This window comes from Alteromonas salexigens (assembly GCF_025628895.1).
GTDB lineage: Bacteria > Pseudomonadota > Gammaproteobacteria > Enterobacterales > Alteromonadaceae > Alteromonas > Alteromonas salexigens.
Genome location: NZ_JAOTJC010000004.1, coordinates 340,171 through 395,837, shown reverse-complemented (window position 1 = coordinate 395,837; position 55,667 = coordinate 340,171). Strand labels below are relative to the sequence as shown.

Genomic DNA, 55,667 nt, shown 5'->3' with positions numbered 1-55,667 from the left:
GGCCTATACGCGCCTTACTGACGCCGGTCTGGGCTGCCCCGACTGGCCTGGTTGTTACGGCCACCTGACCGTACCGTCCTCCAACGATACGGTGGCCGCCGCGAATGCCGCCTTCCCCGAGCGCCCGGTCGAAGCCCATAAAGCCTGGAACGAGATGATCCACCGTTATTTCGCCGGTGCCCTGGGGTTGTGTATTCTGGCCATCAGCATACTGGCGCTGGTGCGAAAAGAACCGGATACCCCAACCAAACTCCCGTTACTGTTACTCGGCCTGGTGATCTTCCAGGCTGCACTGGGCATGTGGACCGTCACCATGAACCTGTTACCGGTGGTAGTGATGGGTCACCTGCTGGGCGGCTTTACTGTACTCAGTTGCCTGTTTTTACTGTATCTGCGCCTGCATGCCAGAAGCAGTCAGATGCCCCGCCCCGGTAATGTGCATGTCTCCGGTCTGGCGCTCACGGGCATGGTAATACTGGTGGTGCAAATTGCCTTAGGCGGCTGGACCTCGGCCAACTATGCGGCCCTGGCATGTACCGATATGCCCCTGTGTGAAGGCGACTGGCTTAACCGTCTTGATTTTGGCGGCGCGTACAGCGTGCCGGAGGCAGATAATTACGAATTTGGTGCCCACGACTATGCCCAGCGCATGACCATGCATATGGTGCATCGGGTCGGTGCGGTTATTACCTTTCTATACCTTACCTGGTTGGGGCTGCGCTTAATTCTTCGCGCTCCCCAGTCACGGGTTAAACTCGCCGCCTGCCTCATGCTGGCCGTACTGACAATACAGCTGGGACTGGGCGTGAGTAATGTGGTGTTCAGCCTGCCCCTCGCGGTGGCGGTGGCCCACAATGCGGTGGCAGCAACGTTATTATTGGTGATGATTTGGATCACCTATTCCCTCTATCGTTATCAGGGAGCGAGTTATGGCTAAATCTGTTTCTTATTCTGCGGCATCGACCCGCGCCGGCAATCGTGCGACCGCGTCATGGCGGGACTATTATGAGCTGACTAAACCCAACGTAGTGATGCTGTTGTTGCTGACCGCATTGGTGGGCATGTGCCTGGCTACGCCGGGCTGGGTTGACTGGCAGGTGCTGGTGGCCGGGCTAGCCGGCATCGGGTTGCTGTCCAGTGCAGCGGCCGTTATTAACCACGTGGTTGATCATCGCATCGACAGCCAGATGGCGCGCACGTTTAACCGTCCGGTGGCTAAAGGCAAGGTGTCGGTGGCGCATGCCTTGCTATTCGCTGCGGTGATGGCCGTGGCGGGCTATGCCATTCTTGAACTGGCGGTGAACCGCCTGACCGCGCTGCTGACGCTGGCCAGTCTGGTGGGCTATGCGGGTATCTACACGATGTTTCTGAAACGGGCTACGCCGCAGAATATTGTGATTGGCGGACTGGCCGGGGCTGCCCCGCCGCTGCTGGGGTGGACTGCCGTCACCGGTGAAGTACATCCCCATGCGCTGTTACTGGTACTGATTGTATTCACCTGGACGCCACCGCATTTCTGGGCGCTGGCTATTCACCGGGAAAAAGATTATGCCAAGGCGAAAGTTCCTATGCTGCCCGTGACCCACGGGGTGGCCTTTACCAAAACCTCGGTGCTGCTGTATACCCTGCTGTTGTGTCTGGTGTGTCTGTTACCCTACCTTGTGGGCATGAGTAACCTTATCTACCTGATTGGTTCCTTACTTCTGAATGCCGGCTTCCTGGCGTACACATGGAAGCTGAAGTTTGCTGCCACTGACAAAACCGCCATGCAAACTTTTAAATACTCAATTCTCCACCTCATGATATTGTTTGTGGTCTTACTGGTCGATCACTACGTGCCTATTACATTATGAATCAACGAATTGTCGCCGGCGTCGTAGCCGGCGTAGCCCTTATACTGGGCGTGGTGGGAGCACTGTATATAGCGCCCCCTGCTACTGACAGTGACACACAAATTAACCACATGCAGGTATTTGCGCAGCCCAGAGCGCTCAGCGACTTCACCCTGACCGATCACACCGGCGAACCCGTTACCCGGGACGCCCTGAAAGACCAGTGGACGCTGGTCTTTCTCGGCTATACTTTCTGCCCGGACATTTGCCCTACTACCATGGCCGCCCTGAATGGGGTATACCCGATGCTACAAGCTCTGGAGACCTCTCAACCGGTACGGGTGTGGTTTATTTCCGTGGATCCTAAGCGGGACGATCCGGCGCGGCTGGCGGAATACGTCAGTTTTTTTAATCCTGAATTACGGGCACTGACCGGGGAACATACCCAGTTATTTCCACTGGTACGCAGCATGGGCATGATGTATTCCATGGCAGAAAGTACCGACTCGCCCAACTATCTGGTTAATCACAGTGGCTCGGTAGTGGTTGTGAATCCGCAGGCGGATGTGATCGGACGGTTTAAACCGGTGGCAGAACCCGGGCAAATGGCTATCGCTGACGTCGACCATATTCTCGCCGATATGCCGGCGATTACGTCTCAATAACCCATGCATATCCGTCCGGCCCGACCTGAGGACTATCAAAACGCCACAGCATTGTTGTTTCAGTCAGGTGAGCGCTTACTCACGGAAATTTTTGGCAATGGCGACGAGGCACAAACATGTCGCTATCTGCAGTTTGCCTGGCAGCAAGGGTCAGGACAATACGGCTTCGAGAATCATTGGGTCGCAGAAATAGACGATAAACTGGTGGGCTTGCTCACGTGTTGGCATGACGAACTGCCGGCGGATTTCGACCGTGCGACGCTCTCTTCCATCACCGACTTTTTCGGCCTGGACCAGTCAATTGATGTGGTCATGCGCAGTCAGCGCTTCAGTGCTGCCTTGCATCCGCCGATGGCAACCGAGTTGGGCGTGGGGCATCTGGCCGTGGCTGAAGAGGCGCGCAGACAAGGCGTGGGCCGTGCCCTCATGGCTTGCGCCGACGAACAGGCCAGACTGCGCGGTAAGTTTGCCGTAGTACTGGATGTGGCCAGCGAGAACCATTCTGCCATCGCGTTTTATCGCGCCCTCGGGTTCGGCGAGCAACAGGGCGACACGCCTTTTATCCAAATGATCCGCGCCGTACCGCCAGCAAAATAGCCACCTGGCAACTCAGGTTAGTCAGGGTATCTGCCCTGACTGTCGGCCACGAAAAATGGCTGTGAATACCAATAGTATCTCCCCGCACTGGCTTTCGATGGAGCGGTACAGTTTACCCGCGAGCGGCCTACCGGCAAGTCACCTACGGTAACGGTAACGGTGGTATTCTCCACCGTGGGATTAAGCGTTTCCCCCTGAAAGAAACACGCCAGCTGGCTCATGCTCACATCCGTGCTGTTCACCGAAAACTGTAATGGCTCGGCCAGCTCGCCCCCGCTGATTTCGGGATCGGTGAGGTTGCTGTCACTGACCGGCATGGCCAGGCTGGCCAATTTGGTTTTCAGTGATGACAGTTTGGCGTAGGGACCGGCAGCCGGAAAACGGGGCAGCGTTTGCATATCACTGTGGCTGCTGATGCCGCCTGAATGCTGACCGAAGGCAATATACCCCTGCGCCTGCAGCATGTCCGCTAGTGCATCATTGTATTCACCGAACGGGTAGGCCAGGTATTTCAGCGAGGTGCCGGTTTGCGCTTCAATAGCCTGCTCGGCCTGTTCAACATTGTCACGCAGGCGGGCCAGCCAGTCAGTTTGCGATTCCCCGGCGTTTCTCTCAAGCATATGCAGATGATCCATGGTGTGATTGGCAAAGCTCACACCATCGCTATGCATGGCTTTAACCTGTTGCCATGACAACTGGCTGGCGTTACTGCCAATTTCACCCGGATTAATGAAAATGGTGTAGGGAAAGTCGTATTCCTGCAGTATCGGGTGAGCATTGGTCAGAATGTTTTCATAGCCATCGTCGAAGGTGATCACGACTGTTTTGTCCGGCAGGGTCTCGCCGTTCTGGATCCGCTCAATCACAGTCGCCAGGGGCAAGACGGTGTGATGACTGTCCAGGTACGCCATATGTGCTTTAAAGGTATCCGGTGACACACTAGTGCTCGCGGGCGTGTCAGTGGCCACATGGTGATAAAGCAGGACAACCGCGTTATTCAGTTTTTGGTTGGTATCGGCACAGGCCACTGTGGTAGCTGCGAGCGCCATTACCAGGCTGGTGAAAGCGACAAAGCGCCGACGCAAACCCATGTTATACTTCACGTTTCCTCCTTTACATATGAGTAGCGGACTACCATGACAGGCACGACATCCCGCTGGCAGGCCCACTATCGGCTGATAAGCCTGGCGTTTCCCATGATCCTCGCCAATATTACCACGCCATTACTGGGTCTGGTTGATACGGCGGTACTCGGGCATATGGATTCGTCTGCCATGCTCGCCGGGGCATCGGTGGGAACGCTGATATTAACCCAAATCTATTGGGTGTGCGGGTTTTTACGTATGTCAGCGACGGGGATGAGTGCGCAGGCCCGGGGCAATGAGCACCAGTCCGCATTATTGTCTGCCAAGGCATTGTGGCAGACCTGTGCGATAGCGGCGTTGTTAGGCGGCGCGCTGCTGCTGTTGCAGGTACCGGTCTTGCTGGCGGGTATCTGGCTGGCTTCGCCGACAATGCCGGTACAAACCCACCTGGAAGCCTATTTCACCGTGCGGGTGTGGGGTGCCCCGGCGGCCATGCTTAACCTTGCGCTGGTGGGCTGGCTGGTTGGCCAGCAACGTACGCGGGCCGTACTGATTATTCAGGTCGTGGGTAACCTGATAAACGCCGGCCTGGATATGGTATTTGTGTATGGTCTGTCGATGTCTGTCGGCGGTGTGGCGCTGGCCAGTGTTATCGCCGAATACACAATGATGGCAATTGGGCTGTGGGTCGCGCTCGGTCAGTGTCGGGGCACAGCCCCACAGTGGGACTGGTTTAACTCTGCTGCCCGTAAGATCCTGTTTAAGCTCAACGGCAACATGTTGCTGCGTAACCTTGCGTTGCAGCTGTGTCTGGCGTTTCTTACTTTACAAGGTGCCCGGCTTGGCGAGACACCGGCGGCAGTAAACGCCATATTGATGCAGTTTTTCGTGCTGATTGCGCTGGGGCTGGACGGCATTGCCTATGCGGTGGAAGCCTTGGTGGGTGAAGCCGCTGGCGCAAAATACCGCCGGGCGGTGCGTGCCGAAACCCTGCGTGGCCTGTTATGGTCATCGCTGTTCGCGCTGGCGTACGCCATGGGCTTTTTAGTGGCCGGGGACAGCATTATTGCTCTGTTGACCGACATCCCTCATCTGCAGGCCGCTGCCAGTGACTATTTGCCGCTTATGGTGCTGTTGCCTTTGTTAGGACACTGGTGTTTTCTGTTTGATGGCGTATTTGTGGGGCTGACCCTCAGCGGAGCCATGCGAGACACTATGATTATCAGTGCGGTTGGGGTGTTCTTTCCGGTTTGGTGGCTGACCAAAGACAGCGGGAATGTGGCGCTATGGTACGCGTTGCTGGCCTTTCTGCTGGCCCGTGGGGTGACGCTCGGGGGGGTGCTTATTCGTCGCTATCGTAACGGCGGCTTATTTTCTTCGCGTGCCTGAGGAAATCGAAACGCGACAGAAATAAGCTGATATAACAGCGCATGGCAATGGCGAATCCGCCAAACAGCACCGCCAGCGAGAGCCAGTACCATCCCCGGCTACGGTCGCCGAGGATGAGCAGCAGGGCGGCGCCCAGGGCAAAGACAGCCAGCCCCAGTAAAAAGCCCTGCCAGCGCTGCGTGGGTTTACTCACGACTAATCAATAGTACGAGTGTTCGCCAGCTTGGTGTTCGGTGGCATCTTTCACCCCTTTCAGCTCGCCTGCGAACTGTTCCAGCATTTGTTTTTCAATACCGTCTTTTAAGGTCACATCCACCATCGAGCAGCCGTTACATCCACCGCCAAACTGCAGCACCGCAAAGCCTTCTTCAGTGACTTCAACCAGCATTACCTGACCGCCATGGCTGGCAAGTTGCGGGTTAATTTCAGACTCGATCATATAGTTAATGCGCTCAACCAGTGGTGCGTCGTCGGCCACTTTACGGGCCTTAGCATTGGGTGCTTTCAGCGTCAGCTGCGAGCCCATCTGATCGGTAACAAAATCAATTTCCGCTTCGTCCAGATAGGGCGCACTTTCCGCATCTACCACGGCATCGAAACCATTGAAATTTAACCGGGTATCTTCCGCTTCTACTGCGTCAGGCGGGCAGTAGGACACCCCACACTCGGCTGACGACGTGCCCGGATTTACGACGAATACACGAATATTCGTGCCAGACTCTTGTTTCTCCAGCAGTTTCACGAAGTGAGCCTGGGCTTCTTCTGATATAGTAATCATCAATAAGTCCTACAAATTGCTTAGTTGGGCTAATGATAACAAATTTACCTGAGTAAAACAGTCAAGTATTGCGACGTTTTCTCGAATCGCTGTAATCAAAAAAATTCATACAACGAGAGATGGAAACCTTATGACGTATCCGTTTACCAAGGCGGCGCGCCGCGCCCGCCACCTCTTTTTAACCAGCCTGATCCTGCTATTCTCTGCCTCTGGGACTGCGGTCAGTCTGGTCCCCGCCGACACCGGCGGCAAGCCGGTGGCCGACTACCTGCCAGCCGGTACGCAGTTCAACAGTGCCATTCCCACCCCAGAAGAGGTGCTGGGCGCCCAGGTGGGCGAGTGGCATGTACGCCACGACCAGTTGGTCACCTACATGCGCGCGCTGGCGGAGGCCTCAGAGCGGGTGACCCTGGAAGAAACCGGGCGTACCCATGAAAACCGGCCCCTGTTACTGCTGACCATTACCGCGCCGGACAATCAGTCCAATATTAAACAAATCCAGCAACAGCACATGCAAGCGTGGCAGAGCGGCGAAAGCCGTGACGATTCAGCGCCGCTGATTTTCTACATGGGCTACAGTATTCACGGCAACGAGCCTTCCGGCAGCAACGCGGCATTGGTCATTGCTTACTACCTGGCGGCGGCTGAGTCAGAGCAGGTCACCTCTCTGCTGAATAACAATGTGGTGTTACTCGACCCGTCATTCAACCCGGATGGCCTGAGCCGGTTTGCACAATGGGCGAACATGCATAAAGGCAAGCAGCTGGTAAGCGATCCTAACACCCGGGAGCACAGTGAAGGCTGGCCCTCAGGCCGCACCAACCACTACTGGTTCGATCTTAACCGCGACTGGTTGTTACTGACGCATCCGGAATCCCGCGCCCGCATCAGCCAGTTTCATCAGTGGCGGCCCCATGTGCTCACCGATTTTCATGAGATGGGCACTAACAGCACATACTTTTTCCAGCCCGGGGTACGCTCGCGTAAAAACCCCATCACCCCGGACGGTAATGTCACTCTCACTGAAGCCATTGCTGAGTATCATGCCAAAGCGTTCGACGCCCAGGGCGAGCTGTACTTTTCAGAAGAAAGCTTCGATGATTTTTATGTAGGCAAAGGCTCCACCTACCCTGACGTGCATGGCAGCATCGGTATTCTGTTTGAGCAGGCCAGCAGCCGCGGCCATCGGCAGGACTCTATTAACGGCGAACTGGCGTTTGCGCAGACTATTCAGAATCATGTCACCACGTCGCTGAGTACCTTTGAGGGTGCTCTGGCGAACAAACCCGCGCTGCTCGACTACCAGTCGAATTTTGTGAAGAAGACCCGTCAGGCCGCGAAGAACGATAAAACGGCCGGCTATCTGCTGGCCGCCCCCGCTGACAGCGGGCGCTTCACAGCCATGTTGGATCTGCTAAAACGCCACCAGATTAACTACAATGTGGTTAGCCGCAATGTCAGTGTGAATGGCACAGACTTTACGGCGAATCAGGCGATTTATATTCCCGTAGAGCAGGCTCAGTACCGGCTAATCGACTCGTTGTTTTCCACCCAGCAGAATTTCGAAAACAATACCTTTTACGATGTCTCCAACTGGAACCTGCCTCTGGCGTTTAACATCGACTATGAGAAAGTAGACCGCGGCGACAGCCGTAAGGTGAAAACCGCCGCTAACGCTCAGCTGACGCTTGCCAAAGCGCCGGATGCGTTACCTGAGGATGCGTACGCCTACGCCATTGAATGGCACTTCTACCAGGCACCTGCGATGTTACAGGCGTTGCTGGAAGAAGGCGCCAGTGTACGTACCGCCGGTAAGGCATTTACAGCCCGCCTTGCCGACGGCACCGGTAAAGACTTTGCCCCCGGCACCCTGTTGTTGCCAACCGGGCTGTCACAACCGGATAACCTGGTCGCGCTGCTGAGTGACTATGCGGATACCTTGTCATTACCTGTGCATGCGCTGGCCAGTGGTCTCACTTCCCGGGGCGCTGATCTGGGCAGCCGGAATATGGCGCCTGTCACCACGCCCAAGGTGTTGCTGGTGGGCGGGGTCGGTACCAGCCAGTATGAAGTGGGTGAAATCTGGCATTACCTTGATACCCGGGTAGGGCTGCCTGCTTCGCTGGTCGAGCTGTCCCGTCTTGAGGAGGTCAAGCTGGCCGAGTATACCCACATCATTTTCGCCAGTGGCCGCTATGCCGGAATAGATGAAGATATCCTGAGCAATATCAGCCACTGGGTAGATAACGGCGGGGTACTGATTGGTCAGCGTTCCGCGCTGCGTTTATTTACCGAGCAGGCCTGGCTGGACGCGGAGATTGTAGCTGACGACGTGATTGATGAGGCGTTTGCCACAGATCAGCTTCAGTACGGTGACAAAGACGATCTGTACGCGAAAAAGCTGATAGCCGGCTCGGTGTATCAGAGCCGCATCGATACCACCCATCCGCTGTTTTTTGGCTACGATGACAGTCTCTTGCCGGTGTTTAAAACCTCGAACATGATTGTGAAAAGCGATAACTCGCCGTTTACCACGGTGGCCCGGTATACCGAAAGCCCGCTGATGGCCGGCTACAGCGCCCCTGAGCTAGTGAAAATGATTGGCGGTACCACTGCCGTACTCGCGCAGCGCGTGGGCGACGGGCTGGTCATTGGCTTTACCGATAATCCTCATTTCCGGGGCTACTGGTATGGCACCAGCAAGCTGATGAGTAATGCCATTTATCAGTCGGCACTGATCGACTAACTCCCTGCCTCACCGGCGCTCTCCGGGCGCCGGCGTCACGGCCATCACCCATACTTCAATGTGGGTGGCTGGCCACTGTTGGCGCACACAGCCCGCCAGGGCGTCCACCGTCTCTCCGGTGGTAATGACATCATCGACTATCACCACCCGTGGCGGCGGTTTATGACGCCATAGCGCGTTATCGCTTTGTAGCCGGTAGGCATGTCCGGCATTAGCCTGTCTGGCCTGCTTGTTGAGCCGTTGCTGACTGGTATTGGCGGTGCGCATGGCCCATTGTCCGTACCAGGGGATTTCATAATGTTTGCTGAGTGTTTTGGCCAGTTCGGCGGCCTGATTGTAGTGGCGCTGCCAGTAACGCCGGTAGGTCATCGGCACCGGTAACAGCATCGACGGACGAGCCTGCGTGAGGTCGGGATAGCCTCGGGTAAAGCGGGTGCTTAGCCATTCAGCCAGCGCGAAACGCTGGCGGTATTTCAGTAGGTGAATGAGCGCCCGGACAGGTTGCTCGTACCTGTACACCGCCCGCAAGGTGGCGTAGTGGGTATGGCTAAGATGACGGGCAATGCCCGGCTGGTATAACAGGTTAATCCCTTCGCCCGGCGGGGCAAGCACGGGCATATCGGCCTCGCACCAGTGGCAAACTGGCTCGGGACTTGCCTGATGACAAAGCAGGCAGGCCAGATTAGGCAGCCTGAAGGGGAAATACGACATCATAGTGTGACTCAGTGTAGGTGGCCGGAATTTTCCCGTGGTACACTTTTCTCAGTTGCAACACAGGATGCTGACAGTGACAGAATCGCATAATTCCAGCGCGGTATTCAGCCGTACGACAGGGGCAGGAAAAGATCTGGTTTTCTTGCACGGGTGGGGTATGAACAGTGGTGCATTCAGCCACTTTGCCCCTTATCTGACCGACGACTGGCGGGTAACGCTCATCGACTTACCCGGGTTCGGGCATAGCAGTCACACCCATCCTTTGCCTTATCATGTGGCGTCAATTGCGGACACCATCGGGCCGTTACTACCCGACGACTGTGTGGTGGTTGGCTGGTCACTCGGTGGGCTGGTCGCCCAGCAGTTAGCGTTAGCGCTGCCGAAGCAGGTGTCAGCGGTGATCACAATTGCTTCTACCCCCAAATTTGTGGCCGCCCCTGGCTGGCCTGGTATTGCGCCCGAGGTACTGGCGCAGTTCGAACGCCAACTGGAAACCAGTTACCGCAAAACTTTGGATCGCTTCCTGGCTATCCAGGCCATGGGCAGCGAGACCGCCCGTCAGGATATTAAAGCTATACGAAGTCAGATTACCGCGCATCCCGACCCGTCACCACAGGCCCTGGAAGAGGGACTGAAGCTGCTGTCGACTGAAGACCTGCGGAATGTGATAGGGCGCATTAATCAGCCGACGCTGCGCATTTACGGGCGACTGGACAGCCTGGTGCCTACCAGTGCCGTGGATATGGTGTGCGAGTTACACCCGCAATCGGATACGGTGGTTATGCCCCATGCCGCTCATGCGCCGTTTATTTCGCACCCCCAACAAACTGCCGATATCATTCGCCAGTTTCTTTCCGTGACGGCACAGCGAAAAGCGTCGTAATTTCAGCAAGCTACCCAATATAACTTTAGTCATCGGGCCGCCATGCCGGGGCCCGCCCGGCAAAGCACTTTCCTTTTTCACTGGTTTGGTTAATAATTAGCCATGAGAGAGAAGAGGTAGTGAAATGTCGAGTATTATTGATAACAGTATCAATTCGGCGATTGTTTCTGGTCAGTTTGGCCTGCAGCGTGCCAGTGATGGTATTACTCAGGCATCGGTAAATATTGCACAGCGTAATGCGCAAACCACATTGGAAGCAGACGGCCCGGGTGCTGTGCTGGCTAATGCATCGCTAACCGGTTTGCAGAATGTGCGTGCCACCCTGCCCTCGGCAGCCGATAACCTGACATCAGATTTGGTGTCGTTAAAACTGAACAGCGTCAATGCACAAGCTTCTGCCAAGGTGCTCGATGTGGCCTTCGACACCGTCGGCACCATTATCGACACCCTCGCCTGACGTCAGGAACCTTGTGTTATGAACATTGTTACACCAATGCCCACATCGCTGGTGATCCCTACCGCCAACCCTAATACGGAGTCGGCGCGGCGGGATAATGTTCTGCGCGAAACCATTCCGCAAACCACAGAAAATGAACAAGGCAGTGCCCAGAAAGGCCTTGGCTCGGAAAGCGACCGTGCCCGCCAGCCCGGTCAGCTCCCGGCACCGGTTACCTATGAGCGCCCTCAGATTCAGGGGAATCCCACTCAGGGTACTAGTCAGGCGTTAAACGGCGATGGCCGCGACAATGCCAGTGACGAAAGTGCCGGCAAGGAAAACGCTGAACAACAGCAGCAGGAGCAGCAGGAAGTTCAGCGTCTGAAAGAGCGCGACAAAGAAGTCCGTACCCATGAAAAAGCCCATGCGGCAATTGGTGGGCAATATGCCGGCGCTCCGCAGTATCAGCTAACCACCGGACCGGATGGCAAGCGCTACGCCACTGACGGCGAAGTGTCGATTGATATTTCTGATGCCCGCAGTCCCGAACAGACCCTGCGCAAAATGCAACAGGTACGCGCTGCCGCGCTGGCACCGGCACAGCCATCTGCGCAGGATTTAAAAGTGGCCGCGGAAGCGTCCCAAAAAGCCTTTGAAGCCCGCCAGGATATTGCCGAGGCCAATCAGCAACAGCGCAGCCCGGCACAACCCGGTGAAGGCCCGGCCGGCCCGGAAGTTCCCACCCTGGATGACATTGTTGATGGCAATAAAGTGTCTATCCCTACTCGCAAGCTGGACGAGGCCCTGTTGGCTGCCAGACAAGCACAGCGGGATAATGATCTGGGCGGCAGTAACCGGTCGCTGGACATCGACGGCGAACAAATGGCGTCGCGCAATCAGGTGATTCAACAATTCTATGCGGGCGTCGCCCACGGCAAAGGCGCCGGGTTTAACGCCAGCGCCTGAGGTGATCCTCACCGTCTTTCCTTCAGCTACATAACGTCAGCGCAGCGACCAGTGCCGCTGCGCAGTGCAATTACTTTTGCTTAGCTTTTGCGAACGCATCGGCAAAGGCGTTGCCCATGGCCTGGTTTTGCGATTGTCCCTTACTGCGTGAACCCGCCTGCTTGCCTTTTGGCTTTTGCCCGCCCTTGGGTTTGTTGGCGTTGCCTGCCGGAGCCGGGGTATCGTCCAGGCGCATGGTGAAGGAAATCCGCTTACGGGCCACGTCCACTTCCAGCACTTTGACTTTGACAATGTCCCCCGCCTTAACCACGTCCCGGGGATCGGAAATGAATTTATTGGTGAGCGCGGAAATATGCACCAGACCATCCTGATGCACGCCCACATCCACAAATGCGCCAAAGTTCGCCACGTTACTCACCACCCCTTCCAGGATCATGCCGGGCTTGAGATCGGCCAGCGTTTCTACCCCTTCTTTGAAAGCGGCAGTACGGAACTCCGGACGGGGATCCCGGCCAGGCTTATCCAGTTCGTTGAGGATATCTTTAACAGTCGGTAACCCGAACTCATCGTTGGTAAATGTCTCAGGCGACAGAGTTTTTAACAGTGCCGTGTTACCAATCAGATCGTTCACTGCTACCTCGCTATGGCGGGCAATGGTATCCACCACAGGATAGGCTTCCGGGTGCACCGCTGAGGCATCCAGTGGGTTGCTGCCATTGGCGATACGCAGAAAGCCAGCCGCCTGCTCAAAGGCTTTGGGTCCGAGGCGTTCTACTTTCATCAGCGCTTTGCGATCGGCAAACGCGCCCTGGTTGTCACGGAAATGCACAATGTTTTGCGCCAGGGTACGGTTCAGACCGGACACATAGCTGAGTAGCGCGGGAGAGGCGGTGTTCAGGTCTACGCCCACGGCGTTCACACAGTCTTCAATGACCCGGTCCAGCGATTTACCCAGCTGACTCTGACTCACGTCATGCTGATACTGGCCCACGCCGATGGCTTTGGGTTCAATTTTTACCAGTTCTGCCAGCGGATCCTGCAAACGGCGGGCAATGGAAACGGCGCCACGAAGGGAAACGTCGAGATCAGGCAATTCTTTGGATGCCAGCTCCGATGCAGAATACACCGACGCGCCGGCTTCACTGACCATAATCTTCTGGGCGTGCAGTTCGCTGTTGGCTTTCAGCATTTCGCCTATCAGCTTGTCGGTTTCCCGGGAGCCGGTGCCGTTACCAATACTGATCAGATCTACTTTGTACTGTTTGCACAAGGTCGCCAGGGTGCGCATGGATTTATCCCATTGCTTCTGTGGTGCATGGGGAAAGATAGTGTTGGTGGCGACCACTTTACCGGTGGCATCGACTATCGCCACTTTCACCCCGGTGCGCAGACCCGGATCCAGACCCATGGTGGTTTTCGCGCCAGCCGGAGCCGCCATCAACAAGTCGTTGAGGTTTCTGGCGAACACATTAATGGCTTCTTCCTCAGCCTGTTCCCGCAGCGCGCTGAACAGCTCTGTTTCCATGTGTAGCGAGATTTTAATTTTCCATGCCCACTGCACCACTTGCGCCAGAAAATTATCACCCGGACGGTTGCGTTGCATGATTTGGTAATGCTCGGCAATAATCTGTTCACAATGCGACGCCTGACCGGGCTCATCCTGTTGCGGATCGGCATTAAGCTGAATATGCAGCATGCCTTCATTACGACCACGGAACATGGCCAGCGCACGGTGCGAAGGCACCTTGCTGAGCTTTTCTGAATGGGCAAAGTAGTCTTTATATTTGACCGCCTCATTTTCTTTGCCGGGCGCTACCGTACTGGTGATATGGGCATTCTTCTGCAGATACTGACGGATACGGCCCAGCAGTGCGGCGTCTTCAGCAAATCGCTCTATCAGGATGTAACGGGCGCCTTCCAGTGCTGCCTTGGTATCGGCTACGCCGTTTTCGGCATCCACATAGGCGGCCGCCTCGGTTTCAGGATCTTTGTCGGGATTCTGGAACAACATATCTGCCAGCGGCTCCAGTCCTGCTTCGATAGCAATCTGGCCTTTCGTGCGCCGGCGTGGTTTATACGGCAGATACAAATCTTCCAGGGCGGTTTTGTTATCCGCACTGTTAATTTGTTCGCGCAGGGTGTCGGTAAGCTTACCCTGCTCATCTATGGATTTGACGATAACGCGGCGGCGATCTTCCAGTTCCCGTAAGTAGGTGAGCCGTTGCTCCAGGTTACGTAGCTGCGTGTCGTCCAGCCCCTGGGTTACTTCCTTCCGGTAACGGGCAATGAAAGGCACGGTGGCGCCTTCGTCCAGCAGCTTGACGGCTGCCTGTACCTGCGCGGCGTTAACGGCCAGTTCATTGGCAATTTTGTTTATGATCATAAGAATCTCTGTAACCTGAAAGTCAAGATAAACACCGGCTATAACGAGTAACACGCGCCGGGATCCGGGTTAAAAAAAGTGGCTGCAAGTATATACCACTGGGTGGTGCCGACAGAAGAGCGATTAGGGCTGCAACCAGGTTTGAGGGGAAATTAACGGGCCAGGCGCCGGAAAATCAGGCCTTGTCGGTAGGATCGTACCAGATGCGGTTTATCCACCAGGTAAACCGGCCAGCCTCGGTGGTCACGGTCAGCTCGTCATCGGCATGTTTGCCTACCAGCGCCCGGGCCATGGGTGAGTCAATGGAGATGTAATCTCTGCGGCCAAAAATTTCATCATACCCCACCAGACGCAGGGTCATGGTTTTGCCATCGTCATTTTCGATCTCTACCCAGGCTCCGAAGAATACCTTGCCTTCCTGTTGCGGGGAGTAATCCACAACTTTCAGGTTTTCAAGGCACTTGCGCAGGTAGCGAACCCGGCGATCAATTTCCCGCAGCTTCTTCTTGTTATACTGGTAATCGGCATTTTCACTACGATCCCCCAGACTTGCCGCCCAGGTGACCTTACGGGTAATTTCGGGGCGTTCTTCACGCCATAAAAAATCCAGTTCGTCGCGTAATTTCAAATAGCCTTTGCGGGTAATAAGCGGTGTTTTCACGATCCATCCGGTCTGTGTAGTGGGTAAGTTAAACGTATGCTGACTATGTAATGACGGCAGTTGTCTGGCACAACCCCGCCTTATAACACTTTTTCTGTATTTTTTGTCAGAAATGTATAAAAATTGAACGTGCCGCTATCAATCAGGTCAGAGTTACAACAATGATAAAAAATACGATGACAACCCAATTTTACGCGAACAGAGCCATGACCGAGAATCACAGTCACCGCCGGCAACTTACCGCGAAGGCCACCAGTGCGACCATCGTCGGGTTTCTGTTGTTCCTGACCGGGGTACTTATGGTGGTGATCGGTATGATCGACGTGCTGGTTCGCATAGACAGCCTGCGCACCGCGCTGATGTTGCTGGTGGGCATGCTGTTGTACAAAGTAGGCCAGGTCATTTTGCGACACTACGCTACCCTCAAAGGCCGCAAAGAGCGGCGGCGTCAGCCGCGCTGGTAACCAGTGGTTCTATCCGCTGAGTTTTTAGAATAAATCGATTTAACGAAATGGGCCGGTCTGCCGCCAATCTGGCGTGACTGGACTATACTTAAGTTGAAAATTCGAGATACCCAGCATTTACGAATGGTCTGGATTACTATGCAGACCCGCGCTTGAACCCATACAGGCGTCATGCACGAGGGATAAGGTGAGCAAGGATTACGCTGTCTTGAAACAAAAAAGCCGACGCAAACCGTCGGCTTTTCTCTTAGCGAAGCAGCTTACTCAGTGGCTTCAGCGCTTTCAGTATCTACAACTTCCAGCAGTTCCACATCGAATACCAGAGTTGAATTAGGCGTAATTGCGCCCTGGGCGCGCTCGCCATAGGCCAGATCTGATGGAATGTGGAAACGGTATTTCGCACCTTCTTTCATCAGCTGTACACCTTCGGTCCAGCCCGGAATAACCCGGTTAAGCGGGAATACCGCCGGCTCGCCGCGCTTGTATGACGAGTCAAATACGGTGCCGTCCAGCAGGGTGCCTTTATAGTGCACTTTTACTGTGTCTTCCGCAGCCGGGCTCTCGCCTTCACCTTCTTCCAGTACTTCGTACTGCAGGCCAGACTCGGTGGTCATCACGCCTTCGCGTTCGGCATTCTCGGCCAGATACTCAGCGCCCGCCTGTTTGTTTTCTTCAGCTGCCTGCGCTGCCATTTCCTGCTGCTTGGCACGCATTGCTTCTTCGCCCGCCTGGGCAAACTGCTGAATTTCCTGAGGAGTGAACTTCAGCGCATCTTTCAGGGCATCATCGAAACCCTGACGCAGCGCGTCTTTGTCCATTGGCTCACCCAGTTGCGCTTGTTGCTGTGCACGGTTTTGTACGAACAGCCCCATGCTTGCACCCATCGCATACGCTTGCTTCTGCGCATCGGTCATTTCTTCAGCGGCAGCAGATTGCGCGGCGACGTCTTGCGTGGCTTCGGTGTCAGCGGCATCCGTTGACTCTTCGGTTTGTGGCTGACAGGCGAACAGACCCAGGGCTGCGACCGTAGATAAAGCGACAAGCGACTTTTGCATAAACATCTCCAAAATTAGTGTGCTGATCGTGCAGGAGGGCGCGTTAAACAGAAACGTTGACCTCGTGTTACACGATGTAAATAAAACCAGTTTCCATGCTATGGTAAACCCAGCAGGTTTAAATCGAAAGCCATTTGACTATGTTTACCCCGCGTTTGTTCCGCACACCACTGATAATTGTTGCCCTGACCAGCCTGATGGCCGGCTGTACCGTGCCCGATACTACGCCGTTGTCATCTGTGCGGCTGGCGGATGGCGGTGCTTATGCGGCCGATGTTTCCCCGGATGGCACGGTGAGTGTGGTGTCGGGTGTAGATAATGGTATTAAGGTATGGGAAACCGGCGCCACCACCCCGAAATTTCGCTGGCGTCACCAAGGCGAAGGCAACAATCTGGTGGTGTCGGTACACATCTCCGCGGATAACCAGTATGTGGTGTCTTCCGATCGCACCGCGTTTGCCCTGTGGAGCGTAGAGACCGGCGAGCCAGTCGGGTTTTGGCGCATTGATGAGTCTTCTATTCGCGATATTGCGGTGGCAAATGACGGGCGCGGCGTGCTGGTGGGGCGCAGTAGCGGGCAGGTGATGTACTTCGAACCGGGCACACAACGGCGGCTGGAGTTTCTTGGTCACCAGGAAAAAATTAACAGTGTGGATTTGTCACCCAACGGCAAGTTCGCGCTGACCGGCGGCAATGACTATACCGCCTATCTGTGGAGTACCGACAGCGGCCAGATAATTCATACGTTTCACCACCCGACCCGGGTAACACTGGTGGCGCTGGATGATGCCGGCCGCTACCTGTTTACGGCGGACAGCCAGCAAAAATCCCAAATCTGGGACGCGCAAACAGGTGCGCCGGTGAGCCAACTACAGTATATTGCGCGCCAGAAAATGTTCACAGACGCTGTGTTTTCGAAAGATGGTAAGTACTTATTAACTGGATCGCCCTCCAGGAGGGTAAACTTGTGGGAGGTGCGTACCGGCGAACTGGTGGAGTCATGGAAAGTGGCGCCACGGGAAAATCAAACTCCGGCCACGGCGGTGGTGTATGGCGTTGGCTTTCTCAACCCGCAAACCATTCTTACGCAAAGCAGCAGCGGACTGGCCGAAACCTGGGAAATTAATTATGACCAATGAACGTACCGCGGCAGAAATGCAGCAGCAAATTGACGAGCTGGAGACCAAGGTGGCGTTTCAGGAGTACACTATCGACAGCCTGAATGATGCCCTGGCTTCGCAGCAAAAACAGCTGGATGACCTCACCTTCAAACTGAATCATGTGATTGATCGTGTGAAATCACTGCAAACGTCCAATATTGCTAAACAGGACGAAGAAACCCCGCCACCTCATTATTAGCCGATAGGCGGCGTTTAACCACCGTCGCCGTCACGGCTCTCTTCCGCATCCTCCAGCGACACACTGTGCTCCAAATCGCCCCGCATGGCGTTGATAAACGCGTTTTTGAGGATCCCCACCACGGTGCTCCAGGTATCGGTATCCGGTTCAGACAAGGAGCCTTCAATAGGGATGCGGGTGGCAATCTGATCTTCCGACTGATTTTCAAATAACTCTGCAATAAATCCCGACGCCAACTCGCCAAGCACCTCAATGGGCCCGTCGCCGTCCCGTTCCACATCGCCCTCCCAGGAAAATACATCCACCTGGTGGAGAATGGGCTTCACGTAGCCGGTCACCGTGCCATTGTTCGCTGCCAGTTCGAATGCCAGTTCCAGAGAGCCGGCTTCCAGGTCAAAGGGGGCGTAGGTATCCAGCAGGTTTTTAAAGTTAACCAGGGCGACGTCATCGGCCTGCACGTTAATGTCGAAAGTGGGGCGTGGCGTGCTGGGGTCCAGAGACGCAGAAGCGGTGATTGAGCCTTGCTCAGCGGTTTTGCCAGTGGCCTCCATGCTTGCCACTAGATCCCGGGACAAATCCCGGCTGTTAACCACATTAAGCAGCGCTAACTGGATATCGTGCAGGGATATATGAATTTCAGGGGTAGTCTGCGGGTTATGAAAAGCAACTTTGCCGTTGCGTATAGTTAAGCGGTCAATCTTCAGCGGGAACAGTTGATTGGCAATAGACAGCCAGTTCTCATCCCGTCCGACCTGACTGCGCGCCTGATCAGGGCCATCCACAAAATTAATTTCCGGCGCATGCACACTCACAGATCCCACCGCAGCGCCGTCGAACAGTGCCGACCACAGCAGTGAGAATTCGACGTATTCGGCGCGAAATAGCGGTCTGTCTACCTGTCCATTGCTTTTATACAGCAGCACATTCTCGATAGAGTACGCGCCCCGCCATAGCATCAGGTCCACATCGCCAACCCGCCCGTCATAGGAGCCGGGCTGGCTGAGCGTGGCATTAATATACCGCTGCGCCGCGTACGGCATGGCAATGCGTACGCCAAGCAGCACGATGCCGAGTGCCAGTAACGGATATAGCCAGTACTTTCTGGTCATAAGCTCACCTGCCTCACCCAATCGGCCGCGCCGGGTGCGCCGCCTGTAATAGCACGTACAAGAGCCATGCCAGGCCCGGCCTCAGCGCGGGTTTTCTGGAAAGAGGTCTAACTGGTTGTTATTGCTGACTTTGTGATGAAGCCGAAAGAGAGAAGGTAATGCCCGTGACAGCCAGGTTGTGTAGAGTTTGCCAGATCGGATCAGTAAAAATGTCAAACCCACGCTATTGGGGTTTGAAAATCCCGATCACGTTTTCCTTTTCCCGGGTTTGTGATTTGACGTTGTCGTCAGTTTGCGACTCTGCATAGCCACATTTAACACATTCCAGTTTCTCTACGTTGTTTTCGAAGTACAGGGAGACGGTATCCAGCGCCTTGCAACTGGGGCAGGTCGCGCCGGCAATAAAACGTCGTTTGACTCGTGAAGACATAGCACCCCTTATTTGTGCAAACCATTAGCGTAGTGCTTCAGTATACCGCATTAGCGGGCAGGATGGCATTAAAGCGGCGTAATCACCCCGCACACTGGGATTAACCCAGCATCAGTATTAATTGCACCGGCGAGATTTGCTATGATACGCGGCCGCAACCCACTGGAGATTCACTGAGTAATGATCAAGCTGACAGACGTCACGTTAATGCGTGGCCGCAAAGTATTGCTAGACCACGCGTCGGCACAGATCTTCCCTGGTCATAAGGTCGCACTGATTGGGAGTAATGGCTGTGGGAAATCATCACTGTTTGCTTTGCTCAGACAGGAACTCAGCGTAGATAGTGGCGAATGTTACCTGCCCGCTCAGTGGCGAATTGTGTCGGTGGCTCAGGAAACCCCCGCCACCGATCGCGCGGCACTGGCCTATGTGATTGATGGCGATCAGCATCTGCGCGCGCTTCAGCAACAACTGGCTGACGCCGAGGCGGCGCAGCATGGCGAAGCCATTGGCCGGTTGCATGGGCAGCTTGAACAGGCCGGGGCGTATACAGTCGAAGCCCGCGCCGCCACAATTCTGGCCGGGTTGGGCTTTACCAATGCGCAGTTGCAGGCCCCGGTGAGCGATTTTTCAGGTGGCTGGCGAATGCGGCTGAATCTGGCCCAGGCGCTGCTTTGCCCCTCTGATTTATTGCTGCTTGATGAGCCTACCAACCACCTGGATTTGGACGCGGTTATCTGGCTGGAAAAATGGCTGCAACGTTATGAGGGCACACTGTTACTGATTTCCCACGATAAGGCCTTCATCGACAGTACGGTGGGCCACATACTCAGTGTGGAGCAGCAACAGCTGGTAGGCTATACCGGTAATTACTCCTCGTTTGAAACCCAGCGTGCCGAGCGCCTGCGTTTGCAGAATATTGAATACGAGAAGCAACAGGACAAGATTGCTCACCTGCAATCGTTCATTACCCGCTTTAAAGCCAAGGCCAGTAAGGCCAAGCAGGCGCAAAGCCGGGTTAAACAACTGGAAAAAATGGAAACCCTGTTGCCGGCCCATGCCAGCAGCCCGTTTAGTTTTGCCTTCGCGCCGCCCGCAGCGTTGCCAAATCCGCTGGTACAAATGGAAGAAGTGCAACTGGGGTATGATGATCATATCGTGCTGGAGCAGGTCAAGCTGAATCTGGTGCCTGGCAGTCGTATTGGTCTGCTGGGTCGCAACGGGCAGGGTAAATCTACCCTCATCAAATTGCTGGCCGGTGTCCACGCGCCGAAATCAGGTAGCTTTGCTACGGCGAATGGACTGAAAGTGGGTTACTTCGCCCAGCATCAGCTGGAAACGCTGGATCCTAATGCCTCGGCGCTCCAACACCTGCAGCGGCTGGACACCAAAATGACCGCTCAGGAGCTGCGTGATTTTCTGGGTGGGTTTGGCTTTCACGGGGATGAAGCCCTGGGGGCAGTAGCCCCGATGTCCGGCGGTGAAAAAGCCCGTCTGGTACTGGCACTCATTGTATTTCAGAAGCCGAATCTGCTGCTGTTGGATGAACCCACCAACCACCTCGATTTAGAGATGCGCCATGCCCTGAATATCGCCCTGCAGGGTTTTAGCGGGGCGATGGTGTTGGTATCCCACGATCGCTTCCTGTTGTCCTCGGTGTGTGAAGATTTTTATCTGGTAGACAGCGGGCAGGTGGCGTCCTTCGATGGCGATCTGGATGATTACCGTCAATGGATCCTGGCGCAACAGCAAGAAGAAAAGCCCGCGAAAGCGGCACAGCCAAAAAACGATCGTAAAGCAGAGAAACGGCGCGAGGCGGAGTTTCGACAATCAGTAGCGCCCCTCAAAAAGGCGCTGGAAAAGCACGAAAAAGCTATGGATAAGCTCTCTGGCAAGCTTGAGTCGGTAGAAACAGAGCTGTCCCGGCCTGAACTGTACGATGACGAGAACAAAAGCGAATTGATGGCATTACTGGACGAACAGGCCGCCCTTAAACAGTCTCTGGAGGAGCACGAAATGGCGTGGCTCGACGCCCAGGAGTCCATGGAAACCAAACGGCAGGAGTACTTGCATGACAGCTGAGCTAACCTCGACCACGTTCTGGGAGTTTAGCGGGAAATTGTATACCCGGGGAGATGTCGCGGCCCATTGCCTGGCGTTGCAGGATAATCACGGCGTCAACGTGAACCTGTTATTGCTGGTGTGCTGGTGTATGCAGCATAACGTGATACTGACGCTTCCGCAGCTGACCGAGTTGCAACAGGCCGTTGCGGAACAGGACAAAGCGCTTGCCGCACACCGGACCCGGCGCCGCGCCGCCCATCCGGACCAAGGTGGCAATGAAAGTGACTACACTGCGCTGAAAGAGCAGGAACTGGTACTGGAGCGTGAGTGCCAGACCGTACTGGTTGAGACAATCAAGGGGCTGGTGGTAAGCCGCTTTGAAGGCGATGCGCTGAACCCTACAGTGGTGGCGTTCATCCATCACTATCAGCTGAAGTCCCACCCCGAGGCCAGAGCCAGCCTGAGCTACCTGATGTCGCAGCTGGAAACAACAGAATAACGCAACCATGAGTAAACACAGTCGCTCCCACGGGATCATCAAACAAAGCAGCTTTCGCGCACCGGCGTGGGCACGCAACCGGCATATTCAGACTATCTGGCCCCGGTTTATCCAGAAACGGCTACCGCTACGCTACAGTATGGAGCGGCTGGAGCTGCCCGATGACGACTTCGTGGACGTCGCCTGGGGACCCAAACCGCAGGAGCCTACCGGTATTGTGGCGCTTTTTCATGGACTGGAGGGCAGTATCCGGTCGCATTACGCCAATGACATGATGGCGACGCTGAGCCGGCGGGGATGGCAGGTGGTTATGATGCATTACCGCGGCTGTTCCGGTGAGCCCAACCGCCAACCCCGTGCCTACCATTCAGGCGAAACCAGCGATCCGGCGTTCTTTCTCGACTGGCTGAGCGAGCGGTTTCCTGCGCTGCCCAAAGTGGCGATTGGCTTCTCGCTTGGCGGAAATATGTTGCTGAAACTGCTAGGCGAAAACCCCGCTCAGAAGTGGTTACAGGCAGCGGTTTCGGTGTCGGCCCCGCTTAAGCTGGCAGAGTGTTCGCAGAGTATTAATCAGGGGTTTTCCCGTGTTTATCAGAAATACCTGTTGGCGAGTATGAAAGACACGCTGAAGCGGAAAATGACCTACATTGACTATCGCCGGCTTATTCAGTTAAAAGAAGAAGACGTGGACGCCATCGAGGCATTCCATCAGTTTGATGATAAAGTGACGGCTCCGCTGCATGGCTTTGAGGATGCGGCGGATTATTATGAAAAATGCAGCGCTTACCATTTTCTCAGCGCCATTCATTGTCCCACGCTGGTGCTGCACAGTATCGACGATCCGTTTATGAACCATCTGGTGGTGCCGCAGCAGGAAGATTTGTCCCGGGCGGTGACCGTTGAACTAAGCGAACAGGGCGGTCATGTGGGATTTATGCAGGGTAGTATCCTGAAACCCCGGGTATGGCTGCATGAGCGAGTCGCGGCGTTCGTGGAACAATACCTGCCCACACACCCTCATCCGCAGTATGGAGATCCCACATGATAGTTCCGCTTGATGCCCTGTCCGAGGACACGATACGCAATATTGCCGAAGCCTTTGTGCTTCGTGAAGGCACTGATTACGGTGAACAGGAAATGGCCTTTGCCGACAAAGTGGAGCAGGTGTTGTTGAGCCTGCGCAGTGGTGAGGCCGTGCTGTATTATTCTGAATTACATGACAGCGTAGATATTAAGCCCCGTGATGAAGCCAGACATGGCGACGAGGCTGACAGGGAACAGTAGGCGCCCGGCAAGCGGGCGCACACTCTATTAGAAGCTGTAGCGGGCGGTTACCTGCATGATGTCAATTTCATCAATCATTTCGTAACTTGCGCCGAAGGCCCACTGCGGCGTGATGTAGTACTGACCACCCACTTTCACCGTGGCTTCACCGTCGTCCACATCGTAGTAGCCAACTTCACCCATCAGTTCAACCTGCTCGGTGATCATTGAGCGTACGCCGGCAGACAGGCTGTAGCCGGTCTCATCGTCGCCATCGCCGTCAACCCGTTCCAGGTTGGCGCCAAAGTAGGCATCAGTCGTGGCGTTCAGCGGCATCCGGTAACCGGCACCGACGGTCAGCATATTAAAGTCAAAGCTGTTTTCTTCGAAGAAACGGTACTCACCGTTCAGGTAGACGTTCTGGTTAAGCAGGTATTTACTTTCTACCGCCAGACCATCTGGTTCAAATGATTCATTGTTATCAAAGTCCAGTTGGGTGTAGCCACCCTCCACATAACGCCAGTCGGGCGCAGCCATTACTGCGGCTGACGCTGAAAGTGTAAGCACACCGGCTAATACCGAAACTGATTTACGCATATTGTGGTACTCCTATTTCTGCAAAGCAGTAAGTTGAATGTCACAGGGTAGGTAGCAAGTTCATTGCCAACTGTTGATTTAAGCCTGTGAAAAACCAGCCCACTTAAATATAACTATATGATAAAAAAGTCTTTTTGGTTTGTCGGTATGTATATGCGTGTAGGGAAAGTAAACAGTTGTGAACCTGTCAGTCATAATGAGTGTCGCAAATAAACAACACAAAAGCGTCGCAGGCGCGAAACAGGGAACGAAAGGTACGCAGGGCGTGTCAGATGTGCGGGGTATCGATTACAGCGAAGCGGTATGGCCCACTAAGCGCAGCGGGCCATACCAGTTAAGAACTAACGTTGCTTACTGACGGAAGGTGGCAGAAAAGCTCACGGGGACAGTGGTGGTGATGCTTTGTAAGCCTGCCACTTCACGTAATGCGTTAACCCCCTTGGTCAGACCAAACGCCTCGGTATCCAGCAGCGTCGGTTTGGTGGTTGAGACCACCAGGGTATCTTCGCCCACGCGGGCGACGCTGACAGTAAAGCTGAAGGGCACCGCCATGCCATGCAAACTAAGGGTGCCATCTACCAGGCCATGTGAAACGGTATCCGGCTCACCGGCGCGCAGCGCCTCGGCCACGTTAGCGGTAAACTGCGCCGTGGTAAACTCGTCCGTGTTAAATAACATCTTTTGCATGCGGGTATCGCGGATCTCAATACCGGTATCTACTGAAGCAAGGTCCACTTCCACGGTGAGGGTACCGTCGTCGTCCATGCTGCCGTCTACGGACGTGAAAGTATGTACTTCCGTTACTTGCGCATTTTTGGTCGACAAAAAGTGCAGGCTGGATTGTTCGTTGTCCAGGGTCCAGTCCGCCATGGCACCGCCCGCTGCTGTGCACAGGGCCAGGGCGGTAGTGATTTTGGTTACCAGCGAGAATTTCATAGCCTGTCTCCTTCGGAGGGGTTGTACTGAATAATGTCCTGCCACGGTACCCGCTGGTCGCCCATGACAATAAAGTCGGGATTTTCCAGAGAATGGGTCTCATTGTAGGTGAGTGGCTCAAAGGTGGCGGCCATAATATTACCACCGGCTTCCGAGACAATACACTGCGACGCACCGGTATCCCATTCCCCGGTCACGCCGATGCGCATAAATACATCGGCCTTACCTTCGGCAATAAAACAGGCTTTCAGTGAACAGCTACCCAGCGGCAGCGTCTGGTAGACCCGCTTAGCGCACAGTTTTGACAGCACCTTGTCACGTGACTGTCGGCGACTGATGGCAATCATCACCACGCTGCTTTTCGGATCGCTTAGCTTACGCACATGAATTGGCCGTACACCGTCGGGACATTCCTTGAATGCGCCGGCCCCGGCACTGGCATAATAAATAGACTGGCCGGGAGGCCAGAAAATAACCCCAATCACCGGCACGTTATTTTCAATCAGTGCGATGTTCACGGCGAAATCGCCACTGCGGGCAATGAACTCCTGCGTGCCATCGATAGGGTCGATTAGCCAGTAACGATCCCAGGTTTTGCGCTCAGCCAGCTCAGCGTGCTGGTTTTCCTCAGACAAAATGGGAATGTCCGGAGTGGCTTCCTGCAGACGCTGGGTAATAATGTCGTTCGCCAGATAGTCGGCGCTGGTCACCGGCGAGTTATCATCTTTTTCGTAGGCGTCGAAATCGCCTTTGTCATAGATAGCCAGCACCGCTTCGCCCGCTTCCCGGGCTACACGTTTGGCTAATTCCAGTAATTCGTCATGGGGTTCGTCTGCCATTTATGTACGCTCCTTAAGCCACTTCTGCGCCAATAACAGCGCGGCAATACCCCGGGCTTCAACAAAATCGTTGCGATTGAGCAAAGCATCAGCTTCGGACAGTGGCCAGTGCACGACTTCCAGCGGTTCCGGCTCATCCCCGGGCAATCGTTTTTCATACAAGTTATGGGCCACCACGATGGTCATCGTGGCATTGAAAAAGGTGGGGGCCATGCTGACTTCGTGGATGGTCTCAAGGCTTTCAGCGCCATAGCCGGCTTCTTCCTGTAACTCACGATTTGCCGCCTCAAGTGGCGTTTCACCGGGATCAATCAGCCCTTTGGGAAACCCGAGCTGATACGAGTGAGTACCTGCAGCGTATTCGCGAACCAGCACCATGGTATCGTTATCGAGCATCGGTACGATCATTACGGCGCCGCGATTATGACCGGCCATGCGTTCAAACTGCCGGGTCGCACCATTGGAAAACTCCAGATCCAGCTGTTCCACTTTAAACAGTTTACTCTGGGCAACAATTTTGCGCTGATGAATGTGGGGGAGTGGTTTGTCTGGATCAATATTTCGCATGTCTCTCGCTACAACTTTCGTTATCATGGCGGTGTTCAATAAGCTTACTGTATTATAAGGAAAACCGCTTGCCATTTCTGCCCTGGAATGAAATCGACACCGTCCTGCTGGATATGGACGGTACCTTGCTGGATCTACACTTCGACAACCACTTTTGGATCGAACACATCCCCAAAAAGCTGGCAGAAAAGACGGGCGAGCCCCTCGCCAGAACGCAGGAAGCGATGCTGGCACACTATGAAAGGGTGATGGGAAAAATTCAGTGGTACTGCCTGGATTACTGGGCGAAAGAACTGGATATGGACATCATGGCGGCGAAGCGTGAAGTGGAGCATTTAATTGCCATGCGTGACGATACACTGCCGTTTCTGGAGGCCTTGCATGCCAGCAACCGGCAGGTGGTGCTGGTGACTAACGCCCATCCGGGCAGTCTGTCGCTGAAAGTAGAACATACCCGGCTGGATAGCCATATTGATACACTCATCTCTACCCATGAATTTGGCGTAACCAAAGAGTCGCAGTCGCTGTGGCAACAGTTGCAGGCGCGACTGCAGTTTGATCCCGCCCGGACCCTGTTTGTCGATGACAGCCTGCCTATTCTTAAAGCGGCGCAGCAGTTCGGTATCAGGCACCTGCTTGCCGTCAGTAACCCTGACAGTCAGCAGCCAAGACGTATCATTGACGAGTTTCCGGCGGTGCATGACTACCGCACGCTGCTTGAGGATATTCGCCAACATCCGGTGGCACCCACCGGCTCGCAGGAGCAATAACATGACTGATTGTTTTGTGGGTTCGACCAACCCGGTAAAAATGCATGCCGCCGAAATCGCCCTGAGTGACATGCTGGAAATGCCGGTGCTCACCGAAGGGCTGGTGGTAGACAGTGGTGTCCCTGATCAGCCATTGAGTGCCGAGGAAACCCGCCAGGGGGCCATCAACCGGGTGGAGGCCTGCCTGGCCGAAGTGGGCGAAGACTACCCGGATGCCTGGTATATCGGTATTGAAGGCGGGGTGGATGTGCTGGAGGACGGGCCGGCTACGTTTGCCTATGTGGCGATTTGCCATCGCCTGCGCTGGTCGGTAAGCCGCAGTGCCAGCCTCCCGTTGCCTCCCTCGGTCTTTCAGGCCCTGCAGTCCGGTCGGGAGTTAGGTGCTGAAATGGATCGGCTGTTTAACACCGACAATGTAAAACAGAAAGGCGGCGCCATTGGCTTGCTTACCCACAACCGGGCTACCCGGCAGTCGGTATATGAACTGGCTATCACCCTGGCGCTGGCCCCGTTTAATTTCCCCGATCTCTACTAAAAAAGTTGTAGGTTATCCGGATTGGGACGCAAGCTCCCGCAAATAAGCTCTCCCGCATACATGAAAAACTTACGAATGGTGGAAATCTTTACTTTTCCACCTGTGCCGCCGGTGGGCTCATTCAATTCATAAGAATCATAATAAGTAACTGATAATTAGAGATTAATTTCGACTGGTCAGAGTTGGCGCTGTAGTTGCAGCAGGGTTGTCATAATTTTGAAGGAGAATTCTGATGACTGAAACAGTAACGACTTACAACCCTGCAACCGGCGAAAAGCTGGATCATTATCACCTGATGTCAGAAGAAGATGCGAAGGGCGCGGTGGATCGCGCTCACGAAGCGTATCTGACGTGGCGCACCACCAGTTTTGATGTGCGTGCGAACCTGCTGAACAGCCTGGCTGACCTGATGGAAGAGCGTAGCGATGATCTGGTTAATCTGATGACCCGTGAAATGGGCAAGATCACCGCCCAGGGTAAGCAGGAAGTAGCATTATGTGCGCAAATCTGCCGGTATACCGCCGAACATGGTGCTGACTTTCTGCAAGATGAAAACCGCGTCTTTGAAGGCGGCCGCGCCATCATCACGTATCAGCCAATTGGCGTAATTCTGGGTATTCAGCCCTGGAACTTCCCACTTTATCAGGTGATCCGCTACAGCGTATCGAATGTGATGGCCGGTAACACTACCGTGCTTAAGCATGCCCGTAACGTATTTGGTATGGCGCAGGCCATCCAGCAGCTGTACGAAGATGCCGGCTTCCCGAAAAACGTGTACCAGTCACTGTTGATTGACGGTGAAACCGCTAATACGCTTATTCGCCACGACAGTGTCCGTGGTGTCACTTTCACTGGCAGTGATGAGATTGGCAAACAGGTCGCAAAGGAAGCAGCCAGCCTGTCTAAGAAGACTGTCATGGAGCTGGGCAGTAACGATGCCTTTATCGTACTGGCCGACGCCGACATCGACAATGCGGTGAAGATGTGTATCCAGGGCCGGGTTATTAACAATGGTGAAACCTGTGTAGCCGCGAAACGGTTTGTGGTGGTGGATGAGGTATATGACACTTTCCGCGAGCGCTTCGTGGCGCAGTGTAAGAAGCTGAAGATGGGCGACCCGGCGAAAGAGGACACGGATCTTGGTCCTATGGCGCGTAAAGATTTGCGTGATGATCTGCATGAGCAGGTACAGAAATCGGTAGAGGCTGGTGCCACGCTATCATTAGGCGGTGAGATGCCCGATCAGCCTGGCTACTTCTACCCCATCACGATCCTGGAAGATGTGAAACCGGGCATGCCGGCGTATGATGATGAGTTATTTGGGCCGGTGGCGTCACTCATCCGTGTCGCCGATACCCAGCAAGCCATGCGGGTGGCTAATGACTCACGCTATGGATTAGGTGGCGGTATTTTCTCAGCTGATACTGAGGCTGCCGTTAAACTGGCAAAAGATGAGTTTGACACCGGCATGGTGAATATCAACGGCTATAACCTGGCCAAGCCTAATCTGCCCTTTGGCGGCGTGAAAGACAGCGGCTATGGGCGTGAGCACGGTGGCTTTGGTATTCGTGAATTTGTGAATATTAAGTCAGTGATGGTAGCTGACTAAGACCAGACATTGGTTAGTTAACTTTGCAAAAACCGGCGCTTAGGCGCCGGTTTTTTTGTGGTCACAAGTCGATGGGATAGAAACCATCGGCACCGGGCTGACCGAAGAAGCGGGCCGCCTGATGAACTTCGTCGGGCAGGTCGTCATCGGGTCTGAACCGGCCTTCCACACTATCCACATTGAAGTCGGGGCGGATCACAGCGTTCATGGTCAGGCCCAGCTTATTCGGCTCGCTGACGGCGATACCGATATTGTCTTCCTGACAACTGAGTTTCGCGGTGTAGTTACCAAAGTCGATGGGGCCCTGGGTGCCGGCTACGGTGGCATTCAGCCAGTCACCGAAACCGCTTAATTCCTCACAGGCCGGGCCGAACGAGAGGGTTTCCAGTCGCACGCGGAACCGCCCACCGGCATTAACAGGCAGCGGCAGTGGCACTTCCGCCAGCACCCGGTCCACCGGTAAAAACAGCAGAAAACCGTCTGATTCCACAAGCTGTAAATTAAACAGGCTGGTACTCAATGGTCCTTCAAAAGCAATGGTGTCAGGGTCGCGAAAATTGCCGCCCTTTACGGTCACGCTCAATTGCCCTATTAGCAGCGCCCACGGATTGACGTCCCATTCGGTGCCGTAGACCGGCAGGCCATTAACCACAATGGTCTGTGCCCGCCCTTCCCAAATGGTACCGGAGACGTCAGACACAGACACATTCGCAGGCAGGGAAACCCGGCCAATAACCTGACTGGCTGGCAGGTACGCGATCAGAAAGAAGACAAATGCCAGAATGCCGGCCAACAGCCAGCCAAGACGTAACTTCATGCTTTTCCTAATTGTAAACGTCGAATTTTAATGTGACCGGCCACATCGGCTTCCGCGATGTCAGCCTGCAAAATTACAATGCCCATATTTTCCATGGCCTGTAGCCAGGCCAGCACGTCGTTAAACGGGGCTTGATCCACCCACACCTGCAGTTCGTCACCCTGCGGCTGCATGCGGGAAATAGCAATATTATGGCGGGTTGTGGTGCGATTCACCGCTTGCGGCAAGCTGCCGGTGAAGGCTTTATTGCCGGTTCCGGCGCGGCGCAATTGTTTGGCACGGCTGGCACTGTCATTCACCCAGACCAGCAGCTCCTGCTGGTTTTCCAACAGGGCGCGCTGTTGCTCCAGCCCATTATTCAGTGGTGCCCAGATCAGCCAGTAAAACAACGCGATAATCACAAATACCCCTGACAGTAATACCAGGTGCTGTTCACGATCAGTCAGGCTGCGGTATTTCTCTAGTATCGGGTTCATGAGGTACTCCTTATCGACACGCTGCCAATCACACTATCGTCACGGTTATTAATGGCCCCTTGCTCCACCACGAACCCAGCGCTTTCCGCCTGGCGGCGAAACTGTTCCAGTGCTTCGAAACTATCCCCCATGGCCTGAATACGGATTTCGGTGCGACTGGCATCGAAACGCAGCGTCTGCGGCCTGACGTTGGCGGCGGCAAATGCGCCGGCCAGTTGATCCAGCATCACCAGCATGGACGCACTGCCGCCCCCTTGTTCCAGTTTAGCCAGCTCTGACCGCACCTTACGGCGGACGTCACGGTAAACGCCAATATTGGGGAAGCCGGCTTCAACAGTCTCTGTGATTTGCGCGCGCAGCGCCTCATTCTGACTTTTAAGCTGATACAGGGTCACGCCTTTACTAATGAGCGCGGTGGTCAGCACCAACACGGCCAGGACTGCCGCCACCCGCCATTGTTGCCATGCCCCCCGGCGCTGTTTACGCACCTTGTACTCGCCCTGTAACAGGTTAAACGGACAGGCGATGGCTGAACGTGCCAGCACATGCATAGGCAGCTCAAGCTGAGACTGATGTACGTGGGTGTTAGGGATGCCGGATAAATCCAGTTCAGAGTAGTTGGTTACGTCTACCGGCGTGGGATGCTGCTTGGCAAAGTGTGCCAGCAACGGCAACATCCATTCGGCCTCGCCCTGCATGCCCTTCCAGCTGTCTTCCCGAAGCAGGATTTGATCACCCAGGGTGAGTACCGACCAGCCCTCTTCAAAAGCTGGCACCGCCAGCACATCCGGGATCAGCGTGTCGCAATATAACCCGGCATTTTTTAGCCAGTCCTGCCAGTTACCCATTTGCGCATGGGAGACAACGGCTACTGCCTGCTGATTGCCCTGACGGGGACCCATGGCAAAAAACTGCTGGCTGATATCGCTGGCCAGTTCTTCTTCCAGCATGAAGGGAATGGCGCCGAGGATTTTGCGACCGGCTTTCGGGGGCAGCTCAACCCATTTCAGCAGGATGTCGCTGGTGGGTGCCAGCGTAATAACCGGCCGTTGACCTGCCCGCTCTGACAGCGTGCTCAGTTCTCCGGCGTCAGGCAATTCGCCGGACGCAATAATTTCCTCTTCGGTACTCGACCACACCAGCCAATGGACCGGGTCGGTGGCTCGGGAGCCCAGCCTGACCAGAAGTTGTTCCATTACTCTACTCCTCCAAACTCGCGCCTGAGCACGCTGACATCACCAGACTCGGTGGCCTTAAATAAGGTCGACATGGAAAACGATGCCTTATTGTAGCGGGTCTTGGTGTGTAAAATAAAATACTCTGTTGTCACTGCAATCCAGTCCCGCTGTTCCTGGGTCATATTCAACGCCTCTATCATGGGTTCAGCCAGAAAGGCATTGGCATCTTCCCAGCCGTCCTGGGGACGACTGGACAGCATGTTTGTTGCCTGTTGTAACGTTAAGCCGGTAATTCCCGCCAGCACAGCCGCCCGTTCCGGCGACAGGGTGTTCACGTTAATCTTCAGGGCGGATACTTCCGGGATCACGCAAATCAGCGGCGCCAGTAAGGTCATGAGCGGGGCCTGCACGCCGTTTATCAGGCGCAGCTCAGACTGCGCCGTCATCAGAGAGTTGGCGGCCAGATAAGGATGCTCCCGGGACTCATATTCGCTGTCTTCGGCGCCATACGGACGCATCATGTCGTCACTGTCCAGCCAGTCGGCCAGGCTGTCGCGCACCGTGTCCGCCGTGTAACTGTCGATGTTGGTTTCCAGCGCCAGTAACATGCGATGAAACGCTTCCATAGCCGGGGTGACCTGCTGACTGTTCGAACTTGCCGCGCCATCACCGTCAGCCAGCGCGTTCAGGTTAAAGCAACTTTGAATATCTTCCAGCCGGGCATTGATCCCACCGCCCTCGACCGGGTAAGTGAATTCCTGTGCCCAGGGCTGGTCCAGGGTAATTTTATCGCCGGTTTCTTCCATCAGGGTGACGATGGACTTACGGGCGAAAGCTTCGGCACCCATGGCGTACCAGTAGGCCTGATTATTGTCTTTAATATTGATGGTGCGCTGCACCTGCAGCTGCAAACGACTGCCCATTTCAGTGGCCAGCACCGATACCAGCGCCACGATCATCAGCACAATCATCAGGGCGACGCCTTGCTGGCGCTGCATGGTTCTCACAGCCCGCCTCCGGTGAGTACAAATTCCCGTCGGACCCGGCCAAAGTCATCGCTGACAAATTCAAATGCCACCGCCCGGGGCAGCGCAGTCCCGGTATAGGTGTCTTTCCACTGGGGTTCGTCACTGCCCAGCCGGTTACGGCTGCTGTCCTGACTGGCGGCGATAAACTCCACCTTAAAGTCGGTGACATTCTCCAGCAGTACCCGCACTTTGGGCTCATAACCAATCACACTGTCCACATAGTTACCGTACAACCGCTCCAGCTGATTGTCATTCAGACGATAGCCCACTGCCTGCATGGTACTGCGAGGCAGCATCATTTGCGGGTTATCCCAGCCACTGCGCACGAATGCGATATAGTCGGCGTCGCTGTTGTCGTCCCGGCCGCCGCGCATGACTACTTCCTGTTGCTCACCGTTGACCCGTATGGCCCGGGGCACGGCTTGCAGAATGTCCCGTTCAATACTGAGCATGGCTCGTTGCAACTGTTGCAGCTTTTCGAAGCGGGATTCCGAGAGGGCGTTGCTGTCAATGACGGTGGTCAGTAATCCCGTGGACGCCAGCCCAATCAGGGTAAAGATGGCCATGGCGATGAGAATTTCCAGCAGCGTAAAACCGCGTTGCTTCATTGTGACAGCCCCTGCCCTGCGGGTTTGGCCACAAAGGTAGTGACCAGCGTCAGTGTGCTTTCATACTGCTCATCCAGACCCACGCTCACTTCTACCGCCCGCAGGTCATTGTCATTGGTTTTTTTCACCCGTTGCTGCCAGTACCAGGTGCGGTCAGCCATTTCCATGCTGCCTTTCTGGTTGTTTTTGGGGGGCCAGGTATCGGTCATTTTAAGCTGATTGAGCCGGTTACTGGCGACCCAGTTGGCAAAGGTGATCTCTTCCACCTGGCCCACACTGCTTAAGTGGTCGCCGGCGGCTTTGAGGATGGCTGAACCGGTGAGCGCAAATATCAATAAGGCCACCATCACTTCCAGCAGCGTCATGCCGCGCTGATGAACTGCGCCCGTCATAGCGGCGGCTCCGGTAACGGGCCGGTGAGTTCCAAGGGGGGCATATCTTTGTTTTGCAGTGTGAAGTAGGCGGGGTCTTCACTGCCGAAACCAGGCTCGTAGCCGAAGGTCAGGCTAAACGGGGTAATTTCGCCGCTCGACATGATCAGTACTTGGGGCGGCGGCAGCGGCTTGTCTTCTTCGTTGCCGATCTCCACCCCTTCCTCCGAGACACTCAGGGTTTCATCGAAAATTTCCCGGTCAAACAGCTGGTTTTCGGTTTCCCAGGGTAAATCATCCAGATTCAGCTTCAGTGTAAAGGTCTCCGGCAGCGTATGTGGCTGATAGATGTCTTCGTCTTCCAGGCGCTGCCATTCGTCCTCATCATCCAGATACACGAAGTAATATTCGTTATCTGCTTCTTCCAGACGCAGGCCTAATTGTTGCTGATTGAGCACCGCAAAGTCGCTGGCCATGTCGATGATCACCTGCATTCGCTTGGCCTGGGCTTTGAGTAAATCGCTCTGGCTGGCCCCAAATGCATTAAACACCACGTAGCCGGCTGCCAGCCCCATCAACAAGAGCACCAGCATGACTTCCAGTAACGTAAAACCCCGCGCAGTCTGCGGGGCGTTACGGCGAGGTGTACGCATCAGAACCTGCGGCTTAGTTCAGGTATTCGTTGATGTTCCAGTTACCAATGTCGTCATCGGTTCCCGGCTCACCATCCGGTCCGTCAGAGAAGATGTCTAAGCTACCCATTTCTCCGGGGCTGATCAGCGTATACGGGTTGCCCCAGGGATCTTCAGGCAGGCGTTTGATAAAGCCATCTTCAGGATAATTGCGTGGGATCGGGTCAATAGTAGGGGCTGTGACCAGCGCATCCAGACCCTGTTCGGTTGTAGGGAAGCGGTTATTGCGTAGTTTGTACATTTCCAGCGCGCTTTCCAGCTGCTGGATATCCACAGCCGCTTTTTTCAATTGCGCTTCTTCCTGGTTACCCAAAATTTGCGGCGCCACCATGGAAGCCATAATTCCGATGATCAGCAAAACGACCATCACTTCTATTAAGCTGAATCCAGCGGTACGGGAGAGTGTTTTCATTAAATATTCACCATGTTGTTCAAAGCGAGAATGGGTTGCAGAATGGCCATGACGATAAACAGCACAATGCCCGCCATGGACACGATAAGTAACGGCTCAAATACTTTTAGTGAGACCCCAACCAGGGCTTCGAATTCCCTGTCCTGATTATCCGCCGCGCGGCCGAGCATTTGTTGCAGCTCACCGGACTTTTCGCCTGACGCAATCATATGCATCATCATGGGCGGAAACATTTTAGTGTTGTCCAGCGCGGCACGCAGGCTGGAGCCTTCTTTGACGTTGACTGCCGCCTCGGCTACCTGATTTTTAATATGCTGGTTTTCCAGTACATCACTGGAAATACGCATGGACTCAAGCAGCGGTACCGCACTGGCGGTCAGAATACTCAGCGTGCGGGCAAAGCGCGCCGTATTCAGCCCGCGGGAGACCTTGCCAATGAGTGGCAGACGTAACAGCAGCCGGTGATAACGCAGCTTCATGGCCTTTTGCTTAAGCAGGCGCTGAATTAACAGCACCATGATAGCAATGGCCCCTAACAGGACCAGGCCGTAATTCTGAAGCCAGGTGCTGATACTGATCAGAACCTGGGTGATAGTGGGCAAATCCTGCCCCATGTGGTCGAATTGCCCGACAATTTTAGGCACCACCACGGTCAGCAATAACAATACAATCCCGAGTGCAAAAAACATCATCAGCGACGGGTAGATTAACGCCTGAATAATCTGGCTGCGGGTCTGCTGGCGTTTCTCGGTGTAGTCGGCCAGCCGGTTCAGTACCGTATCAAGGTGACCGGACTTTTCACCGGCCGCCACCATGGCGCGGTAGAGATCGTCAAACACGCTGGGGAATTCTGATAACGCATCGGCCAGTCCGTGCCCCTCTACGACCTTACTGCGCACCGCCATCATCATATTTTTCTGACGGGGCTTTTCGCATTGCTCGGCCACGGCCAGCAGCGCTTCTTCGATGGGCAGGGCTGATTCGACCAGGGTGGCCAGCTGACGGGTCAGCAGGGCAAGATCAGAGGCAGAGACCCGGGGCTGAAACAGGGTAAAGCGAGCGCTTTTATTACTGGTGCGCTCTGCCACCTGCTCCACTTCCATGGGGATAAGGCCTTTATCGCGCAGTTGCGCCCGTACCTGCCGGGCATTGTCACCTTCCAGCACGCCGCTGGTGTTTTTGCCCCGGTTGGTCACCGCCTTGTATGCAAATGCGGCCATATCAGTCTTCTCTGGTTACCCGCAGGACTTCTTCCAGCGAGGTCACGCCGGCCAGCACCTTACGGCAGCCATCTTCTCGGATGCTCGGGGTGGTCTGGCGAATGTGCTTTTCAATGACCTGTTCACCGTGTCCTTCATGCATCATTGCGCGAATGGACTCGTCCACCATCAATAATTCGTGGATGCCTGTACGTCCCCGGTAGCCGGTCTGGTTGCACGCCGCACACCCTTTTGGGGAATAGATAGTCGGCATAGCGGTCTGGTCAGTAACCCCTAAAATAGCAATTTCTTGATCCGTCGGAGCATGGGCAGTTTTGCAATCATTGCACAAGGTACGTACCAGTCGCTGTGACAGTACCGCCAGCAAACTGGAAGATAACAGAAACGGCTCAATGCCCATGTCTTCTAACCGGGTAATGGCGCCGGCGGCGGTGTTGGTATGCAGGGTAGATAACACCAGGTGACCGGTCAAACTGGCCTGTACCGCAATCTGAGCGGTTTCAATATCCCGGATTTCCCCCACCATCACCACGTCCGGGTCCTGACGCAAAATAGCGCGCAGCCCACGGGCGAACGTCATATCTACCCGCGGATTAACCTGGGTCTGGCCGATGCCTGCCAGATCAAATTCAATCGGATCTTCCACGGTGAGAATGTTGCGGTCTTTCGAATTGATCTCCGACAACCCGGCATACAGGGTGGTACTTTTACCCGAGCCGGTGGGACCGGTGACCAGAATAATGCCGTGGGGTTTCCGGATAAGCGTAGAGAAGTGGTCGCGATTAACCTTGGTCATACCCAAATCTTCCAGATTCAGGCGGGCGTTATTTTTGTCCAGCAAACGCAGTACAACCCGCTCGCCATGGCTGGAAGGCATGGTTGATACCCGCACATCCACTGCCCGACCGGCAATCCGCAGGGTAATCCGGCCATCCTGAGGCACCCGTTTTTCGGCTATGTCGAGTTTGGCCATAACCTTTATCCGCGATACCAGCATGGAAGACAGCTTGCGGTTGGGGCGCAGAATTTCCCGCAGGACCCCATCCACCCGGAAACGCACAACCAGCTGGTTTTCGAAGGTCTCGATATGGATATCCGAAGCCCCTTCTTTGATGGCTTCACCCAGCATGGCGTTAATGAGCTTGATAATAGGCGCATCATCTTCGCTGTCGAGCAGATCTTCAGTGTCTGGCAGTTCATCGGCCAGCGCGAATAAGTCGCTCTCGTTGCCCAGATCTTCCATTAACTGCTTGGCGGCCGAGCTGTCGCGCTGGAATGCCGAGGTCAGCAGATGTTCGAACTGATCGACTTCAATTTCTTTTGGTACAAAGGGCTCACCAAAGAACCGCCGGATTTCCGCAAACACGGTGAACGGAGTGTCGATGGTGTAATACAGCACCGCCGGGGTCTCATTGGTCTCCAGCAACACATGGTTACGCTTGGCAAAACCAAAGCTGAGCTGGCGCGGGCCGCCGTCCTCTGGGGTGCTGTCCTCGTCTGGCATGGCCTCCAGCGCATCTTCCTGCGCGGCCATTGCCACACTGGCTAGCTGTTCATCGTGGTCGGCCATGGCTATTCGTCTTCCTCGCTACTCAGGCCTTCTTTCTGCATGATGTACTCTTCGAACGACGGCGGCAGCGCCAGTGCGTCGTCCCATTTCGGCATGCTCGGGCCATGCTCGTTTGGCATCAGCGACACGCCTTCTTGCTGGCGTTTAAGCTGCAGTGCGCGAATGTAATTGTACTTGCGGTGACTGATTTCATTCATAGTCACGCCATCACGCACAATGGTGGGCTTCAGGAACACCATCAGATTACGCTTGCGCTTACTGGTCGAAGTGGTCTTAAACAGGTGACCTAAGATGGGGATATCGCCCAGTAGGGGTACCTTCGACACCGACTCCTGCACGTCTTCGTCAATTAGCCCGCCCAGTACAATGGTACCGCCGTCATCGACGATGACCGTGGTTTTTATTTCCCGTTTATTGATAGAAATATCCACCGAGGTGGCGCCGCTGACGCTGGACACTTCCTGCTCTATAAGCAGCTGCACTGCGTCACCTTCATTAATTTGTGGCGTAACTTTCAGCTTCACGCCCACTTCCTGACGTTCCACGGTAGTAAACGGGTTGGAGTTATTATCGCCGGTGGTGGTACCGGTGATAATCGGTACTTCCTGACCCACGATGAAGAACGCTTCTTCGTTATCCATGGTGGTCAGATGTGGCGTGGCCAGGATATTGGAATTGGTGTCGTTACTGACGGCCTGCACCACGGCACCCCAGCCGTCGCGGATCACACCGGCAATCAGCCCGTTGGCACCGCCCAGCAGATTGGCCAGTGGGGTCAGGTTGCCTTCCACTGTATCAGTAGACTCCACCACTTCACCGTTAGCGGTTACGTTGGTGCGGTTTACTTCACGATCTTCGGCCTGTCGCAGGGCCACGCCTAAGGATCCTACCGGCACTACGCCGTTAGTAAACTGGGTACCGCCCCCTTCTTCAGAGACCCACTGCACACCCAGAGTGGTGCCGTCGCCTTCAAAGACTTCCACAATAATCGCTTCTACCTGTACCTGTGCCCGGCGTACATCAAGCTGGCGAATCACGTCTTCCAGCGAGCGCATCATGTCGGGTTCGGCGGTAATGACCACAGCATTAGAGTCTTCGTGGGCATCAATGCTCACTTCCCGATTAGAACTGGAACGGCGGGTCTGGCCGCTGCCCTGCTCTTCGGCCTGAATACTGGCGGAAACCCCCTGCAATACTTTCACCAGGTCTTCTGCTTTGGCGTAATTCAGGAAGATAACCCGGGTATTGCCGTTGCTTTCCAGCTCCTGATCCATCCGCTGAATGAGGTTAATCAGGCGTTGGCGGGCTTTCACATCGCCACTGACAATGACCGAGTTAGTACGATCATCAGCCACGACCCGTGGCTCTGATTTAGCGCCAGTATTGGCTTTACCCTGGGACTTATTAATGGAGTCGATGATACGTACCATTTCAGAGGCAGACGCATAGCGGAGTTTTACAATTTCCACTTCTTCATCGCCGGCGCGGTCGACCCGTTCGATGATCTCCACCAGACGGTTTACCACCGCCGCACGACCGGTCAGCATCATTACGTTGGAGGGATCGTGGCTTACCACGTTACCACCGCCGGCCTGATCGTTAAGCTGTCGCAGGATTGGCGCCAGTTCACGAACCGGTACGTTGTAAACAGGGACTACCCGGGTAATAAACTCGTCACCATCGCTGGCGGCATTTTCGACCACCGGAATGTTCGAGGTTTTGGCATCTTTAGAGCGCACTACTTTTAGAATGCCGCTGGGCATTTCTACAACCGCAAAGTCGTACACCTGCAGCACGTTCAGGAAGAACTGATAATACTGATCTTCATTGAGCATGTCGTAGCTGCGTACGCTGATTTTGCCGCGCACGTTAGGATCGACAATGATGGTGCGTTCCAGGTTCTTGCCAACAATATTAATGAATTCGTTAATATCGGTGTCTTTAAAATTGGGCATGTATTCGGCGGCAGTGGCCGACACGGTCAGCAGCGCGGCGCACAGCGCAGTGCTGATCTTAGAAAACAATGAATGGCTGGATCGCCTCATAATTCTGTCATCCTATTTCTTATTCTAGTTCGGGTTCCGGCATATCCAGATAAATAGTGGCAAAGCCACCGTCCCGAATAATGGTCAGCTCGATTGTCTGAGAATTCCGCAGCTCTGAGAGCGCTTCCTGTGACTGCTGCAAATCGGTTAAGTCTAATCCGTTAATTTGTGCGATCACGTCGCCGGCCTGCAAGCCAGCTGACTCGAACAGCGCAGGGTTTTTACCCGGTTTAACCTGGTACCCTACCAGCTGGCCGTCCTCCATCTTTGGTGAGATGGAAATAAAATCGGTAAAGTTTGCCGGTTGATTACGTAGTGACGCCGTAGCTTCCACCGCATCCTCACTCAGCGTGCGGGTATCTTCTTCCGGCTCAGGCTGACGGGCGGTCCGTTGCTGGCGGCGACGATTGGCTTCTTTGTAATCCAGCCCATCCAGCATCAGAGTTTCGTGCTGGGCACCATTTTTAATGATGACCCGATCATGAAAAACCTGCTGTAAAGTAGCGTTGGTGCCATCTATTTTGTCACCCAGACCGTAGGTAGCCTGAGTACCGCGGTTTTCTATAATGGCGGCCCCGGCTTTTTCCAGTGAGCTGGCCACGACGCCGGTCAGGGTCAGATTCAACCGGGTTTCCGGGGCATCGGTGACCACCGGAGTGGTATCGGGCTGGTCTGCCGCACTGGCATCACCGAACAGATTCAGCTGTTGCAATCGACGCAGATTGACCCCACTTTGACTGTTCGGGGTAACCGACGTGGTACCGGAAGAGACCGAGGGTGTCGCAGACAGGCTGGGTTCGGGTATAATTCGCCACACCATGCTGGCAGCGAACGCGAGTAAATACAGACTCAACAGCACCACAACCAGCAAATGCAATTGTTTTTGATGCTGGTTGACGTAGGTAACCAGAGATTGTGTGTTGAAATTGCTGAGTGTCATGCTGCCACGAAGGTACTGCTTCAAAAGTGAATAAAAGGTTAATTGTGCTTTAGCCGACCCATCATAGCCTAGTCGGGGTGAGGGTCACAACACTAAAGCCTGCCAGTGACGAAATTATTACATGAGCCGACAGAATACTGACAATACACCACAAAAAATCAGGCTGGACAAGTGGCTGTGGGCCGCGCGCCTGTTTAAGACCCGGGCACTGGCCAGAGATATGGTGCAGGCCGGTAAGGTGCACTACAACGGTCAGCGCAGTAAGCCGGGCAAGCTGGTAGAAGTGGGCGCGATGCTGACAGTGCCGGCTGGCTGGGATACCAAAGAGCTGCAGGTGCAGGGGCTTAGCGATAAACGTCTGAGCGCACCACTGGCACAGGAGCTTTACGAAGAAACGCCCGCCAGTATCAAAAAGCGGGAAGAAAACCAGCAGGCCCGCAAATTACAAACCTTTCATAATCCGAAGCCGGATGGCCGCCCGGATAAAAAGCAGCGCCGCCAGATTATTAAATTTAAGCAGCAATAGTACTGCGCGTAACAGGATACTTTTTTATGAGTCAATTTGATCAGCTACACCGCTTCTTGTTCAACAACGCCAGCGTGCGCGGCGAAATGGTGCGTCTGGATGACAGCCTGAACCATATTGTGCACAGCTATGAATACCCGGTTCAAATTCAGCGTTTGTTGAGTGAGATGGCCGCGGCTACCTGTCTGCTAACGGCGATTCTGAAGTTTAAAGGCGAAATTGGCCTGCAAATTCAGAGTGAAGGCCCGGTTAAATATGCGGTGATTAACGCCACCGATAAACAAACTCTGCGCGGCGTGGCGCGCTGGGACGAAAACCTGACCACCCTGCCGGAAACCTTCAGCGAGCTGCTGACCAAGGCAGTGCTGGTGATTACCATTACGCCGGAAGAAGGTGAACGGTATCAGGGCGTAGTGGCGCTGGATAAGCCGACCCTGGCAGAATGTATTGAAGCCTATTTTGACCAGTCTGAACAGCTGGCTACCTCCGTACGGCTGATGACTGATTTAAGCCAGCCGGATAATGCCAAAGCAGCAGGCCTGCTGCTACAGGTACTGCCTAAGGCGGCCGAAGCCACTGATCGCAGCCAGCAGAACGAATTTGACCATCTGACTACCTTAACCGGCACCCTGACGGAAGAGGAAATGTTCAGCTTGCCGGTAGAAGACATTTTGCATCGCTTATACCATCAGGAAGAAGTAGAAATGTTTCCTCCCCAAGCCGTCAGTTTCGCCTGTACTTGCTCCCGTGATCGCAGTGCGGAAGCACTGAAAAACGTGGAGAAAGCAGAGTTAATGGCCATTATTGAAGAAGAAGGGGCAATTAAAATGAACTGCCAGTATTGTCATACGGAATACCGTTTCGACAGTATTGATGTGGAAGCCATTCATGGCGGCCATGTGGGCGACGCCCCCACAAATCAGTAACCGCTCATACCACCATGGCACCTGCCATGGTGGTTCCTTCCTGCTGTCCCCCTCCTCTTTTTATTGCCTCCCGGTGTTAATTATTCTGCCTGACGTTACTAATATTAGTTTCACCGCGATTTTCATAGTTAATTCATTTTTAGTTTTATCCCAAGCTATTGTTTAAAGTAGACTTCTCTCGTTATGGCCTGCATGGCGATAGAATTTGCATGTAATTAATTACACGTATTTCTGAAAGTGGTTACAGAAATTTCGCGGTAAAGTCAGTTTTATATTGCTGTGACTGACTGTTTATATACAATTGCGTCAGGCTTGCATTTTTTGAAAGTGCTACTGAAAGTTTAACGTAAAGGTTACAGGTTATGACAGCAGCAACCCCCATGGATAAGGCGACGGCAGTGGCACCGCAGGTGAATTTGTCTTCCGCAGAATTAATTGAGATCGCGCTGCAGCGCGGTGAAGGCAGACTGGCCGCCAATGGCGCGCTGGTGGTGGAAACCGGCGAACGTACCGGCCGCTCACCGGCCGACCGGTTTATTGTGAAAGAACCCTCCACTGAGCAGGATATTGACTGGGGCAAGGTCAACCGGCCGTTCGAGGCCGACAAATTTGCCCGCTTATGGGACCGTGTGGAAGCGTACCTGAATACCCAGGAGCACTTTTTATCTCACTTACAGGTGGGTGCTGACCCGGCTCACGCCCTGCCCTTGGAAGTGCGCACCCAAACCGCCTGGCAACACGTGTTTGCCCGCAATCTGTTCATCATTCCCGAAACCTGGAACCCGAATAACGACACCCCCTGGCAGATCCTCAATGTACCGGGCTTCGAATGTGTTCCGGAGCGGGATGGCACCAACAGCGACGGCACAGTGATTATTAACTTTGCCGAGCGAAAAGTACTGCTGGCCGGGATGCGTTATGCCGGTGAAATGAAAAAAGCCATGTTCTCCGTACAGAACTTTTTGTTACCAGGCAAGGAAGTGCTGCCCATGCACTGCTCCGCCAATGTCGGTGAGCAGGGCGATGTGACCCTGTTTTTCGGATTATCCGGGACAGGCAAAACCACTTTATCGGCCGACCCCAAGCGCTTTCTGATCGGCGATGATGAGCACGGCTGGGCACCAGGCAGTGTGTTTAATATCGAAGGTGGCTGTTACGCCAAATGTATCGACCTGTCGCAACAGAATGAGCCGGTGATCTGGGACGCCATTCGCTTTGGCACCATCCTGGAAAATGTGGTGTTGGATGACACGCGTACACCGGACTACAGCGATACCCGACTCACTCAGAACTCCCGTGCAGCCTATCCACTGGAGCACATCAACAAGCGGGTGGCAGAAAACCGTGGCGGCGAGCCGCGCTCAGTGGTTTTCCTGACCTGTGATGTGAGCGGCGTGCTGCCCCCGGTGTCGGTGTTATCCGAAGAAGCAGCGGCGTACCATTTTCTGAGCGGCTACACCGCCAAAGTGGGCTCTACGGAAATTGGTTCCACTGCAGACATTGAGTCGACCTTCTCTACCTGCTTCGGCGCGCCCTTCTTCCCCCGACCGGCCGGCGTGTATGCGGAACTGCTGATTAAGCGGGTAAAAGAATTTGGTGCCAGAGTGTATTTGGTTAACACCGGCTGGACCGGTGGGCCGTATGGCACCGGCAAGCGATTCGATATTCCCACCACCCGTGCAATCATCGACGCTATTGTGAGTGGCGAGCTGGCTGATGTGGAAACTCAGCATATTGACGGTTTGAACCTGGATGTGCCCGTGGCGGTGCCCGGCGTCGACAGCAAGCTACTGGTGCCCCAGCAAACCTGGGCCGACAGTGAGCAGTATCAGACCTTTGCAGATAACCTCATCAACGCATTTCGCGATAATTTCGCCAAGTATGACGTCAGTGAGGCTATTGCTTACGCAGGGCCGGGAGATTAACCGCCTACGGCAGAACGTATTCTGATCACACCTTCGTGATTGACCATTGCCCGCTTTGTGCGGGCTTTTTTATACCCGAGTGACCTGTGTCACCGCTGTCTGCCGAAAATTCGGCGGCAGCCATGGGAAAACTATGTACAGTACTACGCCCCTGTGGTGTAGTAATTACGCTATGCCCGCACCGGGTATGTCGTACAACTGTCTGCCTATAATAATAACAGCCCTGCATTCGTTCATCGGCCTCCCTGTTTGTTAACGGGGCGGGAAAGTTTTGTCTGAATATAGGAAGCGCCATGAGTCGTCGCCCCGCCACCACTGTTATCTTTGCCGGCTTTTTCTTGCTTGGCATGCTGTTTATCTTATGGGGAATTCTGTTACCCGATATTGCTGTTGACCTGGCGATGTCCGAACTCATCAGTGGTGCGTTGTTCACGTTGTTTTCACTGGGCATGATGATAGGTGCAATCGTCGGCGGTAAATATGCCTCGCGGTTTGACTTCATGCAGCTAATGGCGGTGCTGATGACCATCAATTGCGGTCTGCTTGGTGTGTTGACCGTGCTTACCGCGTGGCCGGGCGTATTGGGCCTGGTGTTTGTTATTGGTGCAGTCAGCTCGGCGATATTTACTATCGGGCATACCCTGATCGCGCGAATGTATCAGGAAAAGCGCTTTACCATGATGGGCTTTATGGACTTCATGTTCAGCCTGGGAACTCTCACGGCCTCTTTCTATGTCACGCTGGTGTACCGGTATGCCGATAACTGGCGGTTGCCGCTGCAGTGTCTGAGTGCGGTGATGCTGCTGGTTGCCATCTATGCGTTTATGGTCGCAGGTGCCCAGCGTCAGCACCGCCGGGCCGCCGGCCACGCGCCCGAACCCGGCCAGTCGCTGGCCTTTAAGGATGTGCTCAGGCAGCCGGTGTTTTTGTTACTGGCACTGGCTGGCTTTGGCTATGGCGCGGTGGAGTTTGGCAATGCCAACTGGTTTGTCAGCTATGCCCAGAATGGCATAGGGTACAGCGGCGAAACAGCCCGCAACCTGTTGGCATGTTTTACCGGTGGCATGGTACTCAGCCGGCTCGGCTTTGCGCTGTTGCTGCGCTGGTTCAGTGTGCACCGGTTAGTGGTGGTGCTGGCCTCGCTGGCAGTTTCCGGCACATTCATTATTAAGCTCTCGGACGGTATCTGGGGGATAGGCGGCGGCAGCTTACTGTTAGGACTGGGACTGGGTGGATTATTCCCGCTGATGTTGTCTGCCGCCATGAGCATCAGTCCGGAAAACGGCCCGGTATTGTCGGGGATCAGTATCATTGGCAACGCTACCGGCGTGCAGGTGGCTTCGTTTACCACCGGCTGGTGGGCCAGCTTTGTGCCGCTCACCATTGCATTCTGGGTGATCCCCATGGCGGGCGTATGGCTGTGGTTCAGCGCATGGGGTTACAGCCGGTTGCTTAAACGCCAACCGGCGGCGCCGGTGTCAGCTGCGCACGGGTAACCAGAATTCGGCAACCAGGCCTTTGGCACTGTGGTTACGCAAGGCAATGCCGCCATCGTGAGCCTCAATAATACGGCGGGTGATGGCCAGGCCCAGGCCGGAGCCGGTGGTGCCACGGGCCTTGTCGCCCTGCGCAAATGGCTGAAATACACTGTCCAGTTCCTGCTCTGGCAGGCCGGGACCAAAGTCACGTATGGCACACACCACCCGCTGGTGCGCTACGTCGTGGCGGGTGGTAATTTCAATGGTATCAGAGCCGTACCGGAAGGCATTTTCGATTAGATTGTCCAGCACCCGTTTAATGGCAATGCGGCGCAGACTCAGCATGGGCAGTTCACCCAGCGCCAGCGAAATATTGTGGGTTTCCTCCACCAGACGGGCCTGACTGAGTTCCTGTATTAATGCATTCAGGTGGGTGTCTTCACGACTTTCATCTTTGTCCTGGCGGGCGTACTCGATGAACTGGTCGATGATGGCATTCATGTCTTCGATATCATTGATAATGCCCTCACACAGCCAGTCCTGATCGTCAGGCAGCATTTCTGTGGCCAGCCGGATGCGGGTCAGCGGTGTGCGTAAGTCATGGGAAATGCCGGCGGTCATCAGAGCGCGGTCGGCTTCCAGCTGGCGGATCCCCTGATTCATGCGGTTGAAGGCGCGGGTTACCTCAATCATTTCGCTGCTGCCCTGTTCACGCAGGGGCGGCGGGAACTCACCTTTACCCACCTGTAAGGCGGCTTTTTGCAGCGCCTGCAACGGCCGGTTAAGACGGCGTACAAACAGCCAGCCGCCGGCTACACTGAGGATGCCAATGACCATTAAGTACATGGTCAATGGTGAAATGTTTGCCTCGCTCAGGCCGGAAATGGGAATGGCTATCCACCGGTCGGGTACCCTGTCCAGCGCTATCCATACCCGGTAGGGTTGCTCCTGGCCTGGACTGTCGCTGATCCGCACCCGCGCAGGCTGCTGCAACTGGTTGCTTACCTGTGATGACATAAACCCGTAGTAGGTAGACAGTTGCAGACCCTGGCGCATGGCGGCGCGATTATCCACAATCTCGATGCCAGTCTGGTCACGATAGTCAGTCAGTGTTGCTGTGTCGGCTGAGAGCATATCGGTGGCCAGCACCCCTTTAACCTGGGTGGCCAGCAAGCTGTTAATCTGCTCGTAGCTGGGACGAATAAAGTAATAGGTGACAGAGAGGTAAGACACAACCTGGTTGATCAACAGCAGCACACCAATCAGCAGTACCGTCTGCCCGAAAGCACTGCGGGGGATTACATGCATAACACATCCTGCCCGTGGGCGTTATACTTGTTCACCGTCGGGTACGAAGACATAGCCCAGCCCCCATACGGTCTGGATATACCGGGGATTAGCGGGGTCCCGCTCCAGCATGCGGCGTAACCGTGATACCTGTACATCAATACTGCGCTCCAGCGCACTGTAATCGCGACCCCGGGCCAGATTCATTAGTTTATCCCGGGACAGCGGCTCACGGGGGTGGGTTACCAGCGATTTCAGTACCGCAAACTCGCCGCTGGTCAGCGACATCGGAGTGCCGCTGGCAGTCATCTCCCGGGTGGCCAGATTCAGTTTATACTCGCCAAACTCCACCACCTGCTCGCCTCTGGAAGGCGCACCGGGCGCTTCGGAGGTTTTACGGCGCAACACGGCTTTGGCGCGGGCCAGCAGTTCACGGGGGTTAAATGGCTTGGGCAGATAATCATCGGCGCCCATTTCCAGACCAATAATGCGGTCTACTTCATCGCCTTTGGCGGTCAGCATGATAATGGGCAGGTCGTTGTCGGTCTGGCGTATGCGCCGGCAGATCGACAGGCCGTCTTCGCCTGGCAGCATCAAATCCAGTACCATCAGGTGAAAGTTTTCCCGCTCCAGTAACCGATCCATCTGTTCCGCATTCGCCGCAGTGCGAACCTGAAAGTCCTGCTCGACAAGATAGCGTTCCAACAGGCTGCGCAGACGCATGTCGTCGTCGACAACCAGAATTTTTGAGGTTTCCTGACCCATCTTATACTTCCGAATGATAGTTTTTCTGATTTCACTATAACCACATCCGGGTAAAGACAAAAGCGCTGATATGGATGTAAACGCCTGCCTTTGTTACAAATCTTTTCGGGCGCGGGGAATGTTGGTGGTGGGACAAGCGAGCCACTGCGGGCTGCCTGTCGATTTGTCACTATATTAAATCAGAAGCGCACACTGACCAGCGCACTGGGATCCGTCATGCCTGCCAGCATTTCTTTATACACGGCAATGGCTTCTTTCACGCCCTGATATTGTTTTTCGTAATAGGTTTGCGAGGTAGTTTGACAAAATAACTCCCAGGCTTCCTGATAGCGGCTGAAAAATTGCTCCATGCCCCATTCTTGCTGACACTGTTTAATGTGCGCCGGTGCGAAGAAGACGTCGGCGGCCAGGCTGGCAGAGTTGGTTTTTTGCCGGGCCTGCCAGGCGGTCGTCCCTACCAGTGTGATGGTGTCCATACTCAGCTCCAGATGCCGCTGTAAGCGGGCCAGGGTTTCGCCGTTGCCGGTGAAATCCAGTAACCAGTAACTGTCGGCCTGAGGCAGGGTATCTACCTCGTCATACACCACCACCTCATCGTAACAGTTCGACGAGGCGACCTGATCGGCGTTATCCGCAGACGTGAGGCCAATCAGCCGGTAGTCCGCGTTTCTTAGCTTGCGCTGATGACGTAGCAGGCACGCCGTTCCTGAGGCAGTTTTGCTGGAAGCGCTAGACAACAGGATTGCGCCGTGGTCACTGATCTCACTGACATGGGCGTCGAGCACAAAGGAGGTAATAAACAACGGGCGAAACGCCTGCTGCCAGACCTCCCGGTCTGGCTTATATGCCGGATCTGCATTACAGCGCTGATAGCTGTCGTACAGGTGGTGGATGCTGTTACGGTCGGGATGTACATCGACTAAGCCCCGGGGCGTCACTTTGCCGGCCCGGATCACCCAGTGCGACGCCATGGGCAGAAAACCGAAAATACGCTCGCCAAGTTGAATATCGGGGTGGTGAGAGGCCACCACGGTGGCAAAACCCCATACCGGCACAATCCCGTACCCTTCACCGGCAGGAAAAATATCCCAGTAACCCATATCATGACCGTGGGCGGCGTAGGTGATGTTATTCGCAGACAGGCCGAACTGTTCAGTTTTTATGAGTACGTCATTGTCGCCCAGCACATCATCGCTGAGGGAGTCTTGCATGACGGTTACATCGTGTAGATCTTGCTTATTAACCCAAATTTGTAGGCTGGTATGGCTCATCATTGCACCTTGTGTTGCATGACAGACCGTTCAGATAGCGCGGTGCCTCTGTTGTTTTTAACCGGAAGGTCGAAGTGAATTCGCAGTAAGGCAGGCGGTAGTATGGTGCCCGGACAACGGGCAGAAACTCAGAAAAGATAACCTGTCACTGCGTCCACCGTACGTGATGTATACAGCAGTGTCCAGCCACGAGACAGATTTAAAGTTGCCACAAGCAGACACCCGACCAGTGGTCAGGTGACAAAGGCAGGCAAGCCTTATCCTACGCGCTGCACTGTTGAGTGGTGTTAGCGGTCGCTCACCCAGTCCATCTGGTGGCCGGCGCGGCGTTTTTTCTCAAGTAAATCTTCAATCAGCGGGGTGAGGATCAGCTCCATTGCCAGACCCATTTTACCACCCGGGACGACCAGCGTGTTGATACGGGACATAAACGCCCCGTCTATCATTTTCAGCAGGTACGGATAGTCGACATTTTTCATTTCACGGCGGAAACGCACTACCACAAAGCTTTCGTCCTGGGTGGGAATTTCTCTGGCGCTGAACGGGTTGGAGGTGTCTACCGTAGGCACCCGCTGGAAATTCACGTGGGTACGTGAAAACTGGGGCGTAATGTAATGAAAATAATCATCCAGACCCCGTACGATACTGCTCATGACGGCTTCCCGGGAATGACCGCGGTCGGTGGTGTCGCGCACAATTTTCTGGATCCATTCCAGGTTCACGATAGGCACCATCCCCACCAGTAAGTCGACGTACTTGGCCACGTCGTTTTCTTCGGTTTTTACGCCGCCGTGCAAGCCTTCATAAAACAGTAAATCGGTATTTTGTGGCAAATCCTGCCAGGGCGTGAACGTGCCGGGCATCTGGTTAAATGGCACCGCATCGTCAAACGTATGCAGGTACTGGCGAAACTGGCCCGTGCCGCTGCTGCCATATTCACGGAACAGGCTTTCCAGCAATTCAAAATCGTTGGCTTTGGGGCCGAAATAACTGATATGACGGCCCTGTTCCTGGGCTTTGCGAATTTCCACTTCCATTTCCGGCCGGGTGAAGCGGTGAAAGCTGTCGCCCCCTACCACCGCAGCATTTATTTTCAGATTACGAAAAATATGCCGGATCGCATTAGTAGTAGTGGTGGTTCCGGCACCCGAGGAACCGGTAATAGCAATAATTGGATATTTTACAGACATACCGTCTCTTGGTGGAAAACCGGAGACTAGTTATAAGCTGCTTAACGGGAATAATCAAGACCAGCAATCATTGCTGATCGGGCGTACTCGCTTCCTGCTTGGTCCGCTGCCCTTCATGGTGGTGCCTGAGCAGCTTGACGATCATTTCCGCTTCTTCTTCATCGAGATCCAGCAGGTCACGCACTTTTTCCAGATGATTGGATTCGTGGTCACTGATATGGCCATCGGCAATGGCCGACTCAACACACTCTCTGAAACGATCCCGCCGCCGCTGTAACTGCGCGGTAAAACTGGACGATAATATGCCCGCCGGCAGCGCATACAGACCCACGCCCAATAAGGTGATCAACCCGCCGAACATACGCCCCAACGGGGAGACTGGCACCACGTCGCCGTAGCCCACAGTAGTCAGCGTCACCAGTGACCACCACAGCGCGGCCGGAATACTGCTGAACACCTCGGGCTGCACGTCCCGTTCAATATAGTAGATGCCGGTGGCAGCGAACACCATCACGATGAACAATACGCTGACCGCAGCCAGCAGGGTACGGGCCTCATTGCGCAATACTGTCATCAGCGTATGCATAGACTGGGAGTAACGGCCCAGCTTGACCATCCGCGTAAGGCGAAACAGCCGCAGCATACGTAAATCCATGGTCACTACCAGACTCAGGAAAAACGGCAGAATGGCCAGCAGATCGATAATGGCCATAGGTGAGCGCATATAGCGCCAGCGGATCTGCCAGTCACTCAGCGCGTCGTTGTCATAGTCGGTCATCTCCGGACTTACCCACACCCGGGCCACGTATTCAAGGGTGAAGAAAATCACCGAGGCCAATTCAAACGTGAACAGCGCCGTGGCCCATTGGCTGGCGATACTGTCGACCGTCTCCAGCATCAGTGCCAGTACGTTGGCCAGGATAAGAATTATCAGAAAATAGTCGAACAACCGGCTGGGCCATTCACCCGCCATATTCACCCGGTAAGGTCGAAGGATCTTAAAACAGGCCTGGCGATATGACGTGGCGTCCATGGTGTGTCCCTGTCACCCACGGCAGGTGGGCAAAATGAGTTTGATGGTTAAGGCAATGGCTATACCCTAAACCAGCCCGGTGGGAAAAAGAAGCGGGAATTTATGCTGAAGGAATAACCGCCGGGCCACAGGGTGGGGCCCGGCGTCTTAACCGGCGTGGCGTTTAAGCCTGGCTTTCCCGGGCAATCGCGCGATGGGCGATATCAGTCCGGAAGTACACGTCCTGCCAGTTAATTTTAGCAACCAGTTCGTAGGCCTGTTGCTGTGCAGCCGTGACATTTTCGCCCAGTGCCGTGGCGCACAGCACCCGACCGCCGCTGGTGACAACCTTGCCATCCCGGGTACTGGTTCCGGCGTGAAACACTTTACCATTCAGAGTGGCGGCGTCCGCCAGCCCTTCGATGACATCGCCCTTGTTATAGCTTGCCGGATAACCACCGGCCGCTAACACCACACCCACGGCGGCGCGATCATCAAAGCTGATAGTCTGCTCGTCCAGTTTACCTTCACAGGCGGCCAGGCACAGTGGCACCAAATCAGACTGCAGGCGCATCATTATCGGCTGGGTTTCCGGATCGCCAAAGCGGCAGTTGTATTCAATCACCTTTGGGGTACCGTCGGGCATAATCATCAGTCCGGCATACAAAAAGCCCACATACGGATGCCCTTCGGCGGCCATGCCGTTCACAGTGGGCATAATCACTTCGTTCATGATGCGGTCATGAATGTCGGCAGTTACCACTGGCGCCGGTGAATATGCACCCATGCCGCCGGTGTTCGGGCCCTGATCACCGTTGGCGGCACGTTTATGATCCTGGCTGGTGGCAAACGGCAATACGTTTTTACCATCGACCATCACTATGAACGAGGCTTCTTCACCATCCAGAAACTCTTCAATGACTACCCGGTGCCCGGCATCGCCAAACGCGTTCCCGGCCAGCATGTCTTTGACGGCGGCTTCGGCATCTTCCTGCGTCATGGCCACTATCACCCCTTTACCGGCGGCCAGGCCATCGGCTTTGACCACAATCGGCGCCCCTTTTTCGCGTACATACGCCAGGGCCGGCTCAATCTCGGTAAAGTTCTGGTATTCCGCGGTAGGAATTTGATGGCGGGCCAGAAAATCTTTGGTGAAAGCTTTTGAGCCTTCCAGCTGCGCGGCCGCCTGAGAAGGACCAAAGATGCTCAGCCCGGCTTCTTCGAAAGCGTCTACGACACCGGCGACTAACGGGGCTTCCGGACCAACGATAGTCAGTGCCACGTCATTGGTTTTCGCAAAGGTCAGCAGACCGTCAAGATCTTCTGCGCCAACGGCGACGTTCTGTAGTTTGGGTTCGTGCAGGGTACCGGCATTACCGGGGGCTACGAAGACGGTGTCGACATCAGCAGATTGCGCGGCTTTCCAGGCCAGCGCGTGCTCGCGGCCACCGCCGCCTATAACAAGTACGTTCATCAATGATTCCGTTTATGCTTCAGGTTTTATAAATTTCAGGGTCATGCGGTTACTTTCACCAATGGCCATATAGGTGGCGCGGTCCTGATCTTTCATCGCCAGGCTGGGTGGCAGCGTCCAAACCCCTTTAGGGTGGTCGGCATCATCACGGGGGTTAGCATTCACGTCACTGCTGTCTGCCAGAGTAAAGCCTGCTGCCTCTGCCGCTGCAATCACCACATCCCGCTTCATGTAACCGCTTTTTTTCATGTGTTCGTCACTGCCATCGGCCGGCATTTCATGCTCTACCACGCCTAGCACACCACCCGGTTTCAGCACTTTGAAAAACGCCCCGAACGCATTGCTCAGGCCTTCATCACCGTGACGCATGTACCAGTTATGCACGTTACGAAAGGTCAGTACGGCATCGGCGGTACCGGCTTCGGTCATATCCAGTGCTTTGGTGGGATGAAATGCGGTCACCGTCAGGTCGGCGTAGGGCGGATGACTGGCTACCCGCTCGTTAAACTTCTTCAGGGCATTTTTAAAGTAGTCGTTCGTTGTCTCATCTACATAGAAATGGGCCGCTACCAGCTCACCGTTGTCATTGAGTAACGGTGCCAGAATATCGGTATACCAGCCACCACCCGGCCACACTTCCACCACTTTCATTCCCGGCTCAATGCCAAAGAAACGCAGCGTTTGTTGCGGGTGACGATACTCATCACGGGCTTTGGCGTCGGCACTGCGGTGTTCGCTTTTCACCGCATCGTGAATGGCGTCAGCATTGACACATGTGGCTGCCAGAGCCAGCGTTACGGCAGAAACAAGTTGCTTGAGAGCTGTCATGGTTGGGTATCCTTATGTGGCCAATTCAAGAGCAATACGGAGGGCGGCGTAATAACGCTTAACGGCCGGCGCTCCATCATTGCAGGATGAGTCCTAAGCCTAACTGAGCAGCTGGAAAAAACCAGTGTTTCGTAGGGCGGGCGTCAATTTATCTGCCGCTCGCCCTAACGCCGTCAGTTATACTTAGTGGCGGAAATGGCGCATGCCGGTGAATACCATGGCGATATCGTGCTCATCGGCTGCCGCAATAACTTCGTTGTCGCGCATGGAGCCGCCTGGCTGGATGACGGCTTTAATGCCGGCCGCTGCAGCCGCATCAATGCCATCGCGGAACGGGAAGAAGGCATCGGAGGCCATGACGGAGCCCGCCACTTCCAGGTTTTCATCGGCAGCTTTAATACCGGCAATTTTCGCTGAATACACCCGGCTCATCTGGCCTGCGCCCACGCCCACGGTCATGCCGTCTTTGCAGTAAACAATAGCGTTAGACTTCACGTACTTGGCCACTTTCCAGCAGAACATCAGGTCGCGCAGTTCCTCTTCGGTAGGCTGGCGCTTCGTGACCACTTCCAGGTCGTCCGTTTCCACCATACCAAAGTCACGTTCCTGAACCAGCAGGCCGCCGTTGACGCGTTTGAAGTCATAGCCTTCGGTCAGCTGACCGTGCCAGTCGCCGCAGGCTAGCAGGCGGACGTTTTTCTTGGCCGCAACAACGGTTTTCGCCTCATCAGACACCGACGGGGCAATAATCACTTCCACAAACTGACGGTCGACGATGGCCTGTGCAGTGTCGCCGTCCAGTTCGCGGTTAAATGCAATGATGCCGCCAAACGCCGACGTAGGGTCGGTTTTAAAGGCCCGATCATAGGCGGTCAGAATGTTGTCGCCGATAGCTACGCCACACGGGTTGGCGTGCTTAACAATGACACAGGCCGGCTCGTCAAATTCTTTCACGCATTCCAGCGCAGCATCGGTGTCGGCAATGTTATTAAACGACAGCTCTTTACCCTGGAATTGTTCGGCTGTGGCCACCGAGGCTTCCTGTACCTCATTTTCCACATAAAAGGCCGCCGCCTGATGGCTGTTCTCGCCATATCGCAGATCCTGCTTTTTACGCATCTGCATATTATAGGTACGGGGGAATTCACTATGCTGGTGGTCACAATCGTCTTCGCACTCCACCGCATCGATTTTTGCGCCGAAGTAGTTGGCGATCATGCCGTCGTATTCTGCGGTGTGCTCGAAGGCCTTGATGGCCAGGTCGAAGCGGGTAGCGTAGGTTAGTGAACCGCTGTTATCGTTCATTTCTTCCAGCACGCCGGCATAATCCTGGGCGTTAACCACAATCGTCACATCTTTATGGTTTTTCGCCGCGGCGCGCACCATGGTCGGCCCACCGATATCGATATTTTCGATGGCATCTTCCAGCGTGCAGTCTTCACTGGCTACTGTGGCGGCAAACGGGTACAAGTTCACTACCACCAAATCAATCGGCGCAATTTCATGCTCAGCCATTACCGCTTCATCTTTGTCGCGACGACCTAAAATGCCACCATGGATTTTGGGGTGCAGGGTTTTCACCCGGCCGTCCATAATTTCCGGGTGACCGGTGTAAGCGGATACCTCTGTAACCGGCAGGCCGGCATCACTCAGTAGTCTGGCGGTGCCGCCGGTGGACAGCAGTTCTACGCCGGCCTGATCCAGTGCGGTGGCAAATTCCACGATACCGGTTTTGTCTGACACACTTAATAGCGCACGTTTGATGGGTTTAGGTGTTTGCATAGTGGGTAATAACTTTCTTTATCGAGAGTGTGAAACAAAAAGAGCACCGGAAGGTGCTCTTGGTGTGGGCTAAGCCCAGAATTCTTAGTTCATGCCGTACTGCTTCAGCTTTTTGCGAAGCGTACCGCGGTTGATGCCCATCATGATGGCCGCGCGGGTTTGGTTGCCGCGGGTGTAGGTCATCACCTCTTCCAGCAGTGGGGCTTCAACTTCAGCCAGTACCAGTTCGTACAGATTGTCGATATTGGCATTGTCCAGTTGCTTCAGATACTTGTTAACCGCTTGCTTTACAGAGTCGCGCAACGGCTTTTGAGCTTGAGTTTGTGAAGGTGTAGTTACTGTCGTTGTAAATGGTGAAGTCACATTTTGATCGAACATAATACTTTCTTGCTCTTTAGTTAGTCATCACTATGCTGCAGGAGAAATCTGTCGGGTTTCCCGTGATTGCAGCGATTGAAAATAATCGTCAAGTGCGTTGAGCTGTGCATCAGCCTGCTCAATAGCATTGAATGTTTTACGAAACTGACGTTCCTTATCATGTTCCGCGAGATACCAGCCCACGTGCTTCCGGGCAATTCTCACCCCGGTAATGTCGCCATAAAAGGCGTGCACGTT

The 55,667-nt window shown here is 54.7% G+C and carries 58 protein-coding genes (2 of these 58 only partly in view); 23 read left to right on the top strand and 35 right to left on the bottom strand.

Features of this window, described 5'->3' with window-relative positions:
• The 4 genes in view from OCL06_RS02895 to OCL06_RS02880 are tightly spaced (at most 3 nt apart) and all read left to right on the top strand, a layout consistent with a single transcriptional unit that may run on beyond the window.
• Positions 1 to 937, top strand: the 3' portion of a protein-coding gene (locus tag OCL06_RS02895; RefSeq protein ID WP_262992230.1) for a COX15/CtaA family protein. It extends 56 nt beyond the left edge of the window; the window shows 937 of its 993 coding nt (coding positions 57-993); its start codon lies off the left edge, out of view; the stop codon is at positions 935 to 937.
• Entirely contained in the window at positions 930 to 1,853 is a 924-nt protein-coding gene (gene cyoE / locus OCL06_RS02890) for a heme o synthase (protein ID WP_262992229.1), read from the top strand. The genes OCL06_RS02895 and cyoE overlap by 8 nt, the downstream gene beginning before the upstream one ends.
• A complete protein-coding gene (locus OCL06_RS02885) occupies positions 1,850 to 2,497 on the top strand; it encodes an SCO family protein (protein WP_262992228.1) in 648 nt (215 codons plus the stop codon). Before cyoE ends, OCL06_RS02885 begins: the two co-directional genes overlap by 4 nt.
• Positions 2,498 to 2,500: 3 nt before the next feature.
• Entirely contained in the window at positions 2,501 to 3,094 is a 594-nt protein-coding gene (locus OCL06_RS02880) for a GNAT family N-acetyltransferase (RefSeq protein ID WP_262992227.1), read from the top strand.
• Positions 3,095 to 3,111: 17 nt separating this feature from the next.
• Here the strand turns inward: OCL06_RS02880 and OCL06_RS02875 are convergent, their stop codons facing one another.
• Complete coding sequence (locus OCL06_RS02875) at positions 3,112 to 4,197, bottom strand: polysaccharide deacetylase family protein (RefSeq protein ID WP_262992226.1); 1,086 nt, start codon at positions 4,195 to 4,197, stop codon at positions 3,112 to 3,114.
• A 33-nt stretch (positions 4,198 to 4,230) separates the two neighbouring features.
• Here OCL06_RS02875 and OCL06_RS02870 point away from each other — a divergent pair, with 33 nt between their 5' ends.
• Positions 4,231 to 5,568 carry an MATE family efflux transporter gene (locus tag OCL06_RS02870; protein ID WP_262992225.1) on the top strand — a complete coding sequence of 446 codons (1,338 nt, stop codon included), beginning with the start codon at positions 4,231 to 4,233 and terminating at the stop codon, positions 5,566 to 5,568.
• On the opposite strand, the gene OCL06_RS02865 is transcribed toward OCL06_RS02870, so the two are convergent.
• Together OCL06_RS02865 and nfuA are read right to left on the bottom strand one after the other, a co-directional pair.
• The gene (locus OCL06_RS02865) at positions 5,522 to 5,761 is read right to left on the bottom strand and encodes a hypothetical protein (RefSeq protein ID WP_262992224.1); all 240 of its coding nucleotides are present in this window, start codon (positions 5,759 to 5,761) and stop codon (positions 5,522 to 5,524) included. The two genes, OCL06_RS02870 and OCL06_RS02865, sit on opposite strands and share 47 nt — an antisense overlap.
• 6 nt (positions 5,762 to 5,767) lie before the next feature.
• Positions 5,768 to 6,346, bottom strand: a complete 579-nt coding sequence (nfuA, locus tag OCL06_RS02860; RefSeq protein ID WP_262992223.1) for a Fe-S biogenesis protein NfuA — start codon at positions 6,344 to 6,346, stop codon at positions 5,768 to 5,770.
• 130 nt (positions 6,347 to 6,476) lie between these two features.
• Between nfuA and OCL06_RS02855 the strand changes: the two genes are divergently transcribed.
• Positions 6,477 to 9,092 (top strand): M14 metallopeptidase family protein, encoded by a 2,616-nt coding sequence (locus tag OCL06_RS02855; RefSeq protein WP_262992222.1) that lies wholly within the window; start codon positions 6,477 to 6,479, stop codon positions 9,090 to 9,092.
• A 9-nt stretch (positions 9,093 to 9,101) separates the two neighbouring features.
• On the opposite strand, the gene OCL06_RS02850 is transcribed toward OCL06_RS02855, so the two are convergent.
• A complete protein-coding gene (locus OCL06_RS02850) occupies positions 9,102 to 9,806 on the bottom strand; it encodes a ComF family protein (protein WP_262992221.1) in 705 nt (234 codons plus the stop codon).
• A 73-nt stretch (positions 9,807 to 9,879) separates the two neighbouring features.
• On the opposite strand from OCL06_RS02850, the gene bioH reads away from it, so the two are divergent.
• The 3 genes from bioH (at position 9,880) to OCL06_RS02835 (ending at position 12,091) form a co-directional block, all read left to right on the top strand.
• On the top strand, positions 9,880 to 10,689 hold the full coding sequence (gene bioH / locus OCL06_RS02845) for a pimeloyl-ACP methyl ester esterase BioH (protein ID WP_262992220.1): 810 nt from the start codon (positions 9,880 to 9,882) through the stop codon (positions 10,687 to 10,689).
• 124 nt (positions 10,690 to 10,813) lie between these two features.
• Positions 10,814 to 11,146, top strand: a complete 333-nt coding sequence (locus OCL06_RS02840) for a hypothetical protein (protein ID WP_262992219.1) — start codon at positions 10,814 to 10,816, stop codon at positions 11,144 to 11,146.
• Between the two features lie 18 nt (positions 11,147 to 11,164).
• On the top strand, positions 11,165 to 12,091 hold the full coding sequence (locus tag OCL06_RS02835; RefSeq protein WP_262992218.1) for a putative metalloprotease CJM1_0395 family protein: 927 nt from the start codon (positions 11,165 to 11,167) through the stop codon (positions 12,089 to 12,091).
• 70 nt (positions 12,092 to 12,161) lie between these two features.
• Here the strand turns inward: OCL06_RS02835 and OCL06_RS02830 are convergent, their stop codons facing one another.
• Together OCL06_RS02830 and greB are read right to left on the bottom strand one after the other, a co-directional pair.
• A complete protein-coding gene (locus OCL06_RS02830; protein WP_262992217.1) occupies positions 12,162 to 14,474 on the bottom strand; it encodes a Tex family protein in 2,313 nt (770 codons plus the stop codon).
• A gap of 175 nt (positions 14,475 to 14,649) precedes the next feature.
• A complete protein-coding gene (gene greB / locus OCL06_RS02825; RefSeq protein ID WP_262992216.1) occupies positions 14,650 to 15,135 on the bottom strand; it encodes a transcription elongation factor GreB in 486 nt (161 codons plus the stop codon).
• 176 nt (positions 15,136 to 15,311) lie between these two features.
• Here greB and OCL06_RS02820 point away from each other — a divergent pair, with 176 nt between their 5' ends.
• Positions 15,312 to 15,599 carry a hypothetical protein gene (locus OCL06_RS02820; protein ID WP_262992215.1) on the top strand — a complete coding sequence of 96 codons (288 nt, stop codon included), beginning with the start codon at positions 15,312 to 15,314 and terminating at the stop codon, positions 15,597 to 15,599.
• Positions 15,600 to 15,859: 260 nt separating this feature from the next.
• Here the strand turns inward: OCL06_RS02820 and fkpA are convergent, their stop codons facing one another.
• Positions 15,860 to 16,654 (bottom strand): FKBP-type peptidyl-prolyl cis-trans isomerase, encoded by a 795-nt coding sequence (fkpA, locus tag OCL06_RS02815; protein WP_262992214.1) that lies wholly within the window; start codon positions 16,652 to 16,654, stop codon positions 15,860 to 15,862.
• A 197-nt stretch (positions 16,655 to 16,851) separates the two neighbouring features.
• Here fkpA and OCL06_RS02810 point away from each other — a divergent pair, with 197 nt between their 5' ends.
• Together OCL06_RS02810 and OCL06_RS02805 are read left to right on the top strand one after the other, a co-directional pair.
• The gene (locus OCL06_RS02810) at positions 16,852 to 17,793 is read left to right on the top strand and encodes a WD40 repeat domain-containing protein (RefSeq protein ID WP_262992346.1); all 942 of its coding nucleotides are present in this window, start codon (positions 16,852 to 16,854) and stop codon (positions 17,791 to 17,793) included.
• Positions 17,783 to 18,013, top strand: coding sequence for a SlyX family protein (locus OCL06_RS02805; RefSeq protein ID WP_262992213.1), 231 nt, complete (start codon positions 17,783 to 17,785; stop codon positions 18,011 to 18,013). The genes OCL06_RS02810 and OCL06_RS02805 overlap by 11 nt, the downstream gene beginning before the upstream one ends.
• A gap of 14 nt (positions 18,014 to 18,027) precedes the next feature.
• On the opposite strand, the gene OCL06_RS02800 is transcribed toward OCL06_RS02805, so the two are convergent.
• On the bottom strand, positions 18,028 to 19,122 hold the full coding sequence (locus OCL06_RS02800) for a DUF748 domain-containing protein (protein ID WP_262992212.1): 1,095 nt from the start codon (positions 19,120 to 19,122) through the stop codon (positions 18,028 to 18,030).
• Positions 19,123 to 19,345: 223 nt separating this feature from the next.
• Positions 19,346 to 19,552 (bottom strand): YheV family putative zinc ribbon protein, encoded by a 207-nt coding sequence (locus OCL06_RS02795; protein ID WP_262992211.1) that lies wholly within the window; start codon positions 19,550 to 19,552, stop codon positions 19,346 to 19,348.
• 180 nt (positions 19,553 to 19,732) lie between these two features.
• On the opposite strand from OCL06_RS02795, the gene OCL06_RS02790 reads away from it, so the two are divergent.
• The 4 genes from OCL06_RS02790 to OCL06_RS02775 are packed head-to-tail and all read left to right on the top strand — an operon-like array spanning position 19,733 to position 23,399.
• A complete protein-coding gene (locus OCL06_RS02790; RefSeq protein WP_262992210.1) occupies positions 19,733 to 21,634 on the top strand; it encodes an ATP-binding cassette domain-containing protein in 1,902 nt (633 codons plus the stop codon).
• Positions 21,624 to 22,115 (top strand): TIGR02444 family protein, encoded by a 492-nt coding sequence (locus OCL06_RS02785; RefSeq protein WP_262992209.1) that lies wholly within the window; start codon positions 21,624 to 21,626, stop codon positions 22,113 to 22,115. Before OCL06_RS02790 ends, OCL06_RS02785 begins: the two co-directional genes overlap by 11 nt.
• Before the next feature lie 7 nt (positions 22,116 to 22,122).
• Positions 22,123 to 23,160 carry a hydrolase gene (locus OCL06_RS02780; RefSeq protein WP_262992208.1) on the top strand — a complete coding sequence of 346 codons (1,038 nt, stop codon included), beginning with the start codon at positions 22,123 to 22,125 and terminating at the stop codon, positions 23,158 to 23,160.
• The gene (locus OCL06_RS02775; RefSeq protein ID WP_262992207.1) at positions 23,157 to 23,399 is read left to right on the top strand and encodes a YheU family protein; all 243 of its coding nucleotides are present in this window, start codon (positions 23,157 to 23,159) and stop codon (positions 23,397 to 23,399) included. The genes OCL06_RS02780 and OCL06_RS02775 overlap by 4 nt, the downstream gene beginning before the upstream one ends.
• 27 nt (positions 23,400 to 23,426) lie before the next feature.
• Here OCL06_RS02775 and OCL06_RS02770 read toward each other — a convergent pair whose 3' ends face one another.
• The 4 genes from OCL06_RS02770 to nudE form a co-directional block, all read right to left on the bottom strand.
• Positions 23,427 to 23,975 carry a porin family protein gene (locus OCL06_RS02770; RefSeq protein WP_262992206.1) on the bottom strand — a complete coding sequence of 183 codons (549 nt, stop codon included), beginning with the start codon at positions 23,973 to 23,975 and terminating at the stop codon, positions 23,427 to 23,429.
• Positions 23,976 to 24,326: 351 nt separating this feature from the next.
• Positions 24,327 to 24,911 carry a YceI family protein gene (locus OCL06_RS02765; protein ID WP_262992205.1) on the bottom strand — a complete coding sequence of 195 codons (585 nt, stop codon included), beginning with the start codon at positions 24,909 to 24,911 and terminating at the stop codon, positions 24,327 to 24,329.
• Positions 24,908 to 25,750, bottom strand: a complete 843-nt coding sequence (gene cysQ / locus OCL06_RS02760; RefSeq protein WP_262992204.1) for a 3'(2'),5'-bisphosphate nucleotidase CysQ — start codon at positions 25,748 to 25,750, stop codon at positions 24,908 to 24,910. The genes OCL06_RS02765 and cysQ overlap by 4 nt, the downstream gene beginning before the upstream one ends.
• On the bottom strand, positions 25,751 to 26,317 hold the full coding sequence (nudE, locus tag OCL06_RS02755; RefSeq protein WP_262992345.1) for an ADP compounds hydrolase NudE: 567 nt from the start codon (positions 26,315 to 26,317) through the stop codon (positions 25,751 to 25,753).
• A gap of 68 nt (positions 26,318 to 26,385) precedes the next feature.
• Between nudE and yrfG the strand changes: the two genes are divergently transcribed.
• From yrfG to OCL06_RS02740, 3 genes are all read left to right on the top strand, one after another.
• Positions 26,386 to 27,087 (top strand): GMP/IMP nucleotidase, encoded by a 702-nt coding sequence (gene yrfG / locus OCL06_RS02750; protein ID WP_262992203.1) that lies wholly within the window; start codon positions 26,386 to 26,388, stop codon positions 27,085 to 27,087.
• Position 27,088: 1 nt separating this feature from the next.
• Positions 27,089 to 27,622 carry an inosine/xanthosine triphosphatase gene (gene yjjX, locus OCL06_RS02745; protein ID WP_262992202.1) on the top strand — a complete coding sequence of 178 codons (534 nt, stop codon included), beginning with the start codon at positions 27,089 to 27,091 and terminating at the stop codon, positions 27,620 to 27,622.
• A gap of 232 nt (positions 27,623 to 27,854) precedes the next feature.
• Positions 27,855 to 29,231, top strand: coding sequence for an NAD-dependent succinate-semialdehyde dehydrogenase (locus OCL06_RS02740; RefSeq protein WP_262992201.1), 1,377 nt, complete (start codon positions 27,855 to 27,857; stop codon positions 29,229 to 29,231).
• Positions 29,232 to 29,292: 61 nt separating this feature from the next.
• Here OCL06_RS02740 and OCL06_RS02735 read toward each other — a convergent pair whose 3' ends face one another.
• From OCL06_RS02735 to gspC, 12 genes are read right to left on the bottom strand one after another with little or no spacing between them, the layout of a single operon-like run.
• On the bottom strand, positions 29,293 to 30,048 hold the full coding sequence (locus OCL06_RS02735) for a type II secretion system protein N (protein ID WP_262992200.1): 756 nt from the start codon (positions 30,046 to 30,048) through the stop codon (positions 29,293 to 29,295).
• The gene (locus tag OCL06_RS02730; protein WP_262992199.1) at positions 30,045 to 30,524 is read right to left on the bottom strand and encodes a type II secretion system protein M; all 480 of its coding nucleotides are present in this window, start codon (positions 30,522 to 30,524) and stop codon (positions 30,045 to 30,047) included. The genes OCL06_RS02735 and OCL06_RS02730 overlap by 4 nt, the downstream gene beginning before the upstream one ends.
• Entirely contained in the window at positions 30,521 to 31,720 is a 1,200-nt protein-coding gene (gene gspL / locus OCL06_RS02725) for a type II secretion system protein GspL (protein ID WP_262992198.1), read from the bottom strand. Before gspL ends, OCL06_RS02730 begins: the two co-directional genes overlap by 4 nt.
• Positions 31,720 to 32,700: a type II secretion system minor pseudopilin GspK gene (gspK, locus tag OCL06_RS02720; protein WP_262992344.1), complete on the bottom strand. Its 981-nt coding sequence runs from the start codon at positions 32,698 to 32,700 to the stop codon at positions 31,720 to 31,722. The genes gspL and gspK overlap by 1 nt, the downstream gene beginning before the upstream one ends.
• A gap of 5 nt (positions 32,701 to 32,705) precedes the next feature.
• Positions 32,706 to 33,338 (bottom strand): type II secretion system minor pseudopilin GspJ, encoded by a 633-nt coding sequence (gene gspJ, locus OCL06_RS02715; RefSeq protein ID WP_262992197.1) that lies wholly within the window; start codon positions 33,336 to 33,338, stop codon positions 32,706 to 32,708.
• A complete protein-coding gene (gspI, locus tag OCL06_RS02710; protein WP_262992196.1) occupies positions 33,335 to 33,730 on the bottom strand; it encodes a type II secretion system minor pseudopilin GspI in 396 nt (131 codons plus the stop codon). The genes gspJ and gspI overlap by 4 nt, the downstream gene beginning before the upstream one ends.
• Complete coding sequence (gene gspH / locus OCL06_RS02705; protein ID WP_262992195.1) at positions 33,727 to 34,362, bottom strand: type II secretion system minor pseudopilin GspH; 636 nt, start codon at positions 34,360 to 34,362, stop codon at positions 33,727 to 33,729. Before gspH ends, gspI begins: the two co-directional genes overlap by 4 nt.
• A 13-nt stretch (positions 34,363 to 34,375) precedes the next feature.
• A complete protein-coding gene (gene gspG, locus OCL06_RS02700; protein ID WP_262992194.1) occupies positions 34,376 to 34,813 on the bottom strand; it encodes a type II secretion system major pseudopilin GspG in 438 nt (145 codons plus the stop codon).
• A complete protein-coding gene (gene gspF, locus OCL06_RS02695) occupies positions 34,813 to 36,033 on the bottom strand; it encodes a type II secretion system inner membrane protein GspF (protein ID WP_262992193.1) in 1,221 nt (406 codons plus the stop codon). Before gspF ends, gspG begins: the two co-directional genes overlap by 1 nt.
• A 1-nt stretch (position 36,034) precedes the next feature.
• Complete coding sequence (gene gspE / locus OCL06_RS02690) at positions 36,035 to 37,603, bottom strand: type II secretion system ATPase GspE (protein ID WP_308445988.1); 1,569 nt, start codon at positions 37,601 to 37,603, stop codon at positions 36,035 to 36,037.
• Between the two features lie 2 nt (positions 37,604 to 37,605).
• Positions 37,606 to 39,648 carry a type II secretion system secretin GspD gene (gene gspD / locus OCL06_RS02685; RefSeq protein ID WP_373318430.1) on the bottom strand — a complete coding sequence of 681 codons (2,043 nt, stop codon included), beginning with the start codon at positions 39,646 to 39,648 and terminating at the stop codon, positions 37,606 to 37,608.
• A gap of 19 nt (positions 39,649 to 39,667) precedes the next feature.
• A complete protein-coding gene (gene gspC, locus OCL06_RS02680) occupies positions 39,668 to 40,588 on the bottom strand; it encodes a type II secretion system protein GspC (protein WP_262992192.1) in 921 nt (306 codons plus the stop codon).
• Positions 40,589 to 40,709: 121 nt separating this feature from the next.
• Here gspC and hslR point away from each other — a divergent pair, with 121 nt between their 5' ends.
• The 4 genes from hslR to OCL06_RS02660 all read left to right on the top strand — a co-directional run bounded on the left by hslR (position 40,710) and on the right by OCL06_RS02660 (position 45,461).
• Entirely contained in the window at positions 40,710 to 41,114 is a 405-nt protein-coding gene (gene hslR, locus OCL06_RS02675) for a ribosome-associated heat shock protein Hsp15 (protein WP_262992191.1), read from the top strand.
• 26 nt (positions 41,115 to 41,140) lie between these two features.
• On the top strand, positions 41,141 to 42,040 hold the full coding sequence (hslO, locus tag OCL06_RS02670) for an Hsp33 family molecular chaperone HslO (RefSeq protein ID WP_262992190.1): 900 nt from the start codon (positions 41,141 to 41,143) through the stop codon (positions 42,038 to 42,040).
• A 362-nt stretch (positions 42,041 to 42,402) separates the two neighbouring features.
• The gene (locus OCL06_RS02665) at positions 42,403 to 43,965 is read left to right on the top strand and encodes a phosphoenolpyruvate carboxykinase (protein WP_262992189.1); all 1,563 of its coding nucleotides are present in this window, start codon (positions 42,403 to 42,405) and stop codon (positions 43,963 to 43,965) included.
• Between the two features lie 293 nt (positions 43,966 to 44,258).
• A complete protein-coding gene (locus OCL06_RS02660) occupies positions 44,259 to 45,461 on the top strand; it encodes an MFS transporter (protein ID WP_262992188.1) in 1,203 nt (400 codons plus the stop codon).
• On the opposite strand, the gene envZ is transcribed toward OCL06_RS02660, so the two are convergent.
• The 10 genes from envZ to dusB form a co-directional block, all read right to left on the bottom strand.
• The gene (gene envZ / locus OCL06_RS02655) at positions 45,444 to 46,751 is read right to left on the bottom strand and encodes a two-component system sensor histidine kinase EnvZ (RefSeq protein WP_262992187.1); all 1,308 of its coding nucleotides are present in this window, start codon (positions 46,749 to 46,751) and stop codon (positions 45,444 to 45,446) included. The genes OCL06_RS02660 and envZ overlap by 18 nt on opposite strands.
• Positions 46,752 to 46,772: 21 nt before the next feature.
• Positions 46,773 to 47,495, bottom strand: coding sequence for an osmolarity response regulator transcription factor OmpR (gene ompR / locus OCL06_RS02650; RefSeq protein ID WP_262992186.1), 723 nt, complete (start codon positions 47,493 to 47,495; stop codon positions 46,773 to 46,775).
• A 179-nt stretch (positions 47,496 to 47,674) separates the two neighbouring features.
• The gene (locus OCL06_RS02645) at positions 47,675 to 48,766 is read right to left on the bottom strand and encodes a DUF2855 family protein (RefSeq protein WP_262992185.1); all 1,092 of its coding nucleotides are present in this window, start codon (positions 48,764 to 48,766) and stop codon (positions 47,675 to 47,677) included.
• A 287-nt stretch (positions 48,767 to 49,053) separates the two neighbouring features.
• Positions 49,054 to 49,956, bottom strand: a complete 903-nt coding sequence (locus tag OCL06_RS02640; RefSeq protein ID WP_262992184.1) for a phosphoribulokinase — start codon at positions 49,954 to 49,956, stop codon at positions 49,054 to 49,056.
• A 67-nt stretch (positions 49,957 to 50,023) separates the two neighbouring features.
• Positions 50,024 to 50,989, bottom strand: a complete 966-nt coding sequence (locus OCL06_RS02635) for an ion transporter (protein ID WP_262992183.1) — start codon at positions 50,987 to 50,989, stop codon at positions 50,024 to 50,026.
• A gap of 163 nt (positions 50,990 to 51,152) precedes the next feature.
• Entirely contained in the window at positions 51,153 to 52,442 is a 1,290-nt protein-coding gene (gene purD / locus OCL06_RS02630) for a phosphoribosylamine--glycine ligase (protein ID WP_262992182.1), read from the bottom strand.
• 12 nt (positions 52,443 to 52,454) lie between these two features.
• Entirely contained in the window at positions 52,455 to 53,270 is an 816-nt protein-coding gene (locus OCL06_RS02625) for a class I SAM-dependent methyltransferase (protein ID WP_262992181.1), read from the bottom strand.
• Between the two features lie 183 nt (positions 53,271 to 53,453).
• Entirely contained in the window at positions 53,454 to 55,052 is a 1,599-nt protein-coding gene (gene purH, locus OCL06_RS02620) for a bifunctional phosphoribosylaminoimidazolecarboxamide formyltransferase/IMP cyclohydrolase (protein WP_262992180.1), read from the bottom strand.
• Between the two features lie 84 nt (positions 55,053 to 55,136).
• Complete coding sequence (fis, locus tag OCL06_RS02615; RefSeq protein WP_018982332.1) at positions 55,137 to 55,430, bottom strand: DNA-binding transcriptional regulator Fis; 294 nt, start codon at positions 55,428 to 55,430, stop codon at positions 55,137 to 55,139.
• 30 nt (positions 55,431 to 55,460) lie between these two features.
• Positions 55,461 to 55,667, bottom strand: the 3' portion of a protein-coding gene (gene dusB, locus OCL06_RS02610; protein ID WP_262992341.1) for a tRNA dihydrouridine synthase DusB. It continues 792 nt past the right edge of the window; the window shows 207 of its 999 coding nt (coding positions 793-999); its start codon lies off the right edge, out of view; it ends in the stop codon at positions 55,461 to 55,463.

What these genes read in the sequence shown, in the direction of transcription:
- cyoE (WP_262992229.1), top strand. Translation starts at nt 930, where the DNA reads ATGGCTAAATCTGTTTCTTATTCTGCGGCATCGACCCGCGCCGGCAAT.
- OCL06_RS02885 (WP_262992228.1), top strand. Translation starts at nt 1,850, where the DNA reads ATGAATCAACGAATTGTCGCCGGCGTCGTAGCCGGCGTAGCCCTTATA.
- OCL06_RS02880 (WP_262992227.1), top strand. Translation starts at nt 2,501, where the DNA reads ATGCATATCCGTCCGGCCCGACCTGAGGACTATCAAAACGCCACAGCA.
- OCL06_RS02870 (WP_262992225.1), top strand. Translation starts at nt 4,231, where the DNA reads ATGACAGGCACGACATCCCGCTGGCAGGCCCACTATCGGCTGATAAGC.
- nfuA (WP_262992223.1), bottom strand. Translation starts at nt 6,346, where the DNA reads ATGATTACTATATCAGAAGAAGCCCAGGCTCACTTCGTGAAACTGCTG.
- OCL06_RS02855 (WP_262992222.1), top strand. Translation starts at nt 6,477, where the DNA reads ATGACGTATCCGTTTACCAAGGCGGCGCGCCGCGCCCGCCACCTCTTT.
- OCL06_RS02850 (WP_262992221.1), bottom strand. Translation starts at nt 9,806, where the DNA reads ATGATGTCGTATTTCCCCTTCAGGCTGCCTAATCTGGCCTGCCTGCTT.
- OCL06_RS02840 (WP_262992219.1), top strand. Translation starts at nt 10,814, where the DNA reads ATGTCGAGTATTATTGATAACAGTATCAATTCGGCGATTGTTTCTGGT.
- OCL06_RS02835 (WP_262992218.1), top strand. Translation starts at nt 11,165, where the DNA reads ATGAACATTGTTACACCAATGCCCACATCGCTGGTGATCCCTACCGCC.
- OCL06_RS02830 (WP_262992217.1), bottom strand. Translation starts at nt 14,474, where the DNA reads ATGATCATAAACAAAATTGCCAATGAACTGGCCGTTAACGCCGCGCAG.
- OCL06_RS02820 (WP_262992215.1), top strand. Translation starts at nt 15,312, where the DNA reads ATGACAACCCAATTTTACGCGAACAGAGCCATGACCGAGAATCACAGT.
- fkpA (WP_262992214.1), bottom strand. Translation starts at nt 16,654, where the DNA reads ATGCAAAAGTCGCTTGTCGCTTTATCTACGGTCGCAGCCCTGGGTCTG.
- OCL06_RS02810 (WP_262992346.1), top strand. Translation starts at nt 16,852, where the DNA reads ATGGCCGGCTGTACCGTGCCCGATACTACGCCGTTGTCATCTGTGCGG.
- OCL06_RS02805 (WP_262992213.1), top strand. Translation starts at nt 17,783, where the DNA reads ATGACCAATGAACGTACCGCGGCAGAAATGCAGCAGCAAATTGACGAG.
- OCL06_RS02800 (WP_262992212.1), bottom strand. Translation starts at nt 19,122, where the DNA reads ATGACCAGAAAGTACTGGCTATATCCGTTACTGGCACTCGGCATCGTG.
- OCL06_RS02795 (WP_262992211.1), bottom strand. Translation starts at nt 19,552, where the DNA reads ATGTCTTCACGAGTCAAACGACGTTTTATTGCCGGCGCGACCTGCCCC.
- OCL06_RS02790 (WP_262992210.1), top strand. Translation starts at nt 19,733, where the DNA reads ATGATCAAGCTGACAGACGTCACGTTAATGCGTGGCCGCAAAGTATTG.
- OCL06_RS02785 (WP_262992209.1), top strand. Translation starts at nt 21,624, where the DNA reads ATGACAGCTGAGCTAACCTCGACCACGTTCTGGGAGTTTAGCGGGAAA.
- OCL06_RS02780 (WP_262992208.1), top strand. Translation starts at nt 22,123, where the DNA reads ATGAGTAAACACAGTCGCTCCCACGGGATCATCAAACAAAGCAGCTTT.
- OCL06_RS02775 (WP_262992207.1), top strand. Translation starts at nt 23,157, where the DNA reads ATGATAGTTCCGCTTGATGCCCTGTCCGAGGACACGATACGCAATATT.
- OCL06_RS02770 (WP_262992206.1), bottom strand. Translation starts at nt 23,975, where the DNA reads ATGCGTAAATCAGTTTCGGTATTAGCCGGTGTGCTTACACTTTCAGCG.
- OCL06_RS02765 (WP_262992205.1), bottom strand. Translation starts at nt 24,911, where the DNA reads ATGAAATTCTCGCTGGTAACCAAAATCACTACCGCCCTGGCCCTGTGC.
- cysQ (WP_262992204.1), bottom strand. Translation starts at nt 25,750, where the DNA reads ATGGCAGACGAACCCCATGACGAATTACTGGAATTAGCCAAACGTGTA.
- nudE (WP_262992345.1), bottom strand. Translation starts at nt 26,317, where the DNA reads ATGCGAAATATTGATCCAGACAAACCACTCCCCCACATTCATCAGCGC.
- yjjX (WP_262992202.1), top strand. Translation starts at nt 27,089, where the DNA reads ATGACTGATTGTTTTGTGGGTTCGACCAACCCGGTAAAAATGCATGCC.
- OCL06_RS02740 (WP_262992201.1), top strand. Translation starts at nt 27,855, where the DNA reads ATGACTGAAACAGTAACGACTTACAACCCTGCAACCGGCGAAAAGCTG.
- OCL06_RS02735 (WP_262992200.1), bottom strand. Translation starts at nt 30,048, where the DNA reads ATGAAGTTACGTCTTGGCTGGCTGTTGGCCGGCATTCTGGCATTTGTC.
- OCL06_RS02730 (WP_262992199.1), bottom strand. Translation starts at nt 30,524, where the DNA reads ATGAACCCGATACTAGAGAAATACCGCAGCCTGACTGATCGTGAACAG.
- gspL (WP_262992198.1), bottom strand. Translation starts at nt 31,720, where the DNA reads ATGGAACAACTTCTGGTCAGGCTGGGCTCCCGAGCCACCGACCCGGTC.
- gspK (WP_262992344.1), bottom strand. Translation starts at nt 32,700, where the DNA reads ATGCAGCGCCAGCAAGGCGTCGCCCTGATGATTGTGCTGATGATCGTG.
- gspJ (WP_262992197.1), bottom strand. Translation starts at nt 33,338, where the DNA reads ATGAAGCAACGCGGTTTTACGCTGCTGGAAATTCTCATCGCCATGGCC.
- gspI (WP_262992196.1), bottom strand. Translation starts at nt 33,730, where the DNA reads ATGACGGGCGCAGTTCATCAGCGCGGCATGACGCTGCTGGAAGTGATG.
- gspH (WP_262992195.1), bottom strand. Translation starts at nt 34,362, where the DNA reads ATGCGTACACCTCGCCGTAACGCCCCGCAGACTGCGCGGGGTTTTACG.
- gspG (WP_262992194.1), bottom strand. Translation starts at nt 34,813, where the DNA reads ATGAAAACACTCTCCCGTACCGCTGGATTCAGCTTAATAGAAGTGATG.
- gspF (WP_262992193.1), bottom strand. Translation starts at nt 36,033, where the DNA reads ATGGCCGCATTTGCATACAAGGCGGTGACCAACCGGGGCAAAAACACC.
- gspE (WP_308445988.1), bottom strand. Translation starts at nt 37,603, where the DNA reads ATGGCCGACCACGATGAACAGCTAGCCAGTGTGGCAATGGCCGCGCAG.
- gspD (WP_373318430.1), bottom strand. Translation starts at nt 39,648, where the DNA reads ATGAGGCGATCCAGCCATTCATTGTTTTCTAAGATCAGCACTGCGCTG.
- gspC (WP_262992192.1), bottom strand. Translation starts at nt 40,588, where the DNA reads ATGACACTCAGCAATTTCAACACACAATCTCTGGTTACCTACGTCAAC.
- hslR (WP_262992191.1), top strand. Translation starts at nt 40,710, where the DNA reads ATGAGCCGACAGAATACTGACAATACACCACAAAAAATCAGGCTGGAC.
- hslO (WP_262992190.1), top strand. Translation starts at nt 41,141, where the DNA reads ATGAGTCAATTTGATCAGCTACACCGCTTCTTGTTCAACAACGCCAGC.
- OCL06_RS02665 (WP_262992189.1), top strand. Translation starts at nt 42,403, where the DNA reads ATGACAGCAGCAACCCCCATGGATAAGGCGACGGCAGTGGCACCGCAG.
- OCL06_RS02660 (WP_262992188.1), top strand. Translation starts at nt 44,259, where the DNA reads ATGAGTCGTCGCCCCGCCACCACTGTTATCTTTGCCGGCTTTTTCTTG.
- envZ (WP_262992187.1), bottom strand. Translation starts at nt 46,751, where the DNA reads ATGCATGTAATCCCCCGCAGTGCTTTCGGGCAGACGGTACTGCTGATT.
- ompR (WP_262992186.1), bottom strand. Translation starts at nt 47,495, where the DNA reads ATGGGTCAGGAAACCTCAAAAATTCTGGTTGTCGACGACGACATGCGT.
- OCL06_RS02645 (WP_262992185.1), bottom strand. Translation starts at nt 48,766, where the DNA reads ATGAGCCATACCAGCCTACAAATTTGGGTTAATAAGCAAGATCTACAC.
- OCL06_RS02640 (WP_262992184.1), bottom strand. Translation starts at nt 49,956, where the DNA reads ATGTCTGTAAAATATCCAATTATTGCTATTACCGGTTCCTCGGGTGCC.
- OCL06_RS02635 (WP_262992183.1), bottom strand. Translation starts at nt 50,989, where the DNA reads ATGGACGCCACGTCATATCGCCAGGCCTGTTTTAAGATCCTTCGACCT.
- purD (WP_262992182.1), bottom strand. Translation starts at nt 52,442, where the DNA reads ATGAACGTACTTGTTATAGGCGGCGGTGGCCGCGAGCACGCGCTGGCC.
- OCL06_RS02625 (WP_262992181.1), bottom strand. Translation starts at nt 53,270, where the DNA reads ATGACAGCTCTCAAGCAACTTGTTTCTGCCGTAACGCTGGCTCTGGCA.
- purH (WP_262992180.1), bottom strand. Translation starts at nt 55,052, where the DNA reads ATGCAAACACCTAAACCCATCAAACGTGCGCTATTAAGTGTGTCAGAC.
- fis (WP_018982332.1), bottom strand. Translation starts at nt 55,430, where the DNA reads ATGTTCGATCAAAATGTGACTTCACCATTTACAACGACAGTAACTACA.